General features: G+C 58.5%; 55 protein-coding genes and 1 tRNA gene (2 of these 56 running past the window's edge). 23 read left to right on the plus strand and 33 right to left on the minus strand.

Annotation, left to right across the window (positions count from 1 at the left end; translation table 11 throughout):
• Positions 1–486, plus strand: the 3' portion of a protein-coding gene (gene dinF, locus ACJ8KE_RS16435; protein WP_016930275.1) for an MATE family efflux transporter DinF. 852 nt of this gene lie to the left of the window's left edge; 486 of the gene's 1338 nt are visible here — the last part of the coding sequence; the start codon falls outside the window, past its left edge; its stop codon occupies positions 484–486.
• A gap of 314 nt (positions 487–800) precedes the next feature.
• Entirely contained in the window at positions 801–1010 is a 210-nt protein-coding gene (locus ACJ8KE_RS16440) for a CsbD family protein (RefSeq protein ID WP_004936743.1), read from the plus strand.
• 101 nt (positions 1011–1111) lie between these two features.
• Here ACJ8KE_RS16440 and zur read toward each other — a convergent pair whose 3' ends face one another.
• Positions 1112–1624 (minus strand): zinc uptake transcriptional repressor Zur, encoded by a 513-nt coding sequence (gene zur, locus ACJ8KE_RS16445; RefSeq protein ID WP_015379223.1) that lies wholly within the window; start codon positions 1622–1624, stop codon positions 1112–1114.
• Positions 1625–1869: 245 nt separating this feature from the next.
• Here zur and ACJ8KE_RS16450 point away from each other — a divergent pair, with 245 nt between their 5' ends.
• Positions 1870–2442 (plus strand): sugar O-acetyltransferase, encoded by a 573-nt coding sequence (locus ACJ8KE_RS16450; RefSeq protein ID WP_033639268.1) that lies wholly within the window; start codon positions 1870–1872, stop codon positions 2440–2442.
• Between the two features lie 30 nt (positions 2443–2472).
• On the opposite strand, the gene ACJ8KE_RS16455 is transcribed toward ACJ8KE_RS16450, so the two are convergent.
• Both ACJ8KE_RS16455 and ACJ8KE_RS16460 read right to left on the minus strand, forming a co-directional pair.
• Positions 2473–3018 (minus strand): RNA polymerase sigma factor, encoded by a 546-nt coding sequence (locus tag ACJ8KE_RS16455; protein ID WP_176062602.1) that lies wholly within the window; start codon positions 3016–3018, stop codon positions 2473–2475.
• A gap of 18 nt (positions 3019–3036) precedes the next feature.
• Positions 3037–3570 (minus strand): tetratricopeptide repeat protein, encoded by a 534-nt coding sequence (locus tag ACJ8KE_RS16460; protein WP_033639270.1) that lies wholly within the window; start codon positions 3568–3570, stop codon positions 3037–3039.
• A 202-nt stretch (positions 3571–3772) separates the two neighbouring features.
• Here ACJ8KE_RS16460 and dusA point away from each other — a divergent pair, with 202 nt between their 5' ends.
• Positions 3773–4783: a tRNA dihydrouridine(20/20a) synthase DusA gene (gene dusA / locus ACJ8KE_RS16465; RefSeq protein ID WP_016930271.1), complete on the plus strand. Its 1011-nt coding sequence runs from the start codon at positions 3773–3775 to the stop codon at positions 4781–4783.
• A gap of 157 nt (positions 4784–4940) precedes the next feature.
• Positions 4941–5159 carry an envelope stress response protein PspG gene (gene pspG, locus ACJ8KE_RS16470; RefSeq protein WP_016930270.1) on the plus strand — a complete coding sequence of 73 codons (219 nt, stop codon included), beginning with the start codon at positions 4941–4943 and terminating at the stop codon, positions 5157–5159.
• Between the two features lie 300 nt (positions 5160–5459).
• Here the strand turns inward: pspG and ACJ8KE_RS16475 are convergent, their stop codons facing one another.
• Complete coding sequence (locus ACJ8KE_RS16475; RefSeq protein WP_274985095.1) at positions 5460–6443, minus strand: quinone oxidoreductase; 984 nt, start codon at positions 6441–6443, stop codon at positions 5460–5462.
• A gap of 173 nt (positions 6444–6616) precedes the next feature.
• Between ACJ8KE_RS16475 and dnaB the strand changes: the two genes are divergently transcribed.
• Positions 6617–8041, plus strand: a complete 1425-nt coding sequence (gene dnaB / locus ACJ8KE_RS16480; protein WP_025160134.1) for a replicative DNA helicase — start codon at positions 6617–6619, stop codon at positions 8039–8041.
• A gap of 17 nt (positions 8042–8058) precedes the next feature.
• Entirely contained in the window at positions 8059–9138 is a 1080-nt protein-coding gene (gene alr, locus ACJ8KE_RS16485) for an alanine racemase (protein WP_306376980.1), read from the plus strand.
• Between the two features lie 44 nt (positions 9139–9182).
• On the opposite strand, the gene ACJ8KE_RS16490 is transcribed toward alr, so the two are convergent.
• Complete coding sequence (locus ACJ8KE_RS16490) at positions 9183–9950, minus strand: transporter substrate-binding domain-containing protein (RefSeq protein WP_033639274.1); 768 nt, start codon at positions 9948–9950, stop codon at positions 9183–9185.
• Between the two features lie 215 nt (positions 9951–10165).
• Here ACJ8KE_RS16490 and ACJ8KE_RS16495 point away from each other — a divergent pair, with 215 nt between their 5' ends.
• The 5 genes from ACJ8KE_RS16495 to maa all read left to right on the plus strand — a co-directional run bounded on the left by ACJ8KE_RS16495 (position 10166) and on the right by maa (position 13516).
• On the plus strand, positions 10166–10633 hold the full coding sequence (locus ACJ8KE_RS16495; protein WP_016930266.1) for an Lrp/AsnC family transcriptional regulator: 468 nt from the start codon (positions 10166–10168) through the stop codon (positions 10631–10633).
• 82 nt (positions 10634–10715) lie between these two features.
• A complete protein-coding gene (locus tag ACJ8KE_RS16500) occupies positions 10716–11909 on the plus strand; it encodes an amino acid aminotransferase (protein WP_016930265.1) in 1194 nt (397 codons plus the stop codon).
• A gap of 125 nt (positions 11910–12034) precedes the next feature.
• Complete coding sequence (locus ACJ8KE_RS16505) at positions 12035–12451, plus strand: secondary thiamine-phosphate synthase enzyme YjbQ (protein ID WP_103687525.1); 417 nt, start codon at positions 12035–12037, stop codon at positions 12449–12451.
• A gap of 4 nt (positions 12452–12455) precedes the next feature.
• A complete protein-coding gene (locus ACJ8KE_RS16510) occupies positions 12456–12809 on the plus strand; it encodes an MmcQ/YjbR family DNA-binding protein (protein WP_016930263.1) in 354 nt (117 codons plus the stop codon).
• A 149-nt stretch (positions 12810–12958) separates the two neighbouring features.
• Positions 12959–13516, plus strand: a complete 558-nt coding sequence (maa, locus tag ACJ8KE_RS16515) for a maltose O-acetyltransferase (protein WP_016930262.1) — start codon at positions 12959–12961, stop codon at positions 13514–13516.
• Between the two features lie 31 nt (positions 13517–13547).
• Here the strand turns inward: maa and ACJ8KE_RS16520 are convergent, their stop codons facing one another.
• Together ACJ8KE_RS16520 and uvrA are read right to left on the minus strand one after the other, a co-directional pair.
• Positions 13548–14600 (minus strand): NAD(P)-dependent alcohol dehydrogenase, encoded by a 1053-nt coding sequence (locus ACJ8KE_RS16520; RefSeq protein WP_016930261.1) that lies wholly within the window; start codon positions 14598–14600, stop codon positions 13548–13550.
• Between the two features lie 229 nt (positions 14601–14829).
• The gene (gene uvrA / locus ACJ8KE_RS16525) at positions 14830–17658 is read right to left on the minus strand and encodes an excinuclease ABC subunit UvrA (RefSeq protein WP_442517316.1); all 2829 of its coding nucleotides are present in this window, start codon (positions 17656–17658) and stop codon (positions 14830–14832) included.
• 277 nt (positions 17659–17935) lie between these two features.
• Here uvrA and ssb1 point away from each other — a divergent pair, with 277 nt between their 5' ends.
• Positions 17936–18466 (plus strand): single-stranded DNA-binding protein SSB1, encoded by a 531-nt coding sequence (ssb1, locus tag ACJ8KE_RS16530; RefSeq protein WP_004936793.1) that lies wholly within the window; start codon positions 17936–17938, stop codon positions 18464–18466.
• A gap of 86 nt (positions 18467–18552) precedes the next feature.
• Here ssb1 and ACJ8KE_RS16535 read toward each other — a convergent pair whose 3' ends face one another.
• From ACJ8KE_RS16535 to bhsA, 4 genes are all read right to left on the minus strand, one after another.
• Positions 18553–19509 (minus strand): cyclase family protein, encoded by a 957-nt coding sequence (locus tag ACJ8KE_RS16535; protein ID WP_049189118.1) that lies wholly within the window; start codon positions 19507–19509, stop codon positions 18553–18555.
• 220 nt (positions 19510–19729) lie between these two features.
• Complete coding sequence (locus ACJ8KE_RS16540) at positions 19730–19942, minus strand: DUF1471 domain-containing protein (protein ID WP_004936800.1); 213 nt, start codon at positions 19940–19942, stop codon at positions 19730–19732.
• 233 nt (positions 19943–20175) lie between these two features.
• A complete protein-coding gene (locus ACJ8KE_RS16545; RefSeq protein WP_016930260.1) occupies positions 20176–20925 on the minus strand; it encodes a 3-oxoacyl-ACP reductase family protein in 750 nt (249 codons plus the stop codon).
• Between the two features lie 149 nt (positions 20926–21074).
• Entirely contained in the window at positions 21075–21335 is a 261-nt protein-coding gene (gene bhsA, locus ACJ8KE_RS16550; RefSeq protein WP_016930259.1) for a multiple stress resistance protein BhsA, read from the minus strand.
• Positions 21336–21530: 195 nt separating this feature from the next.
• On the opposite strand from bhsA, the gene ACJ8KE_RS16555 reads away from it, so the two are divergent.
• From ACJ8KE_RS16555 to ACJ8KE_RS16575, 5 genes are all read left to right on the plus strand, one after another.
• Entirely contained in the window at positions 21531–21974 is a 444-nt protein-coding gene (locus tag ACJ8KE_RS16555; protein ID WP_016930258.1) for a lipocalin-like domain-containing protein, read from the plus strand.
• On the plus strand, positions 21971–22639 hold the full coding sequence (locus ACJ8KE_RS16560) for a glutathione S-transferase family protein (RefSeq protein WP_016930257.1): 669 nt from the start codon (positions 21971–21973) through the stop codon (positions 22637–22639). Before ACJ8KE_RS16555 ends, ACJ8KE_RS16560 begins: the two co-directional genes overlap by 4 nt.
• 47 nt (positions 22640–22686) lie before the next feature.
• Positions 22687–23094 (plus strand): VOC family protein, encoded by a 408-nt coding sequence (locus tag ACJ8KE_RS16565; protein ID WP_016930256.1) that lies wholly within the window; start codon positions 22687–22689, stop codon positions 23092–23094.
• 332 nt (positions 23095–23426) lie between these two features.
• Complete coding sequence (locus ACJ8KE_RS16570) at positions 23427–24788, plus strand: NCS2 family permease (RefSeq protein WP_004936819.1); 1362 nt, start codon at positions 23427–23429, stop codon at positions 24786–24788.
• 197 nt (positions 24789–24985) lie between these two features.
• Entirely contained in the window at positions 24986–26635 is a 1650-nt protein-coding gene (locus tag ACJ8KE_RS16575) for a Na+/H+ antiporter (protein ID WP_016930255.1), read from the plus strand.
• A 74-nt stretch (positions 26636–26709) separates the two neighbouring features.
• Here ACJ8KE_RS16575 and ACJ8KE_RS16580 read toward each other — a convergent pair whose 3' ends face one another.
• The gene (locus ACJ8KE_RS16580; protein ID WP_016930254.1) at positions 26710–27597 is read right to left on the minus strand and encodes a LysR family transcriptional regulator; all 888 of its coding nucleotides are present in this window, start codon (positions 27595–27597) and stop codon (positions 26710–26712) included.
• Between the two features lie 140 nt (positions 27598–27737).
• On the opposite strand from ACJ8KE_RS16580, the gene ACJ8KE_RS16585 reads away from it, so the two are divergent.
• Complete coding sequence (locus ACJ8KE_RS16585) at positions 27738–28160, plus strand: CidA/LrgA family protein (protein ID WP_028127545.1); 423 nt, start codon at positions 27738–27740, stop codon at positions 28158–28160.
• On the plus strand, positions 28153–28842 hold the full coding sequence (locus tag ACJ8KE_RS16590; protein WP_004936833.1) for an LrgB family protein: 690 nt from the start codon (positions 28153–28155) through the stop codon (positions 28840–28842). The genes ACJ8KE_RS16585 and ACJ8KE_RS16590 overlap by 8 nt, the downstream gene beginning before the upstream one ends.
• Before the next feature lie 41 nt (positions 28843–28883).
• Here the strand turns inward: ACJ8KE_RS16590 and ACJ8KE_RS16595 are convergent, their stop codons facing one another.
• From ACJ8KE_RS16595 to lpxO, 4 genes are all read right to left on the minus strand, one after another.
• Entirely contained in the window at positions 28884–32819 is a 3936-nt protein-coding gene (locus ACJ8KE_RS16595) for a non-ribosomal peptide synthetase (RefSeq protein ID WP_442517317.1), read from the minus strand.
• Positions 32820–33520: 701 nt separating this feature from the next.
• Positions 33521–34216 carry a CTP synthase C-terminal region-related (seleno)protein gene (locus ACJ8KE_RS16600; protein ID WP_232036907.1) on the minus strand — a complete coding sequence of 232 codons (696 nt, stop codon included), beginning with the start codon at positions 34214–34216 and terminating at the stop codon, positions 33521–33523.
• A 115-nt stretch (positions 34217–34331) separates the two neighbouring features.
• On the minus strand, positions 34332–35252 hold the full coding sequence (lpxP, locus tag ACJ8KE_RS16605) for a kdo(2)-lipid IV(A) palmitoleoyltransferase (protein ID WP_016930250.1): 921 nt from the start codon (positions 35250–35252) through the stop codon (positions 34332–34334).
• A 301-nt stretch (positions 35253–35553) separates the two neighbouring features.
• A complete protein-coding gene (lpxO, locus tag ACJ8KE_RS16610) occupies positions 35554–36459 on the minus strand; it encodes a lipid A hydroxylase LpxO (RefSeq protein WP_004936848.1) in 906 nt (301 codons plus the stop codon).
• 248 nt (positions 36460–36707) lie between these two features.
• Between lpxO and ACJ8KE_RS16615 the strand changes: the two genes are divergently transcribed.
• A complete protein-coding gene (locus ACJ8KE_RS16615; protein WP_016930249.1) occupies positions 36708–37049 on the plus strand; it encodes a hypothetical protein in 342 nt (113 codons plus the stop codon).
• A 173-nt stretch (positions 37050–37222) separates the two neighbouring features.
• On the opposite strand, the gene ACJ8KE_RS16620 is transcribed toward ACJ8KE_RS16615, so the two are convergent.
• The 17 genes from ACJ8KE_RS16620 to acuI form a co-directional block, all read right to left on the minus strand.
• Positions 37223–37570 carry a YkvA family protein gene (locus tag ACJ8KE_RS16620; RefSeq protein WP_016930248.1) on the minus strand — a complete coding sequence of 116 codons (348 nt, stop codon included), beginning with the start codon at positions 37568–37570 and terminating at the stop codon, positions 37223–37225.
• 241 nt (positions 37571–37811) lie between these two features.
• Positions 37812–38108: a DNA-binding transcriptional regulator Fis gene (gene fis, locus ACJ8KE_RS16625; protein WP_000462905.1), complete on the minus strand. Its 297-nt coding sequence runs from the start codon at positions 38106–38108 to the stop codon at positions 37812–37814.
• Complete coding sequence (gene dusB / locus ACJ8KE_RS16630; RefSeq protein ID WP_004936856.1) at positions 38090–39094, minus strand: tRNA dihydrouridine synthase DusB; 1005 nt, start codon at positions 39092–39094, stop codon at positions 38090–38092. The genes fis and dusB overlap by 19 nt, the downstream gene beginning before the upstream one ends.
• Before the next feature lie 392 nt (positions 39095–39486).
• Positions 39487–40368 carry a 50S ribosomal protein L11 methyltransferase gene (prmA, locus tag ACJ8KE_RS16635; protein WP_016930246.1) on the minus strand — a complete coding sequence of 294 codons (882 nt, stop codon included), beginning with the start codon at positions 40366–40368 and terminating at the stop codon, positions 39487–39489.
• Between the two features lie 11 nt (positions 40369–40379).
• Positions 40380–41825, minus strand: coding sequence for a sodium/pantothenate symporter (panF, locus tag ACJ8KE_RS16640; protein ID WP_033636180.1), 1446 nt, complete (start codon positions 41823–41825; stop codon positions 40380–40382).
• Positions 41815–42057 carry a YhdT family protein gene (locus tag ACJ8KE_RS16645; protein WP_004936865.1) on the minus strand — a complete coding sequence of 81 codons (243 nt, stop codon included), beginning with the start codon at positions 42055–42057 and terminating at the stop codon, positions 41815–41817. The genes panF and ACJ8KE_RS16645 overlap by 11 nt, the downstream gene beginning before the upstream one ends.
• A 219-nt stretch (positions 42058–42276) precedes the next feature.
• A tRNA-OTHER gene (locus tag ACJ8KE_RS16650) sits at positions 42277–42353 on the minus strand.
• Between the two features lie 196 nt (positions 42354–42549).
• On the minus strand, positions 42550–43755 hold the full coding sequence (locus tag ACJ8KE_RS16655) for an MDR family MFS transporter (RefSeq protein WP_016930245.1): 1206 nt from the start codon (positions 43753–43755) through the stop codon (positions 42550–42552).
• Positions 43756–43802: 47 nt separating this feature from the next.
• Positions 43803–46034, minus strand: coding sequence for a cell envelope integrity protein TolA (locus ACJ8KE_RS16660; RefSeq protein ID WP_282677166.1), 2232 nt, complete (start codon positions 46032–46034; stop codon positions 43803–43805).
• Positions 46034–46987, minus strand: coding sequence for a lactate/malate family dehydrogenase (locus tag ACJ8KE_RS16665; RefSeq protein WP_049299916.1), 954 nt, complete (start codon positions 46985–46987; stop codon positions 46034–46036). The genes ACJ8KE_RS16660 and ACJ8KE_RS16665 overlap by 1 nt, the downstream gene beginning before the upstream one ends.
• A gap of 25 nt (positions 46988–47012) precedes the next feature.
• Complete coding sequence (locus ACJ8KE_RS16670; RefSeq protein WP_228988441.1) at positions 47013–48290, minus strand: cupin domain-containing protein; 1278 nt, start codon at positions 48288–48290, stop codon at positions 47013–47015.
• A gap of 208 nt (positions 48291–48498) precedes the next feature.
• Positions 48499–49848, minus strand: a complete 1350-nt coding sequence (accC, locus tag ACJ8KE_RS16675; RefSeq protein WP_004936886.1) for an acetyl-CoA carboxylase biotin carboxylase subunit — start codon at positions 49846–49848, stop codon at positions 48499–48501.
• A gap of 12 nt (positions 49849–49860) precedes the next feature.
• Complete coding sequence (gene accB, locus ACJ8KE_RS16680) at positions 49861–50328, minus strand: acetyl-CoA carboxylase biotin carboxyl carrier protein (RefSeq protein ID WP_004936889.1); 468 nt, start codon at positions 50326–50328, stop codon at positions 49861–49863.
• A gap of 32 nt (positions 50329–50360) precedes the next feature.
• Entirely contained in the window at positions 50361–50813 is a 453-nt protein-coding gene (gene aroQ, locus ACJ8KE_RS16685) for a type II 3-dehydroquinate dehydratase (RefSeq protein WP_004936891.1), read from the minus strand.
• A gap of 287 nt (positions 50814–51100) precedes the next feature.
• Complete coding sequence (msrQ, locus tag ACJ8KE_RS16690; protein WP_016930241.1) at positions 51101–51700, minus strand: protein-methionine-sulfoxide reductase heme-binding subunit MsrQ; 600 nt, start codon at positions 51698–51700, stop codon at positions 51101–51103.
• Positions 51701–52702, minus strand: coding sequence for a protein-methionine-sulfoxide reductase catalytic subunit MsrP (gene msrP / locus ACJ8KE_RS16695; protein ID WP_115436559.1), 1002 nt, complete (start codon positions 52700–52702; stop codon positions 51701–51703).
• Between the two features lie 160 nt (positions 52703–52862).
• Positions 52863–53840, minus strand: a complete 978-nt coding sequence (acuI, locus tag ACJ8KE_RS16700; RefSeq protein ID WP_115436558.1) for an acrylyl-CoA reductase (NADPH) — start codon at positions 53838–53840, stop codon at positions 52863–52865.
• Between the two features lie 203 nt (positions 53841–54043).
• Between acuI and csrD the strand changes: the two genes are divergently transcribed.
• Entirely contained in the window at positions 54044–55978 is a 1935-nt protein-coding gene (csrD, locus tag ACJ8KE_RS16705; RefSeq protein ID WP_016930238.1) for an RNase E specificity factor CsrD, read from the plus strand.
• Positions 55979–56390: 412 nt separating this feature from the next.
• On the plus strand, positions 56391–56478 hold the start of the coding sequence (gene mreB, locus ACJ8KE_RS16710) for a rod shape-determining protein MreB (RefSeq protein ID WP_003855260.1). The gene runs 956 nt beyond the window's last position; the window shows 88 of its 1044 coding nt (coding positions 1–88); the start codon lies at positions 56391–56393; its stop codon lies beyond the right edge, outside the window.

A 56478-nucleotide genomic window follows, 5' to 3' on the forward strand; every position in this document is an offset into this window, starting at 1 on the left:
GCCTATGCGCTCGACGGTTTTGCTTATGCGGTGGAGGCTCATTCGGGCCACGCCTACGGCGCCCGGGACGACAGCCAACTGCGCAAGGTGTGGCACGCGGCCTGCAGGCAGGCAGGGCTGGTCGCGTTGGCCTTCGGCCTGGCGTATGCCGTTACCGGCCAGCAGATCGTGGCGGCATTGACCTCTTTGCCGGAACTGCGTGCGTTGGCCGCCCATTATTTACCCTGGCAGGTCATTCTGCCGCTGGTCGGGGTGTGGTGCTATTTGCTGGACGGCATGTTTATCGGCGCCACGCGCGGCGCTGAGATGCGTAACAGCATGGCGGTGGCCGCTGCGGGATACGGTCTGGCGCTGTTCAGCGTGCCGCTGCTAGGCAACCACGGGCTCTGGCTGGCGCTGGCGGTGTTTCTGGCGCTGCGCGGCCTGGCGTTGGGCTGGATTTGGCACCGTCATCAGGTGCGCGGCAGTTGGTTTGCTGCACGCTAGGTCGAACGCTTTGTTGGGTTATTTATTAATTTATCTTATGTTTTGCTCATATTTGCTTACATGTTTTTAGTCCAGATTCGTTCGCGTTAGCTCGTTGTTTGTTGGCGTTTTTTGTTTTTATTGTGTTTTTTAATGGTTTTTTATTCTGCAAACTGGCTTTTTTATTTCCATTTTTAACTAGAATGAATCATGTGGCTGGTAAATGAAGGGGAGCGTTGCTTCTTAAGGTGAAGGGAGCATCAGCCAGAAAAGTTTCTGGTTAACCCCGGCCGGCGACAGGGATCACTGATTCACCACAGGTTAACGGAGAGACTATGAATAAAGATCAAGCCGACGGTAACTGGAAGCAGCTGAAAGGCAAAGTGAAAGAGAAATGGGGCAAGCTGACCGATGACGATCTGACGGTCATCGAAGGGAAACGCGAACAGCTGGTCGGCAAAATCCAGGAGCGCTACGGTTACCAGAAAGAGGCGGCCGAAAAAGAGGTGAAAGCCTGGGAAGATCACACCAAACACCGCTGGTAATCTGCAGGGCCGCCATTGAAGGCGGCTTGCACAGCGCAGGCCGGCGTCGCTCCATCCTCTGGCGCTCCGGCCGCAGGTACAGGGAGGTACCTGATTTTGTCTTACTTCTTCTTGATGGCGATGCTGTGATCGTGTTCGGCGCAGTCATGCTTGCTGTCGCAAGCTTCAACTTCCACGCAGCCGGCGCACAGACCGTGCGCTTCCACTACGCTGTGCCGCAGCGCAAATCCGGCCTCCTGAGCCAGCTTTTGCAGCGTTTCCTCTACGCCTTCAGTGGTGCGTTCGGTCACCTGGCCGCAGCGGTCGCAGATAAACAGCGCGGACGTATGCATCGGCTGTTCGAAGTGGTGGCACAGCACGTAGCTGTTGGCGGACTCCACCCTATGGATAAACCCTTGCTCCAGCAGAAAATCCAGCGCGCGGTAGACCGTCGGCGGCTTGGCCTGCGGTTCGGCGACGCGCAGCAGATCGAGCAGGTCGTAAGCGCTGATTGCACCGGGTTGCTGAGTCATCAGACGCAGCACTTCCAGCCGTTGCGGCGTCAATCGCACATTGCGTTGCTGGCAGAGGCGTTCCGCCTGCGCCAGCAGCTTTTCCTGGGTGGTTGAGTTCATCGCAAATATCCCGGTACGTAAAAAAGCCGATTTTACCATGATTACGGCGAATCGCCGAGAGTTGCCCCCTTTTCCCCTGAGGATAGCGCAGAGAAAGGCGCGCTGAGCGCGCTAAAAGAGAGATGCATCACAACTTTTCCCCTCCGCCGGACGGCAAATCAACGTTGCCGGTTTTAGCGCTGGAGAGCGGGGGACGAGAGCGGTATAACGCGCTTCATCCGCGTGATAAGCAGGAGCCTTGTGTGATGACGGAAAGAGAGAAGCTGTTAAGCGGCCTGGAGTACAACAGCCGCGATGAAGAACTGATCGCCCTGTACCATCGAGCCAGGGCGTTGACCAAAAGCCTGGAGGCACTGGATTCGCATCAGGCGGACGAGAAAAATCGCCTGCTCGGCGAGCTGTTCGGCAGCTGGGGTGAGGCGAGCTGGATCGAAACGCCATTCTGGTGCGACTACGGGCAGCATGTCCGCATCGGCAAAAACTGTTTTATCAACGTCAATGCGGTGTTCCTCGACTGCAACACCATCACCATCGGCGACAACACGCTGATCGGCCCCAACGTGCAAATCTACACGCCGAGTCATCCGCTGAAGGCCGGTGAACGCTTTACCGGCGATCCGGCTTTTCCTTTCCGCACCTCGGCGCAGCCGGTGTCCATCGGCAGCAACGTGTGGATCGGCGGCAACGTGGTGATCCTGCCGGGAGTGACCATCGGCGATGGCACGACTATCGGCGCGGGCAGCATCGTCACCGGCGACATTCCGGCCAATGTGTTGGCGCTGGGGCAGCCGTGCCGGGTTATCCGCGCGTTGGAATAGGGCGCTGAATACGAATCGGCGGCCAGCGGTTTATCGGCGAGTGCGGGGCAAAGGGGGAGGAGGGGGCTTCTTATGGTGCGAATCGTCGTTTGGCAACTGGCGGTCATCGGCCAAGGCCTGACGTGCGGCCGCAAGGCGGCTCATGACGGTGCCGATTGGCACCGCCAGCACTTTCGCCGCTTCCCGGTAGGACAGCCCTTCGACATACACCAAAAACAGCGCGTTGCGCTGGGCCGCCGGCAGCCGGCTTACGCGCCGCATCACTTCATTGAGCCAGACTGGCTGTTCACCGTTGTCCGCATCGCCAAGCTCTTCCGCCGCCATGCAGCCTTGCCCCTGGCGAAGATGCTGGGCGCGAACTTCATTGAGCCAGATGGAGTGCAGGATGGAAAACAACCAGCGATCCAGGTGAGAACCGGGGGTGAATTGCGCGGCGCGTTCCAGCGCACGCACGCAGGTCGCCTGCACCAGATCGTCGGCGATATCCCGCCGGTGCGAAAGCACCAGCGCATAGCGCCACAGGCGGGAGAGATAGTGGCCGAGTTCATCGCGTATCGCATCGCCGCTGATAGTCACCTCCGCAGGCGCGTCGGATCAAGATTCCGGGTGGCGGTCGATGGCTGCCGCCAAATCACGGTACTCCTCGCACCCGGTGCCGCACAGCGACTGGATCACCTGCAGCTGTTGGCGCGCCAGGTCGGGCCGCCCTTTCAGCATATAGGCTTCCCCCAGGTACTCGCGCACTTTGGGGTATTTCGGATCGAGGGCGACTGATTTTAAATAATAGCCGATACCCTCATCGGTGCGGCCAAGTTTGCGCGTGGCGTAGCCGCGATAATTCAGTGCGACGGCGGTGTTGGGATTTTTCAGCGTGTTGAGCATATCGATCGCTTCCTGATAGCGGCCGCTTTTCGCCAGTGCATAGGCATAGTTAGTACGGTCGGCGTCGTCGACTTTGCTGCTTTTATCCACCGTGCAGGTCTGGGTTTTACTGTCATAGACCTGGCCTTTCGGACAGGTCGGCGGGGTTTGGCCGCTGCCGTCGCCGCCCATCGCCAGCGCCCCGCCGGAAAACAGCAGGCAGCCGGCAATGGTCGATGCCAGCAGGCGTTTAATGAAGCTGTTCATGGTTGTGTCCTCAAGGCAGAGGCGCCGTGCGCGCCCGTAATGAGATAACACCTGAACGCGTGAATTTATTCGCCTTACTCCCGCTTATTTACGCCGCCGGCAAGGCGGTTTTCCCAACGGCGCCGATTGTCGTTATAATAGCCGTTTGCGGCCGCGCGCCGTTCGTTGAACCCAGACAGACTCAGGTAGCCAGTAACTCAGCATGACGAAAGACAACCACGCCCCAACCTACGCCGCCAATCGCTTCTCCATCGCGCCAATGCTCGACTGGACCGATCGTCATTGCCGTTACTTCCACCGCCTGCTGACCAAGGAAACGCTGCTGTACACCGAAATGGTGACCACCGGCGCGATCATACACGGCAAGGGTGACTACCTGGCCTACAGCGAAGAAGAGCATCCTGTGGCGCTGCAGCTGGGCGGCAGCGATCCGGTCGCGCTGGCGCACTGCGCCAAACTGGCGGAGCAGCGCGGTTATGACGAGATTAACCTCAACGTCGGCTGTCCGTCCGATCGCGTGCAAAACGGCATGTTCGGCGCCTGCCTGATGGGCCAGGCGACGCTGGTCGCCGACTGCATCAAGGCGATGCGCGACGTCGTATCGATACCGGTGACGGTGAAGACCCGCATCGGCATCGACGATCAGGACAGCTACGCCTTCCTGTGCGACTTTATCCAGACCGTCGCCGGGCGCGGCGAGTGCGACATGTTCACTATCCACGCTCGCAAAGCCTGGCTCTCCGGCCTCAGCCCGAAAGAGAACCGCGAAGTGCCGCCGCTGGACTACCCGCGCGTTTATCAGTTGAAGCGGGATTTCCCGGCGCTGACCATCGCCATCAACGGTGGAGTGAAAACGCTGGAAGAGGCGCAACAGCACCTGCAGCATCTGGACGGCGTGATGATGGGGCGCGAGGCGTACCAGAATCCGGGCATCCTGGCGCGGGTCGACAGCGAACTGTTCGGCGCGCAGACCGCGGTGCCGGACAGCGTGGCGATCGTCGAAGCGCTGTATCCGTATATTGAGCGCGAGCTGTCCAACGGCACCTATCTCGGCCACATCACCCGCCACATCCTCGGTTTGTTCCAGGGTGTGCCGGGCGCGCGCCAGTGGCGTCGCCACCTGAGCGAGAACGCCCACAAGCCGGGCGCCGATGCGCGGGTGGTGGAGCAGGCGCTGGCGTTGGTGCGTCAGCCGCGCGTCGAAATGGCGTAACCCACAAAAAGTTTGACCAACAGTTAGTCTTTTTCGCCAGGCATTCGGCGTGTTGCCGGATGTCTGCCCCGTTTTTTCAATAGGTTAGCCCTTCCGCCATTCTGGCACGCTTCTTGTAATCCACTCTGCAGATACGTTGAGTTGCAAAGGAGCAATCATGTTGGAAATCTTCTTTCTCATTGGCTTTGTGGTGATGCTGATGGTGACCGGCATCTCGCTGCTGGGGATCTTCGCTGCGCTGTTGGCGGCGGCGGCGTTCATGCTGTTGGGTGGGTTGTTCGCGGTGGTGATTAAGCTGTTGCCGTGGTTGATTTTGGCGGTGGTTGGGGTATGGATTTACCGTTCGATGCAGAAACCCCAGATCCGGCGTTACTGATTTTTTGCCGAATAATCAGTCAGTCGCGATGAAACTTGCATAACTGCCCGCCACGCTAATGCGGCAGCGATCACAGCTTGGCAGTTTTACCCGGCGATGTGGCACATAAAGCGTGTTTTTTGCCGGACGGGGCTGCTAGGATGTTGGTCGATGCAGTGATGCGACCGATTTCATCACCGTGAGAGACAACCAAAATTCGTGTTGCTGAAGCAACCCCCGGTCTCTGGCGGACTCTGCTCTACCCCTACAAAACGCAGTAACAGAAAGGGCTCCGCAAGGAGCCCTTTTCTTTTGCCGCGATCAGGGGATCAGCAGACTGGAGCCACTGGTGCTGCGGCTTTCCAATACTTGGTGTGCCCACTGGGCGTCGGCCAGCGCGAATTTCTGCTCGTCTTTCACTTCCACCCGAATGGCGCCGCTGCCGATCAGGGAGAACAGCTCGTTGCTGGCGTACTGCAGCTCGGCGCGGTTGGTGATGTAGCCGTTGAGGGAAGGGCGGGTGACGTACAGCGAGCCCTTCTGATTCAGCAGCGCCAGATCGACGCCGGTCACCGGGCCGGAGGCGTTGCCGAAGCTCACCATCAGGCCGCGCCGCTTCAGGCTGTTGAGCGAGGCCAGCCAGGTGCTTTTACCCACCGAATCGTACACCACGCCGACCTTCTCGCCCTGCGTCAGCTCGGCCACCCGCTGGGCGATATCCTCTTTGTGGTAGTTGATGGTGGCCCAGGCGCCGGCCTGTTTCGCCAGCGCGGCCTTCTCGTCGGAACCGACGCTGCCGATCAGGCGCGCACCCAGCGCTTTCGCCCACTGGCAGGCGATCAGCCCGACGCCGCCGGACGCGGCATGGAACAGGAACACTTCACCCGGTTGCACGTCATAGGTCTGGCGCAGCAGGTAGTATACCGTCAGCCCTTTGAGTAAAGAGGCTGCACCCTGTTCAAAACTCAGGTTGTCCGGCAGCAGCGCCACGCGTTCTGCCGAGACGTTGTGGATCTCGCTGTAGGCGCCGAGCGCCGATTGCGCATACACCACCCGGTCGCCCGGTTTGAGGAAGCTGACCCCGGCGCCGACCTTGGTCACCACGCCGGCCGCCTCGGTGCCGAGGCCGCTCGGCAGGCTCGCCGGCGCATACAGGCCGCTGCGTACATAGGTATCGATGTAGTTGATGCCGATCGCCTTGTTCTCGATCTGCACTTCGCCGGCAGCCGGATCGAGCGGTGTAAAATCAACGTATTGCAAGACTTCCGGCCCGCCGGTGGCGGAGAATTGAATGCGCTTGGCCATGTTCTACCCTCATTTGGTTATCTGAATTCACCCTATGCCTTTTGGCTGCGGAGATCTAGCCTGCCCGTGCGCCGGCCTGTGGCAATTATGCGGCGGAATCGTGCGGAAAAATCACGTATACTCTTGCGTCAGCAGCCTCACCCTCATTCGCAACCGGATAAAGACTACGTTTCATGGCAGGAAAAAAACCAACCAACAAAACAAACGCGGACGAAACCAGAGAGCGTTCCAGAGATCGTCAGATGGAAGGGCTGAAGATGCCGCCGCACTCGCTGGAGGCAGAACAGTCGGTGTTGGGCGGTTTGATGCTGGATAACGAGCGCTGGGACAACGTGGCGGAGCGCGTGGTCGCCAACGACTTCTTCAGCCGCCCGCACCGCCTGATCTTTACCGAGATGCAGCGTCTGCTGGAGATGAGCAAGCCGATCGACCTCATCACCCTGTCCGAATCGCTCGAGCAGAAGGGCGAGCTGGACTCGGTCGGCGGCTTCGCCTACCTGGCCGAGCTGTCGAAAAACACCCCGAGCGCCGCCAACATCGGCGCCTACGCGGACATCGTGCGCGAGCGCGCGGTGGTGCGCGAAATGATCTCGGTGGCTAACGAAATCGCCGACGCCGGCTACGATCCGCAGGGGCGCAGCAGCGAAGACCTGCTCGATCTGGCGGAATCCCGCGTGTTCCAAATCGCCGAGAACCGCGCCAGCAAAGACGAAGGCCCGAAGGGCATCGAGCGCATCCTGGAAGACACCGTGTCGCGCATCGAGCAGCTGTATCAGCAGCCGCACGACGGCGTGACCGGGGTTGATACCGGCTATCAGGACCTCAACAAGAAAACCGCGGGCATGCAAAAGTCCGATCTGATCATCGTCGCCGCCCGTCCTTCGATGGGGAAAACCACCTTCGCCATGAACCTGTGCGAAAACGCCGCGATGACCCAGGAAAAACCGGTGCTGATCTTCAGCCTGGAGATGCCTGGCGAGCAGATCATGATGCGTATGCTGGCGTCGCTGTCGCGCGTGGATCAGACGCGCATCCGTACCGGCCAGCTCGACGACGAGGACTGGGCGCGCATTTCCAGCACCATGGGCATCCTGCTGGAGAAGCGCAACATGTACATCGACGACTCCTCCGGCCTGACGCCGACCGAAGTGCGCTCGCGCGCGCGGCGTATTTTCCGCGAGCACGACGGGCTTAGCCTTATCATGATCGACTACCTGCAGTTGATGCGCGTGCCGGCCCTATCCGACAACCGTACGCTGGAGATCGCCGAGATTTCGCGCTCGCTGAAGGCGCTGGCGAAAGAGCTGCAGGTGCCGGTGGTGGCGCTGTCGCAGCTGAACCGAAGCCTGGAGCAGCGCGCCGACAAACGCCCGGTCAACTCCGACTTGCGTGAATCCGGTTCTATCGAGCAGGATGCCGACCTGATTATGTTCATCTATCGTGATGAGGTGTATCACGAGAACAGCGATCTGAAAGGGATCGCGGAAATTATTATCGGTAAGCAGCGTAACGGCCCCATCGGCACCGTGCGCCTTACCTTTAACGGCCAGTGGTCGCGTTTCGACAACTACGCGGGGCCACAATACGATGACGAATAATCAGCTAAGGAACTGAAATGAAAGCGGCAACCGCTGTAATCGACCGCCGCGCTCTGCGACATAATCTGCAACAGGTGCGCCGCCAGGCGCCGCAAAGCCGCCTGATTGCCGTTGTGAAAGCAAACGCTTATGGACATGGCCTGCTGGAAACAGCACACACCCTGCAAGACGCCGACTGCTACGGCGTGGCGCGCATCGGCGAGGCGCTGATGCTGCGTTCCGGCGGCATCGTCAAACCGATCCTGCTGCTGGAAGGTTTCTTCTGTGCCGAAGACCTGCCGGTGCTGGTGGCGAACAACATCGAAACCGCGGTGCACTGCATCGAACAGCTCGAAGCGCTGGAGCAGGCCGAACTGGCGCGCCCGGTGCCGGTGTGGATGAAGCTCGATACCGGCATGCATCGGCTGGGGGTGCGTCCCGAACAGGCGGAAGCGTTTTATCAGCGCCTGTGCGCCTGCCGCAACGTGGCGCAGCCGGTCAATATCATGAGCCACTTCAGCCGCGCCGATGAGCCGGAGTCCGACGCCACCCTGGAACAGATCGCCTGCTTCGAGCAGTTCGCGCGCGGCAAACCGGGCCAGCGTTCGGTCGCCGCCTCCGGCGGCACGCTGCTGTGGCCGGACGCCCACAACGAGTGGGTACGTCCCGGCATCATTCTGTACGGCGTGTCGCCGCTGGATAACGGCAGCGGCGCCGAGCATGGTCTGCAGCCGGCGATGACCCTGAAATCCAGCCTGATCGCGGTGCGCGAGCACAAGGCCGGCGAAGCGGTCGGCTACGGCGGCACCTGGGTAAGTCCGCGCGATACCCGGCTGGGCGTGGTGGCGATGGGATACGGCGACGGTTACCCGCGCAGCGCGCCGACCGGCACGCCGATCCTGATCAACGGCCGTGAAGTGCCGATCGTCGGCCGGGTGTCGATGGACATGATTTCGGTCGATCTCGGGCCGGATGCCGCCGATAAGGTGGGGGATGAAGCGGTGCTGTGGGGGCCTGCGTTGCCGGTCGAGCGTATCGCCGCCTGCACCGGCATCAGCGCTTATGAACTGATCACCAAGCTCACGCAGCGCGTGGCGATGGAATACATCGGCGACTGATGCGCCGCAGGGGCCGACGCGCGTCGGCCCCGTTTCTCAGCGCGTTACTTCTTTACCGCCAACCACTTGTCGATAATTTTCTGATACTCGCCGGTCGCCTTGGCCAGGTGCAGCCACTGATCCACATACAGTTTCCAGCTCAGATCGTCGCGCGGCAGCATGTAAGCCTTCTCGCCGTACTGCATCGGTTTGGTCGGATTCACCGCGCACAGCTTCGGATAGCGCTTTTGTTGGTACAACGCCTCGGAGGCGTCGGTGATCATCACGTCCGCCTTGCGATCCACCAACTGCTGGAAAATGCTCATGTTGTCGTGCGTCAGCGTCAGTTTGGCCTTCGGCAGATAGGCGTGCACGAAGGCTTCATTGGTGCCGCCCGCCGGTTCCAACAGACGCACCGACGGTTTGTTGATCTGTTCTATCGTGCGGTATTTCTTCACGTCGGTGCAGCGCACCAGCGGGATTTTGCCGTCGGTATCCAGCTTGTCGGCGAAGAACACCTGCTTTTGCCGCTCCAGCGTGACGGAGATGCCGCCCATGGCGATGTCGCACTTGCCGCCGACGAAGTCCGGGGTCAGGGTTTTCCAGCTGGTTTTCACCCACTTCACCTTGGCGCCCAGGCTCTTCGCCAGCGATTCCGCCATGTCGATATCGATGCCTTCATAGCCGCCGTCTTCCTTGAGGAAGGTATAGGGCTTGTAGTCGCCGGTGGTGCAGACCTCAAGGGTCTTCTGCTGCAGCACCTTGTCCAGGTGGGATTGCGCACCGGCGCCGCCGGCGGCGAGCAGCAGCGCGAGGGGGAGAAGCTTTTTCATCTGGCGTCCTTTTTATACATTCGTGGTTTTATGCGTTACTTCGCCGTTAATTGTCGTTTGCCTGCATGAGTTAGCCGTTTTTTATGCCGCTTACCGGCGAAAACGCCGGGCGTTGCTGCTGTACGCGATTCAAACGCCAGGGTGTGACGTCGGCAACGGTAAAAAAACTGGTAGGCTGTAACGTCAACATTTATTAACACAGTTTACAGGTGGCTATGTACAACATTGACGATTTTGATATGAAAATCCTGACGCTGTTACAGGCCAACGGCCGTCTGACCAATCAGGAACTGAGCGAGTTGGTGGGGCTTTCCGCTTCCCAGTGCTCACGGCGGCGCATCAGCCTGGAGCAGGCGCAGCTGATCCGCGGTTACCACGCGCGGCTGGCGCCGGAGGCGGTCGGCCTGGGGCTGGTGGGGCTGATCGAAGTCAGCCTGATCACGCACGCGCAGGAGCAGATCGACAGCTTTCATCAGATGCTGGAGGACGTGGACGCGATCCTCGACGCTTACAAGACCACCGGCGACGCCGATTACCTGCTGAAAGTGGCGGTGGCTGACCTGCCGGCGCTGAGCGAATTCATCAGCCAGACGCTGTCGCCGCACAAAAGCGTGGCGCATATCAAAACGGCGGTGGTGCTCAATCGCATCAAGGAAAACGGTTTGTTGCCGGTGACGAGATAAAGCTAAAACCGAATGCGCTTTTCCGTCTATATTAGGAACGTAACGCTGTGCCCAAACCACAATAAACCAGGAGAAAAACCCCGTGTTCCAGAACGTTGACGCCTATGCCGGCGATCCCATTCTGTCGCTGATGGAAAAATTCAAACAAGACCCGCGTGCGCACAAGGTGAACCTGAGTATCGGCCTGTACTACGATGCGCAGGGCATCATTCCGCAGATGCGGGCGGTCGCTGCGGCGGAAGCGCAGTTGAACAGCGTCGAGCATGGCGCCTCGGTATACCTGCCGATGGAAGGGCTGCAACCCTACCGTTCCGCTATCCAGCAGTTGCTGTTCGGCGCGCAGCACCCGATGCTGCAGCAGGGGCGCATCGCCACCATTCAGACCGTCGGCGGTTCCGGCGCGTTGAAAGTGGGCGCCGACTTCCTGAAAACCTATTTCCCGGATTCGCAGGTGTGGGTCAGCGATCCGACCTGGGAAAACCACGTCGCCATCTTCAGCGGCGCCGGTTTCAAAGTGAATACCTACCCGTATTTCGACAGCGAAAGCCTGGGCGTGAAGTTCGACGCCATGCTCGCTGCGCTGAAACAGCTGCCGAAGCACAGCATCGCGCTGCTGCACCCGTGCTGCCACAACCCGACCGGTTCCGACCTGACCCCCGCCCAGTGGGATGAGGTGGTCAAGGTGATCGCCGAGCGTGAAATCATTCCATTCCTCGATATCGCCTATCAGGGCTTCGGCGGCGGCATGGAGCAAGACGCCTACGCCATTCGCGCCATCGCGGCGGCCGGCCTGCCGTGCCTGGTGAGCAACTCGTTCTCGAAGATTTTCTCGCTGTACGGCGAGCGCGTCGGCGGCCTGTCGGTGGTGTGCGAAAGCGAAGAGGCGGCCGGGCGCGTGCTGGGCCAGCTGAAGGCCACCGTGCGCCGCAACTACTCAAGCCCGCCAAACTTCGGCGCGCAGCTGGTGGCCAAGGTGCTGAACGACGCCCAGCTCAAAACCCAGTGGCTGGACGAAGTGGAGAGCATGCGCACCCGCATTCTCGAAATGCGCCACGCGCTGGTGGACACCCTGAAGAGCGCGCTGCCGCAGCGCAACTTTGACTACCTGTTGGCGCAGCGCGGTATGTTCAGCTACACCGGCTTCAGCGCGGCGCAGGTCGATCGCTTGCGTGAAGAGTTCGGCGTCTACCTGATCCACAGCGGCCGCATGTGCGTGGCCGGCCTGAACCACAACAACGTGCGTCAGGTGGCCGAGGCGTTTGCCGCGGTGCAGTAACGCCTGTTAGTCTGAACGGACGTTCATCGGGAGCGATAGCGATATCGCTCCTTTTTTATTGCCGGCGCGCCGCCGAAGTTGCCGCAAACCGGAGAGAGAATATACTGATTGAGGGGCGCTCACTCATGTGGCATCAGCAAACGCTAATCCTCAGCGCAAAAGCGCGTGGCTTTCATCTGGTTACCGACGAGATCACCAACCAGTTAACCCACTTACACCGCCTGCAAACTGGCTTGCTGCATCTGTTGCTGCAGCACACCTCGGCCTCGCTGACGCTCAACGAGAACTGCGATCCCACGGTGCGAGCCGATATGGAGCAGCATTTCCTGCGTCAGGTGCCGGACAACGCACCCTATCAGCATGACTACGAAGGGCCGGACGACATGCCGGCGCACATCAAATCCTCGCTGCTGGGCGCTTCCTTGACGCTGCCCGTCAGGCATGGGCGGCTGATGTTGGGCACATGGCAGGGCATCTGGCTGGGGGAGCACCGCATCCACGGCGGAGCACGCCGTATTGTGGCCACATTACAGGGGGAATAACCCAATGAATAACAGCGCATTGCTGGAGTACTGCATGGCGAAGCCGGGCGCGGAGCAGAGCGACCAGAACCAGTGGCAGGCCAGCCAGATCAAGGTGGGCGACGTGATGTTCGCCATGGTGTGCGAGATCGAAGGGCGGCCGGCGCTGGCGGTCAAGTCCAGCCCGGAGCTGGCGGAAAGCCTGCGTGAACACCATCCGGAGATCGTCGCCTGCGACGGCCTGAACAAGGCGCACTGGAATACGGTGTTTCTCGACGGCAACCTGCCGAACTCGCAGTTTTACACGCTGATCGACAGCTCCTATCAGCTGGTGGTGGAAGGCCTGCCCGAACACGTGCGCCAGGAACTGCGCGCCTGATAGCCGGGCGGCGGCGCCCGTTTTTCTCCTGTTTTCCCGTGTTAAATCGTGATCGCGGTTTTAAATTGGGAACGTTCCCGTTTTGTCGCCAGGCAAAAGCGGCTACGCTTGGGCATTCAAGAAACGCGGATAAGATTAAGGAGGCCGACATGGCCATGAGCGAAGAAAAGCGCAAGATGATCGCCGGGGAACTGTACGACGCCGGCGACGACCTGCTGCGCAGCGAACGTCGGCGCGCGCGCCAGTTGACGCATCGCTATAACCACTCCTCGCCGGAAGAGGGTGAGCTGCGCAAACAGTGGCTGGGTGAGCTGCTGGGCGGCTATCAGGGCGGCACCATCGAGCCGACCTTCCGCTGCGACTACGGCTATAACATTTATCTCGGCAAGAATTTCTACGCCAATTTCGACTGCGTGATCCTCGACGTGTGCGAGGTGCATATCGGCGACAACTGCCTGCTGGCGCCGGGCGTGCATATTTACACCGCGACCCATCCGCTGGACGCCGAGACCCGCGTCGGCGGCGCGGAGTTCGGTAAGACTGTCAGGATTGGCGACAATGTGTGGATCGGCGGGCGCGCGGTGATCAATCCGGGGGTGACCATCGGCGATAATGCGGTCGTGGCCTCCGGCGCGGTAGTGACCAAAGACGTGCCGGCCAACTGCGTGGTGGGCGGCAACCCGGCCAGGGTCATCAAGCAGCTATAAAAAAACGGGCGCCGCCGGGCGCCCGCCGTCATCAGGCTCGCAGCGAGTCGATATCCACCACGAAGCGGTACTTCACATCGCTTTTCAGCATGCGCTCATAGGCCTCATTAATTTGCTGCATCGGGATCAGCTCGATATCGGACGTGATGCCGTGTTGGCCGCAGAAGTCCAGCATCTCTTGCGTTTCCGCGATGCCACCGATCAGCGAACCGGCGATGCGGCGGCGCTTCATGATCAGGTTGAACACCTGCGGCGACGGATGATCGTGCTCCGGCGCGCCGACCAGCGTCAGGGTGCCGTCGCGGCGCAGCAAGTTGAGGAACGGGTTCAGATCGTGCTGAGCCGCTACCGTGTTGAGGATGAAGTCGAAGCTATTAACGTGCTGCGCCATCTCATCCGGGTTGCGCGAAATCACCACTTCATGGGCGCCGAGGCGCTTGGCGTCTTCGATTTTCGACGGCGAGGTGGTGAACAGCACCACGTGCGCGCCCATCGCCCGCGCCAGTTTGACGCCCATGTGCCCCAGCCCGCCGAGGCCGACGATGCCGACCTTTTTGCCTGGCCCCGCGCCCCACTGGCGCAGCGGCGAATAGGTGGTGATGCCGGCGCACAGCAGCGGCGCGACCCCGGCCGGATCAAGGTTTTCCGGCACGCGCAGCACGAAGTCCTGATCCACCACCAGATTGGTGGAGTAGCCGCCGTAGGTTACGGCGCCGGTGTGGCGATCCTGGCCGTTATAGGTGCCGGTAAAGCCGTTCTCGCAATACTGTTCCAGCCCCTCATCGCAGCTCGGGCAGCTGCGGCAGGAATCCACCATGCAACCGACGCCGACCAGATCGCCGACCCGGTAACGCGAGACATGGTCGCCGACGGCGCTAACGCGGCCGACGATTTCGTGGCCCGGCACCACCGGGTAAATCGTATTGCTCCATTCATTGCGCGCCTGGTGCAGATCCGAGTGGCAGACGCCGCAGAACAACACCTGAATTTGCACATCGTGGTCGCGCAGGGCGCGCGGCTGGTAATCGAAAGGCACCAGCGCAGACTTCGCGTCATGCGCGGCATAGGCATGGGTAATGTTCATGGTCGCTCCAGTTATCAATGTATGGGGGACAACGTTTGACCGGCAGCGAAGTGCCGGCGAGACGCGGCCTGAATCAGACAGGGCGGCCGCCGAGGGAACATTGATGATAAAAGCGGTGAGTGCGGAGGGAAATGCCTGAAAATGTCGAAATCTTGCCCGTTTCTGTTTGATTGCGGGGAAACGGGTCAGCGTGCGGACCGCCTGAGCGACGGCCCGCACGCCGGCGGCATTACTGGTTCAACAGCGGCTTCAGGAAGCGTGCGGTGTGCGATTTCTCACAATCGGCCACCGTTTCCGGCGTGCCGGCGACCAGGATCTCGCCGCCGCCGCTGCCGCCTTCCGGCCCCAGATCGACGATCCAGTCGGCGGTCTTGATCACATCCAGGTTATGCTCGATGACCACGATGGTATTGCCCTGATCGCGCAACTGATGCAGCACCGCCAACAGCTGTTGGATATCGGCGAAGTGCAGACCGGTGGTCGGTTCGTCGAGGATATACAGCGTTTGGCCAGTGCCGCGCTTTGACAGTTCGCGCGCCAGCTTGACGCGCTGCGCTTCACCGCCGGAGAGCGTGGTGGCCGACTGGCCGAGGCGGATGTAGGACAGGCCGACATCCATCAGGGTCTGCAGCTTGCGCGCCAGCGCCGGCACCGCGTCGAAGAAATCGCGCGCTTCTTCGATGGTCATCTCCAGCACTTCGTGGATGCTCTTGCCCTTGTACTTCACTTCCAGCGTTTCGCGGTTATAACGCTTGCCCTTGCACTGGTCGCACGGCACGTAGATGTCCGGCAGGAAGTGCATCTCGACCTTGATCACCCCGTCGCCCTGGCAGGCTTCACAGCGCCCGCCCTTGACGTTGAAGCTGAAGCGGCCCGGCGTGTAACCGCGGCTGCGCGATTCCGGCACACCGGCGAACAGCTCGCGCACCGGGGTGAAGATGCCGGTGTAGGTGGCCGGGTTGGAGCGCGGCGTGCGGCCGATCGGGCTCTGATCGATGTCGATCACCTTGTCGAAATGCTCCAGGCCGGTCACTTCGCGGAACGGCGCCGGTTCGGCGATGGTGGCGCCGTTGAGCTGGCGCTGGGCGATCGGGAACAGCGTATCGTTGATCAGCGTCGATTTGCCGGAACCGGAAACGCCGGTGATGCAGGTAAACAGACCGACCGGCAGCGTCAGCGTCACGTCTTTCAGGTTGTTGCCGCGCGCGCCGCTCAGCTTCAGCACCTTGGTCGGATCGGCCTGCACGCGCTGCGCGGGGATGGCGATCTCGCGCTTGCCGCTGAGGAACTGGCCGGTCAGCGATTCCGGCTGCGCCATGATGTCGTCGACGGTGCCTTCCGCCACCACCTGGCCGCCGTGTACGCCGGCGCCGGGGCCGATGTCGATCACGTGATCGGCGGCGCGGATGGCGTCTTCGTCATGCTCCACCACGATCACCGTGTTGCCGAGGTTGCGCAGGTGGATCAGCGTTTCCAGCAGGCGCTCGTTGTCGCGCTGGTGCAGGCCGATCGACGGCTCATCCAGCACGTACATCACGCCCACCAGGCCGGCGCCGATCTGGCTGGCCAAACGGATTCGCTGCGCTTCGCCGCCGGAGAGCGTCTCCGCCGAGCGAGACAGTGACAGGTAGTTCAGGCCGACGTTCACCAGGAATTTCAGGCGGTCACCGATCTCTTTCAGCACTTTCTCGGCGATCTTGGCGCGCTGGCCGCTGAGCTTCATGTTCTGGAAGAAGGTCATCGCATGGCCGATGCTCAGATCGGAGATCTCCGGCAGCGTGGTGTCTTCGACGAACACGTTGCGCGCTTCTTCACGCAGGCGAGTGCCGTGGCACGAGGCGCAAGGGCGGTTGCTGATGAACTTCGCCAGCTCTTCGCGCACCGCGCTGGACTCGGTCTCTTTATAGCGGCGCTCCATGTTGTGCAGCACGCCTTCGAACGGATGGCGGCGCACGGTGGTGTCACCGCGATCGTTGATGTATTTGAATTCTATCGACTCTTTGCCGGAGCCGCTCAGCACCGCCTTCTGCACGTTGGCGCTGAGGGTGTTGAATGGCGCTTCGACGTCGAACTCATAGTGCTCCGCCAGCGAGCGCAGCATCTGGAAATAGTAGAAGTTGCGGCGATCCCAGCCGCGGATCGCGCCGCCGGCCAGCGACAGCTCGGGGTTTTGCACCACGCGATCCGGATCGAAGAACTGCTGCACGCCCAGGCCGTCGCAGGTCGGGCAGGCGCCGGCCGGGTTGTTGAAGGAAAACAGGCGCGGTTCCAGCTCGCGCATGCTGTAGCCGCAGATCGGGCAGGCGAAGTTGGCGGAGAACAGCAGCTCGTCCGCTTTTTCGTCGTCCATGTCCGCCACCACCGCGGTGCCGCCGGACAGCTCCAGCGCGGTTTCGAACGACTCGGCCAGGCGCTGCGCCATGTCGTCGCGCACCTTGAAACGGTCGACCACCACTTCGATGGTGTGTTTCTTCTGCAGCTCCAGCTTCGGCGGATCGGACAGATCGCACACTTCGCCGTCGATGCGCGCGCGGATATAGCCCTGGGCGGCCAGGTTTTCCAACGTTTTGGTGTGCTCGCCCTTGCGGTCTTTCACCACCGGCGCCAGCAGCATCAGGCGCTTGCCTTCCGGCTGGCTCAGCACGTTATCGACCATTTGGCTGACGTTTTGCGCCGCCAGCGGCACATGGTGGTCCGGGCAGCGCGGCTCGCCGACGCGGGCGAACAGCAGGCGCAGGTAGTCGTGGATCTCGGTAATGGTGCCGACCGTGGATCGCGGGTTGTGCGAGGTGGATTTCTGCTCGATGGAGATCGCCGGCGACAGGCCTTCGATATGATCGACGTCCGGTTTTTCCATCAGCGACAGGAACTGGCGCGCATAGGCGGAGAGTGATTCGACATAGCGCCGCTGCCCTTCGGCGTACAGCGTATCGAAAGCCAGCGAAGACTTGCCGGAACCGGACAGGCCGGTGACGACGATCAGTTTGTCACGCGGGATGATCAGGTTGATGTTTTTCAGATTATGGGTTCGAGCACCACGAACTTCGATATTGTCCATTTACACTTCCCGTCTTGATGATACACCGCGCCTGTCGCGATTTTTGCGGGGGATTTTGTGATGGATCTCGCAAAAAACCGGCACAGCCTGGTCGAAACGCATAATTATGACACAAAAAAACCTGAATGAATATCCAGTATGCGAATGCAACAAGGCCGATCGAAAAGACAATTCTGGAATGCAATTCGCACTTATCAACACGGGTGTGGTTTCGCACTCAGCGTGGTAAACTGACGCGTTTATACTGTGTAGAAATCAATCATCGGGAGAAGTGCTCATGGCCAGCAGAGGCGTAAACAAAGTAATTCTGGTCGGGAATCTGGGTCAGGATCCAGAAGTCCGTTACATGCCGAACGGCGGCGCAGTGGCCAACATTACCCTGGCGACCTCCGAAAGCTGGCGTGACAAGGCGACCGGCGAACAGAAAGAGAAGACCGAATGGCACCGCGTCGTGCTGTTCGGCAAACTGGCCGAAGTGGCGGGCGAATACCTGCGTAAAGGCTCTCAGGTCTACATCGAAGGCTCCCTGCAGACCCGTAAATGGCAGGATCAGAGCGGCCAGGATCGCTACACCACCGAGATCGTGGTTAACGTCGGCGGCACCATGCAGATGCTGGGCGGCCGTCAGGGCGGCGGCGCACCGGCAGGTCAATCTGCCGGCGGCCAGGGCGGTTGGGGCCAGCCTCAGCAGCCACAGGGCGGCAACCAGTTCAGCGGCGGCCAGCAGCAGTCTCGCCCGGCGCAGAACAGCGCACCGGCGACCAGCAACGAACCACCAATGGATTTCGACGACGATATTCCGTTCTAAGCCTGGCGACAACGCTAAAAAAAACCCCGCTCAGGCGGGGTTTTTTGTGCTCGTTAGCCGCTGATTTTCTGCGGCGGTGTCGCCAATCAGTAAATTGCTACCGGGTTGATGTTGACCTGGGTTGAACCGACATACAGCGGTTGCCCCAGTACGAACAGGAATTCCCAGGTTTTCGTGCGCACCAGTGGGCGGCTGTCGATCAGCTCCAGGTTATAGACGCCGCGTTTGGCCAGCAGGTACTGGTTGACCGGGAACTCTTCGTCATTTTTCGGGTTGGGGTAAACTTCGGAGGCCCAGGTATCACCGCCGAAGGCCACGATGCCTTGGTCGGCCAACCATTTCGCCGCTTCCATGCCGATGCCCGGTTCAACTTCCAGGAACTTTTTATTGTCTTTGCCAATCAGCTCCAGCCAACCGGTATTGAACAAGACAACGTCGCCTTTGCGTAAACTGATGCCCTGCTTTTTAAGCACCGCTTGAATATCCGCAACGGAAAATTCGGTGCCGCCCGGAACGATCGCTTTATTATAATAAGCCGTCATATCGAGCACCACGCCGCGTGTGACCATGGGCGGCACTTTTTCCACGCCCAATTTTTTCACGCCATCTACGGTGACGAAGTCCGCCGCCTTATTGCCGTTATAATAAACGTTGTCGATGCCGATATGGCCAATGCCATTCAACTGGGTGCCGACGCCGGTCCAGGCATTCACCAATTCATCATTAAAGGTGAATTTATTTGGGCCAAGCGTTTTACCGTCCTGCTGACCAGGCTGAATATTATATAAGCGGAAGCTGCGGTGGCGGAACGCCGGGAAATCTTTATCGACGGGCACCGCCAATGGCAATGTCTTGCCTTGTTTTACCAACTGCACAGACTGTAATACGACCTCTGGCGTGAGCAGGTTGGCTGCGCCGATTTCGTCTTTTGCGCCGTAAACGGAAGGATACCAGTCTGACGACTGCGCGGCGGATTCTGCGGCGTGCGTGGGCACTGCGGCCAGCAAGGGCAGCAAGAGGGAGAGGCGATACAATGATTTCATCAGTGACTCATCCTTATAACGGAGTATTGCAGGGTGAATGAAAATGAGCCTCCGGAAATTGGCGGCGTGAGGCCGCCGAATAATAACCGGTGGAGAAAGAGGCTCATTTTTAGTACGCGGGTGCTTTAGCGTAATGCTTTATAACGCGTGGTAAATAACCACCCGACGATGACTTCCTTATGCGGAAATAAATAACGCCGTGCGAGCGGCGTCATTGATATTATTTTTTCAGCTCTGCACTCATGGTGACGAAATTGCCCATGTAGGCGCTGGTGATTTTGTAGCCGCTTGCGCCGGCCTCTTGCGCTTTTTTAGCGATGAGGGCTTCGGTGGAGTCCAGCGTTCTGCCGGTTGCTGTCACGCTTTCTGCCGCGGCGTTAAACGACAGCATGGAAAACAGAGCGAGTGAAATAACGGTGGTCATGGTTTTCATATCTTTATCCTGTGTTCGAAGGTTCGAAAAATAAGGGTGTCCGGTACGACACGATGGAGCGAAGGATAAAGACGTCGGCCTGGTGAATAAATAACAGAATCGTCAATAAACTATTCCATTTTTGCGCATAAACTAATTCTATTATTGTCTTTGAAGGCGAATATGCCGTGCGAGGTGGGGAGCGGTGTCGTCGGCGAGCGAATGAAAAAAAGCCCCTTGCGGGGCTTTGAGCGCTACGCCGAGAAGCCGCCGTCGATGCTCAGACTGGCGCCGGTGATATAACCCGCCTGCGGGCCCGCCAGGTAGGCGACGAAACCGGCGATCTCTTCATCTTTGCCGTAACGGCCGATCGCCATCAGCTGCTTGAGCTGATCGGCAAACTCGCCGGCGTCCGGGTTCATCTCGGTATCCACCGGGCCGGGCTGCACGTTATTGACGGTGATGCCGCGTGGGCCGAGATCGCGCGCCATGCCCTTGGTCAACCCGACCAGCGCCGATTTGCTCATCGCGTACACCGCCGCGCCGCCGAACGGCACGCGCTCGGCGTTGGTGCTGCCGATGTGGATGATTCGGCCGCCGTCGTTCATGTGGCGCGCCGCCTCCTGGCTGGCGACGAATACGCTGCGCACATTGACCGCCAGCATGCGATCCAGGTCGTCCAGCGCCAGTTCCTCGGTGCCGCCCAGCGTAAATACCCCGGCGTTGTTCACCAGAATATCCAGGTTGCCGAAGTGACTCACCGCCTGGCGAACCGCCTGCTGCAGCGCCGCCGCATCGGCGCTGTCGGCCTTGATGGCGAGGACTTTGCCGCCGGCGGCGGTCACGGCGCTCGCCACCGCTTCGGCGCGATCGGCCGAGGCGGCGTAGGTAAAGGCGACGGCGGCGCCCTCGCTCGCCAAGCGTTTAACGATGGCGGCGCCGATGCCGCGGGAACCGCCCTGAACGAATGCGACTTTGCCTTGCAGTGGGAGTGCTGTGGTCATGTTATTTCTCCAAAGTGGGTGAGGGTAAGGCGTTATTCCCAGTATCGGTGAAATGTCCGGCGGCCACTGTTCACAAAGAGCTTTGCCTGCTCACAACGAGAAAAGCCCCTTGCGGGGCTTCTTTCTTCCGTCGGTTGGCTGTCCGACGATCAGTTGAAGATTTCTGCGGTGCCGTACAGTTTGTTCTGACCACCGGCGGCGACGATGCGGTAGGAGCTGGCGCCCGACGCGGCGGCTTTGCTGGCCAGTTCGCTTTCCAGCGCGCTCAGGTTAGCGGCGCCGCTCACGGTGACGACGCCGATCTTCTGGGCGTCTGCAGCAGGTTGACTGGAAGGCAGGTCAGCGGCGAAGGTAGCGAAAGAAGCGGTAGCCAGCAGCGCAGCGGTAGCAAAAATTTTGATGTTTTTCATGATGCGATCCTCAGAGTGTTTGTTAGGTGATAGCCCGTTGTCTCTCGATGTGTTAAATACTAGTGCACCGGGTGTGAATAAAAAATCGGAGAGTTTTGAGTATCTCTGTCAAATAAATTGATTGTTTTTCATCCGCTGGCGCGGGGCAAAAATCGCCACTACCCTTTACAGACGATCCTTAACCGGAGAAGCGTCATGACGATAAGCGCGTTTATCGGCAGTTGGGCGTTGGTGTCGTCGGTGTTCAAAAACCAGAACGGCGAGCTGAATTACCCGCTGGGCGAGCAGGTGTTGGGGCGCATCCACTATGAGGCCAACGGCACGATGGCGGCGCAGCTTTACAGCGCCGTGCGGCCGCGTTTCGCCGCCGCCGATTTGGCGCAGGGGTCTGAGCGGGAGATCCGCGCCGCCTTCATCAATATGATTTGCTACTTTGGCCACTATCAGGTGGAAGAAAGCGAGCAGCGGGTGGTGCATCAGGTCGAAGGCTGTTCGTTCCCCAACTGGGTAGGCAGCCGTCAGGTGCGTTTTTACGCTTTCAGCGGCGATCGGCTGACGTTGCGCACGGTGCCGCTCCAGCTCGGCAACGGCGTGCAGGTTGGCGAACTGGTGTGGCAGCGGGCAGGGGCTTCGTCATGATCATTGTTCATCATCTCAATCACTCGCGGTCGCAGCGCATTCTGTGGTTTCTGGAAGAGCTGGGCGTGCCTTATCAGGTGCAGCGCTACGAGCGCGATCCGCAGACCATGCTGGCGCCGCCGGCGCTGAAAAAGATCCACCCGCTGGGCAAATCGCCGGTGATCGTCGATGGCGATCTGACGCTGGCGGAATCCGGCGCCATTATCGAATACTTGCAGGAAGCCTACGACGCACAGGGCATGTTTATGCCAACCGACTTCCACGCGCGTCAGCAATACCGCTACTGGCTGCACTACGCCGAAGGATCGCTGATGCCGCTGTTGGTGATGAAGCTGGTGTTCAGCCGTCTCGGCCAGCCGCCGATCCCCTGGCTGCTGCGGCCGGTGGCCGGCGCGATCGGCAAAGGCGTGCAGCGGGAATACCTCGACAAGCAGATCGCGCCGCACTGCGAATACCTCGAACAGCACCTGAATAAGGGCAGCTGGTTCGTTGGCAACGACTTCAGCGCAGCGGATATTCAGATGAGCTTCCCGCTGGAGGCGATGGCGGCGCGCGGCGCGTTGGATGATTGCCCGAAACTGCGCGGCTTCCTGCAGCGCATTCACGCCCGGCCCGCCTACCAGCGGGCATTGGAGCAGGGCGGCCCTTACGACCTGCTGAGTTAAGCGGATGGGCTATACTCGATGGGGTCATTCTTCATCGGAGGTAGCCCATGGCTACGCAAATCTTCGTTAACCTGCCCGTACGCGATCTGCCCGCCTCAATGGCGTTTTTTACCCAGCTCGGCTTCAGCTTCAACCCGCAATTTACCGACGATACCGCCGCATGCATGGTGGTCAGCGACACGATTTACGTGATGCTGCTGACCCACGACAAATTCAGGATGTTTACCCCGAACCCGATCGGCGACGCCAATCAGGCCACCGAAGTGTTGGTGTGCCTGTCGCAACCCAGCCGGGTGGCGGTGGACGAACTGGTGCGCAAGGCGGTCGCCGGCGGCGGCAACACCTACCACCCGCCGCGGGACTACGGCGTGATGTACGGCCATGGATTTCAGGATCTGGACGGTCATATCTGGGAATTGATGTATATGGATCCCGCTGCGGTGCAGACGCAATAACCCCGCCATGACGGCGTTCGCCGGGGCGACCGTCGTCCCGGTTTTATCGCGCGAGCGCCATTCCCGCCGCTTTCTGCATAAATTGCCGCGATCTTTAGTTGATTAGACGCTAGGGAAGGCAGGATAATCGTTTGCCTTGAATAAACCACCATAAATCACCCGTACCGCGCGCTGCGAGTTAAACGTTTGCCTGGGTGCGCATCGCCGTTGGCGGTGTGGCATAAGGGCAAGGATGCGGAACGTGACGTAAACGATTACGTGGCGATCGGGCGCGGGCGAGATTACAGGCCTGCTGTGACGGGCCGATTCATGAAACACAGGGGAAGTAACCTATGTCGAACTCTCAAGCGAACCACGCCGCAAAACCAACCGGCGGGCTTGATGGCTATTTTAAAATTTCCGCGCGCGGCAGCAGCGTGCGTCAGGAGGTGGTGGCGGGGCTGACCACCTTCCTGGCGATGGTGTACTCGGTGATCGTGGTGCCGAGCATGCTGGGCAAAGCGGGGTTCCCGCCGGCGGCGGTGTTCGTCTCCACCTGCCTGGTGGCCGGTCTGGGGTCGCTGTTGATGGGGCTGTGGGCTAACCTGCCGATGGCCATCGGCTGTGCGATCTCGTTGACCGCCTTTACCGCCTTCAGCCTGGTGCTGGGCCAACACATCAGCATTCCGGTGGCGCTGGGCGCGGTGTTCCTGATGGGCGTGCTGTTTACCATTATCTCGGTCACCGGCATCCGCGCCTGGATCCTGCGCAACCTGCCGATGGGCGTGGCGCACGGCACCGGCATCGGCATCGGGCTGTTCCTGCTGCTGATCGCCGCCAACGGCGTCGGCCTGGTGGTGAAGAACCCGCTGGATGGCTTGCCGGTGGCGCTCGGCGCGTTCACCTCTTTCCCGGTCGTCATGACGCTGGTCGGCCTGGCGGTGATCTTCGGCCTGGAGAAACTGCGCGTGCCCGGCGGCATTTTGCTGGTGATCATCGCCATTTCCATCATCGGCCTGATCTTCGACCCGGCGGTGAAATACCAGGGGCTGTTCGCCATGCCGAGCCTGGCGGACGCTGACGGCAAATCGTTGATCTTCAGCCTGGATATCATGGGCGCATTGCAGCCGGTGGTGTTGCCGAGCGTGCTGGCGCTGGTGATGACCGCGGTGTTCGACGCCACCGGCACCATCCGCGCGGTGGCCGGGCAGGCCAATCTGCTGGATAAAGACGGGCAGATCATCAACGGCGGCAAGGCGCTGACCTCGGATTCCCTGAGCAGCATCTTCTCCGGCCTGGTGGGCGCCGCGCCCGCTGCGGTTTACATCGAGTCCGCCGCCGGCACCGCCGCGGGCGGCAAGACCGGCCTGACCGCCACCGTGGTCGGCATTCTGTTCCTGCTGATCCTGTTCCTGTCGCCGCTGGCCTATCTGGTGCCGGTTTACGCCACCGCGCCGGCGCTGATGTACGTCGGCCTGCTGATGCTGAGCAATGTCACCAAGCTGGACTTCAACGACTTCGTCGACGCGATGGCCGGCCTGTTGTGCGCCGTGTTCATCGTGCTGACCTGCAACATCGTCACCGGCATCATGCTGGGCTTCAGCTCGCTGGTCATCGGCCGCATCTTCTCCGGCGAATGGCGCAAGCTGAACATCGGCACCGTGCTGATCGCCGTGGCGCTGGTGGCGTTCTACGCCGGCGGCTGGGCGATTTAAGCCCCTTGGGTTTCCCTCGCCCGCCGGGCGGGGGAGCCTGTTACGGCAATTCCCTTCTTAAGATAAGTCTTCTTCTGCTCTGCACCGCGTTTTGAAAGGCACAACAAGCTTTAACGGCTGTAAAAAAAGTGATCTACTATCGTGACCAACGCAGGCCCTGAGCCGATGTCGTCTGAATCGTAGAGTCTAAGGAAAGCATGGAAATCTTTTTTACAATCCTCATTTTGATCCTGGTGGTCTCCCTGTCCGGGGTGGTGACGCGCATGTTGCCGTTCCAAGTGCCGCTGCCGCTGATGCAAATCGCCATCGGGGCCCTGCTGGCCTGGCCGCATTTCGGGCTGCACGTCGATTTTGATCCCGAACTGTTCCTGGTGCTGTTCATCCCGCCGCTGCTGTTCGCCGACGGCTGGAAAACGCCGACGCGGGAGTTCCTGCATCACGGGCGTGAAATTCTCGGCCTGGCGCTGGTGCTGGTGCTGATCACCGTGGTCGGCGTCGGTTATCTGATCTACGCCATGGTGCCGGGCATTCCGCTGGTGGCGGCCTTCGCGCTGGCGGCGGTGCTGTCGCCGACGGATGCCGTGGCGCTGTCCGGCATCGTCGGCAAAGGGCGCATTCCCAAGCCGATCATGGGCGTGCTCGAGGGCGAGGCGCTGATGAACGACGCGTCCGGCCTGGTGTCGCTCAAGTTCGCCATCGCGGTGGCGATGGGCACCATGGTGTTCACCGTGGGCGGCGCGACCCTTGAATTCCTCAAAGTGGCGATCGGCGGCCTGCTGGCCGGCGTGGCGGTCACCTGGACCTACAGTAAATCGCTGCGGGTGATGAGCCGCTGGAGCGGCGACGATCCGGCGACCCAGATCGTGTTCCTGCTGCTGCTGCCGTTCGCTTCTTATCTGATCGCCGAACATATCGGCGTCTCCGGCATCCTGGCGGCGGTGGCGGCGGGGATGACCATCAGCCAGTCCGGCGTGATCCGCAACGCGCCGCTGGCGATGCGCCTGCGCGCCAACAGCGTGTGGGCGATGCTGGAGTTCGTGTTCAACGGCATGGTGTTCATCATGTTGGGCCTGCAGCTGCCGGGCATTCTTGAAACCTCCATCCTGCAGGCGGAGCTGGATCCGACCATCCAGACCTGGTATCTGTTCGCCGACGTGGCCACCATCTACGCCGCGCTGCTGGTGCTGCGTTTTACCTGGCTGTGGATAATGAAGAAGGCCAGCAACCGCTTTATGAAAAAGCGTCCGCTGCAGTTCGGCGATTACAGCACGCGTGAGCTGTGGGTGGCGTCGTTCGCCGGGGTGCGCGGGGCGATTACCCTGGCCGGCGTGCTGTCGATACCGCTGTTGCTGAGCGACGGCACTGCCTTCCCGGCGCGCTATCAGCTGGTGTTTATCGCCGCCGGGGTGATCCTGCTGTCGCTGATCGTCGGCGTGCTGGCGTTGCCGCTGCTGCTGCGCGGCGTGCAGGTGGCCGACAAGAGCGCCAGCAAGCAGGAAGAGCGCATGGCGATCGCCATGGCGGCCGAGGTGGCGATCGAGAGCGTGAATAAAATGGAAGAGCGCCTGGTTGCCGATACCGAAGAAAACCTCGATCCGCAGGTGTTGAAAGAGGTCAGCTCGCGGGTGACGGGCATGCTGCGGCGGCGTATCGCGTCGAAAGACGATATCGAGAATGCGCTGGCGATGGAAAACCTCGAGCGGCGTTTCCGCCTGACGGCGCTGCGCGCCGAGCGCGGCGAGCTGTACCACCTGCGCGCCACGCAGAAAATCAGCAACGAGACGCTGCAAAAACTGCTGCACGATCTCGACCTGCTCGAAGCGCTGTTGATCGAACGCGAAGGGTAAATCTCAGCAGAGGAATAAACGTTTTCCTCTTTTTTCTGTCCTGAAGGGCCGCCTGTGCGGCCCTTGTTTTTTGGCTACTTGAGCGGCGGCCAGTAGTCGCGGCAGCAGGCGATCCAGGCCTGCGCGCTGTGCGACAGGTAGCTGCCCTGGCGCCAGATCAGGCCGATTTTCCACTCCATGCGCGGCTCCAGCGGCAGCCAGACCAGGTTTTCCTTATCCAGCCAGCGGCAAACCGGCTCCGGCAGCATGGCGATGCCCACGCCGGCCTGCACCATCGAGGCGAGGAAGTCCCATTGGCCGCTGCGCACCGCGATTTGCGGTTCAAAACCGGCCTGGCGAAACGCCTTCATCAGCATCTTGTACAGCGCAAAGTCTTCGTTATAAATCAGGATCGGGCTGTCGGCCAATTCGGCGATATTGATGCGGGTGCGGTTGAGCCACTGCGGCGTGCGCGGCGCCACCACGCACATCGGGTGGCCCAGCAGCGGCAGAAAGGTCAGCGGCTGCGCCGAATCGAAGGGCAACACGGTCATCGCCAGATCCAGTTCGCCGGACATCACCGCCTGTTCGACCGACAGCCCGCCCAGTTCGGAAATCTTCAATTCGATGCCGGGGTAGGTCTGGCGAAAGCGGCGGATCAGATCGGCGATCTGCCTGCCGACCATTGGCGGAATGCCCAGCCGCAGCACGCCCTTTTTCACCGAGCTGATGTCTTCCAGTTCCGCCTCCAGCTGGCGGAATTCGTCGAGGATCGTCAGGCCGCGCTGGTACACCGCCTGGCCGCTGTCGGTCAGGCGCAGCTTGCGGCCTTCGCGGATCAGCAGCGTGCATTCCAGCTCTTCCTCCAGATGCCGCAGCATTTTGCTGATGGTGGGCTGGGTGACGAACAGTTTTTCCGCCGCGCGGGTGAAGCTTTGCTGGCGCACCACTTCAACGAAGTAGCGCAGGGTGCGGACATCCACGTTAGGGTTCTCCTTGGGGACGCTACCGGCGGGAAACTATTCCCGGACGGCATGATGACGATAATTTTAATTCATTTCAGGCGTGGTTTCCCGGCTGCGTATACTGTAGGCCGTCAATTTATTGTTCGAGGTCATCTTTCATGTCTCTGGCGTTACGCCGCGTTGCCCCCTCCCTGCTGACCCGTTTGCAGGTGCCGATCCAGGTGGCGTTGTATGCGGCGCTGTTCCTGATCGCCGATCGTCTGGTGCAACAATTCCACCTGCCGCTCCCCGCCAATATCGTCGGCATGCTGATGCTGCTGGCGCTGATCCTGCTGCGCATTCTGCCGCTCAGCTGGGTCAAGGCCGGCTCCCGCTGGCTGCTGGCGGAAATGCTGCTGTTTTTCGTGCCGGCGGTGGTGGCGGTGGTCAACTATGCCCAGCTGCTGATGGTCGAGGGCTGGAAGATCTTTCTGGTGATCGCGATCAGCACCATGCTGACGCTGGGCGCCACCGGGCTGGTGGTGGACAGGGTGTATCGGCTGGAGATTTGGCTGCAGCGGCGGAAGCAGCGCCATGAATGATTTTATCCTTAGCCTGGCCTGTTTTCTGGCGACGCTGGCGCTCTATTTCGCCAACAAGAAACTCTATCGCCGCCGCCGCACGTTGCTGCTGATGCCGCTGGTGCTGACGCCGATGATTCTGGTGTTGCTGCTGGTGGTCACCCACATCTCCTATCAGGACTACATCGGTGAAACCCACTGGCTGCTGTGGCTGCTGGGGCCGGCGACCATCGCCTTCGCGGTGCCGGTGTACGAGAACCTGCATATCATTCGTCGCCACTGGCTGTCGCTGACCGCCGGGGTGACGACGGCGGTGCTGGTGGCGGTGTACAGCTCGGTGTGGCTGGCGCGCCTGCTGACGCTGCCGGAAGAGGTGCAGCGCAGCCTGGCGGTGCGGTCGATCACCACGCCGTTTGCGCTGGAGGCCGCCAAGCAGATGGGCGGCCAGCCGGACCTGGTGGCGCTGTTCGTGGTGATCACCGGGGTGTTCGGCATGGCGGTGGGCGACATTCTGTTTCTGCGGCTGGCGGTACGCAGCCGCCTGGCGAAAGGGGCCGGATTTGGCGCATCGTCGCACGGCGCCGGCACCGCCCGCGCCTATGAACTGGGGCCACAGGAGGGCGTAGTGTCGAGCCTGGTGATGATGTTGGCCGGCATTATCACGGTGGTGGCCGCGCCACTGATCGGCCGGCTGATGTGGTAAGGAGGCGGTCTGCGGCGAACGGCGCCGCAGACCGTAGAGCGTCAAGGAAGGTTGCCGAGCATCGCCGGCGTGCGCGATGACTGGCGCAAGGCGCGTCCTATCTCCTCGTGGCTGAAGATAATAGAGTGATGATTGCAGGGCAACGGATGCACCTGCAGATGTTGGCAGATTGCCGACAGGCCATTGTCGGCAATCGCCAGCAGCTCCCGCTCATCGCCCAGGCCGGTGATATTCAGATTTGCATCTTCGGTCGCCTTGAACAGCGTGATGCGTGCATGTTGCAACGGTGTGCTGAGCGTTTGTTTCGCCAATGCCAGCTCCGTCGGCTCGGCCTTTAATGCCCGGTCGGCGGCCTCGCCGTCAATACCCAGCATGGCCAGCATCGCCGCCAGCATGCCCGGCTCGCTGCGGATCTGGAATGGGGTTCGGTAGAAGGTATCAAGCAGGAACAGTTGGATATCGCGATAGCCTTGGCTTTCCAGTTGAGCTGCCATCTCCAGCGCGATCAGGCCCCCTAGCGACCACCCCAACAGACGGACGGGGCGCGCCGGCGACAGCCGCATATGACCGAGATAATACGCCGCCAGCTCGCGTAGCGAAGTGATGTGCGGCTGTTGGAACAGATTATAATTGTTGATGCCTAACACATTGAAATCTTTTTCTAAATAGTTCGCCAGATCGCGATAAACATCGCAACCGGTGACGGCGGGATGGATCATCCAAACGCTGTCGGGGGTGATGGCGTGGTTCAGGCGCTCTACCTGTTTAAAGGTAAAACTGGCCTGATTCAGACGCGTCAACAGCTGCTGCAGGGGTTCGGAGGTGGCTGGAGCCGTTGCGGGCACGCCGTCGGTGAGGATACGGGCCTGGCCGCGCAGCGTCGAGTGAGCAAACAGCGTCTTAATGCCTAACGAATGCCCGTGTCGCTTCAGTTTAACCAGCAGTTGAATGGCGTGCAGCGAATGGCCGCCCAGCGCGAAGAAATCATCGTCGCGGCCAATGCGCGTTGTGCCCAGCAGTTCGCTCCACAGTTCGGCCAACTGCTGTTCCAGCTCGCCTTGTGGGGCTTCATAAGCAGCGGTTTCCTGCATGTTGGCCGGTGCCGGTAACGCTTTGCGATCCAGCTTGCCGTTGGGCGACAGCGGAAAAGCATCCAGCCGGATAAAACAGGACGGCACCATAAAGTCCGGCAGGTGTTGCTGCAATTGCCGACGCCATTCGGCGGCGGCCGTTTGCTCTGGGGCGATGACATAGGCGACCAGGCGCTTGCCGCCGCTTTCGTCTTCCCGCGCCAGAATGGCCGCGTCTTCAACCCCTGAACACTGTCTGAGCTGTTGCTCTATCTCACCTAATTCAATGCGCAGGCCGTGGATTTTGACCTGGAAATCGTTTCTGCCCAAATACTCAATGTTGCCATCCGGCAGCCAGCGGGCCAGATCGCCGGTTTTATACAGGCGAGCCTGCGGCTCGGCGCTGAAAGGGTCGGCGATAAATCGCTCGGCGCTCAGCGCCGCGCGGTTCAGATAACCACGGGCAACCTGAATACCACCGATATGCAATTCGCCGGCGATGCCAGGCGGTAACGGTTGCAGTTGGTCATCCAGAATATGGAGCTGGGTATTGGCGATCGGTTTACCGATCGGTACCAGTGGGCGAGGATCATCGGGCAGGCATTGCCAACTGGAAACGTCTACGGCGGCTTCCGTCGGGCCGTAGAGATTGTGCAGTTCCGCCTGCGGCAACTGCTGCAGGCAACGTTGTACCGTAGCGAGCGGCAACGCCTCGCCGCTGCACACGATGCGTTTCAGGGAGGCGCACTGCGCCATATCGCCGTGGCGCAGAAACAGTTGCAGCATAGAGGGGACGAAATGCAGTGTGGTGACGCCATGTTGTGCGATGCAGGCGCTGAGATAATCCGGTTCCTGGTGACCGCCCGGTTTGGCGATGGCCAGCCGGGCGCCAACCATCATCGGCCAGAAAAACTCCCACACAGAGACGTCGAAGCTGAACGGCGTTTTCTGCAGCACGACATCATCCGGCGTCAGTGTATAAGCCTTTTGCATCCACAGTAGTCGGTTGATCACCCCGCGGTGTTCGTTCATCACCCCTTTGGGTTTCCCCGTCGAGCCGGAGGTGTAAATCACATAAGCCAGGCTGCGCTGTGGATCGGCGGCCAGCGGCGGTGGGTTGCCATCCGGCGCTTGCCGCCACAGATGACTCTCACGCTGAAGATGCAATCGCGGCACGGCGATATCGCGCAGCGGGTGCAGCGCGTGTTCGCCGCCATTGTCGATCAGAACGAATCTGGCGCCGCAATCTTGCAGCATGTGGCGCAGACGGTCTTGCGGATAGTCGGGATCGAGCGGTACATAGGCGGCGCCCGCCTTCAGGATGGCGTACAGGGCAATCACCATATCCGGGCTGCGGTTGACGCATACCGCGATGCGATCGTCAGGCTGTAATCCCTGCAGCCTGAGAAAGGCAGCCAATCGATTCGCCCGCTGATTCAGCTGTTGATAACTGATCTCGTGGTCTTCGTAGCACAGCGCCGGCGCTTCTGGCGTCAGCGCGGCCTGCCGTTCCAGGAATTGATGTACGCCTTGCGGCATGTTTGCCCATGTTTGTCGGGTTTCATTCCATTGATGGAAGATTTGCTGTCTTTCCTGCGGCAACAGCAGCGGCAACTGCCCCAGCGGCAGCGCCGGATCGCCGTCCAGTAGGGTGTTCAGCAGGTGCAGTATGCGGGCGGCGATGCGTTCACCGTCTTCCTGACTGAACCAGGCCTGATTGAAGTTGAACTCCAGCAGCGGGTCGTCGCCCGGATGGTAATGGCGCAGGTAGACGCCGAGGGGCAGCTGTTCCTGACCGTGGTGCAGGTTTTCAACCTTGAACTGGCTGCCCTCCAGTTCGATGTCGGTCGGAAAAACCTCCAGCGAAAAGCTGATGTCGAACAGCTGGCGCCGCTCCTGCTGATGCAGGTTCAACTGGCGGTTGAGTTCGGCAATGGGAAAACGCTGGTGACGATAACACTGGCGCAGCTCGCTGCCGATTTGCCGCAGTAAGTGGCCGAAGGATTGCTGTGAATCGACCGTGATGCGCAGTGGGATCATCGAGGAAAACATGCCCAAAGTTTGCTTATGTTCGGCGGTACTGCGGTTATGTACCGGCACGCCCAGCGTGAATTGATCGGTTTGCCAAATCCGGCCGAACCAGGTGGCCAGCAAAGCGCTAAAAAAATGCATGGCAGAACCGCCCTGTGCGGCGGCGTATTGTTCCAACTGAAGGAAACGCTCGCGTGGCAACCGCTTGATTATCTGATGGCTGGGGTAGGTTTGTTGCTCACAGTGATTTTGGCGGCGTTCCAGCATGGAGGGGGGCGCGTCGATGAAACGCTTCAACCAGAAATCACGATCGCGCTCGTAGCGTGGAGACTGCTGATAGGCGCGATCGCTGATGACGAAGTCTTGGTAACGCGAGCGGGGGGCTTCGTTTTTTATCCCTGCTTTTAATTGTTTATAGCGCTCCATGATCATTTTGCTCAGCAGGGAAATTGAGGTGCCGTCCGCAATCAGATGATGGGAAGCAAGCAGCCATAGCGTGCTGGATCCGCTGACTTTGGCCAGGTGGCAGCGCCAAAGCAGGCCATCATACAGTGAATAAGGCTGCAGGAATTGAGAACGAAGGTGTGTTTCTGCCAGACTGATGGCATCTTGCCTCTGCGAAAAATCATGGTAATGCAGGTCGATATAGGCCCGGTCGCAGGTTTCCTGGGTAATGCCTTGCGGCGTTTCTTTCAGCGTGGTTTGCAACGCATCATGTTGTTGCTGTATTTGCCGTATGGCTTCTTGAAAAAGCGGTAGCGAAATCTCGCGCTCTACGCGCCATAAACACCCAACGTTATATAAGGGGATATCGGGGTTTAAAGATTGGTCTAGCCACACGGCTTGTTGCACGGTCGTCAGGGAATAAGCGGACACGGAACCACCTCCACAAATAAGGAATGAATCGAATTAAATAAAGTGAGTCGCAGCCAAGCACTCGAACATTATAAAAGGTGATTATTAAGTTGGCCTGTTTTCACATTAAATATTTTTAATGGTTTTGTTTAATTATAATTAATTCAATGTTTTCATGATTAATGATTTATATTTTATTTATTTTTAAACTAATTTTTTGTCATTGCTTTTGTGGCGTGTTAATCACGATTGACTGGTTTTTCTGCGTGTCATCAGCAGATGCAATGGTGTAATGCTATGTTTTGTTTGTGTTTTTTATTTTTGATAAAAAGAGGAGGCGCTGAGGAGGATCGTGAGCGATAACGGAGTGGTATCTAAGCGGGCAAGTTCGATGGCTTCTCTGCCAGAGATAACAGGCTGAATCATAAAAAATTATAAAGAATTTCTTATGCTGTATTATTATAAAAGAAATAATAATGAATAATAAGAAATAAAGCTTATTGTGATTTCATGCATTTCTTTATTCGTAATGCTGCTGTTAACTTTCATAGGATTATGACGTTTCAATTAAACTGCGATGAATGATCCGTTATTGGGCGATTAATGGATTAACTTTAATGAGATAATAAATGTGAAACGTTGATGTCGAGTTGATACCCGAAATGAAAGACGCAACGAGAACCGTGTCTCGCTGCGGCTGGATCCTACGGGGGAGGTGCAGGTTAGCAGACGGCGGCTTTGATCAGTTCCACCACCAGCGGCGAAAGCTCGCCGCGCAACGCAGCGCGTTCTGATTGGAACAGCGTGGCGACGTAAAAACGCCGGCCCGGCAGTTCGATGGCGCGCACGTCGCCTTCGGCATCGTGGCCGCTGATAATCAGCGGGAAACGCTCAAGGTCGGCGACGAAGTCCGGATTCACGCCAAAGTTGCAGTGGTAGCCTTCATGGGTGTTCAGGCAGCCGTAGGCCTGCGCGACGCGGGTGTCAGGCTGAAAAACGATGTCGCCGGTTTTTTCCACCAGCGAGCAGCTCAGCGGGGCGATCACCAACCGGCCACCGCTGTCGGTTTCCGCATGGCCGGCGTCGTGCCAGCCCATCACGTTGCGGGCGTACTCGATGATGGCGTACTGAAAACCGCCGCAGGAACCGAGAAACGGCACGTCGTTTTCCCGCGCATGGCGGATCGCCATAAAGGCGCCGTCGTCGTGTCGATACGGGCTGCCCGGCACCACCCAGATGGCATCGAAATCTTGCAGGACATCGGGGGAGGTCAAGGATTCGGTCGGTAGCCACTGGGGCTGCACGTCGATGTCGAGATGGGCGGCGGTGAGCTGGAGCGCCACGGGGATGGCCTGATGGGCCACGGCTTGCGGGTTGTAATCACCGACCAGAGCAATGCGGACTTGAGCTTTCATCATTTCCTTTCCTGTGCGGGTAAAGAAGGAGATTACAGGAAAGCGGGATTTTGAGCCGCAGATTTTTTAAACGCGGCGCACAAAAAAGCCCGGCGTCGGCCGGGCTGGAAAATGGGGCTCAGTACAGCGACGGCGCACCAGCCGGTCGGGTTTTGAAGCGGCGGTGCAGCCACATGTATTGCTCCGGCGCCCGCATGATCTCTTTCTCGATCACTTTGTTCATGTAAGCCGCCGCCGCCTGTTCGTCGCTGAGCGGGTAGTCTTCCAGGGCCGGCTGGATCAGCAGGTCGTAGCCGCGGCCGCCTTCGCGGCGGATCAGCACCACCGGCACCAGCGCCGGGTTGGCCATGCGTGCCAGCATGAAGGTGCCGCTGGTGGTGGCGGCCTGATCGACGGCGAACAGCGGCGCGAATACGCTGCCGCGCGGGCCATAGTCCTGATCCGGCGCGAACCATACCGCCTCGCCGCGCTTGAGCGCGTGCACCATGCCGCGCAGATCCTTGCGGTCGATCATCGCCTTGTTGGAACGCATGCGGCCTTTGGTCTGCGCCCACTCCATCGCTTTATTGTTGTGCGGACGATACATCGCCATCATCGGCTGGCACAGGCCCATAGCCCGGCCGCCCAGCTCCAGCGACATGAAGTGCACGCCGATCACCAGCACGCCGCGATCGTCGCGCTGCGCCATTTTGAGGTGGTTGATGCCGGAGACGTTGAACCAGCGTTTGACGCGTTTATCCGACCAGAACCAGGCCATGCCGGTTTCCAACAGGCCCATGCCGAGCGATTCGAAGTTGCCCACCACCTTGCGCTCGCGCTGCGCTTCGTCCATCTCGGGGAAGCACAGCTCGAGGTTGCGACGGGTGATGGTGACGCGGCGTTTGAGAAATCGCATCGAGGTGCGCCCCATCCACACTCCCAGCCGATTGAGCAACGGGTAGGGGAGTTGGACCAGCAGGAACAGCAGGGCGAGGCCGAACCAGGTTAACCAGTAGCGCGGGTGCAGCAAGGCCAGTTGAAATGCTTTGGCTGATTTCATAGAAACTCTTTTTATACGTTAAAAGGGGCAGCAAGCTGTAACGCATAAAGGTTCCACTCGATAGCGATACGACTACTCAGACACCCAGGTACGGCCAGGGTTTAGTCGGAATTCCATAATTGACTAAACATTTACATTCGAAGGGCGGTTTGCGCTGCTATCAGGCTTCGGAGGGATAGCTGTTGGCCAGCGGAGGCGGCTCTAGGAATGCGTATGTTAACACAGGGTACGGGGTACAGAGGAAGAGAGGCATGCGAATATTCTCATTCGCGTTGCCTCTGGATTGACGATTGGCGGCGGTTTACAGACTGGGGAGGATGATGGCGGCGAAAATGGCGGCGATCACCAGCCACTTCAGCAGGTAGTAACCGCGGCGATTACGCGCCTTCAGGCGCTGGCCGGCGTCGCGCACCGCGTTGACGTATTTGAAGATGCGGTTGATGCCGCCGGTGCGGTCCTGATCGTCATTCGGCGAACTGGCCGCCGACATCAGCGTAGCGCCGACCCAGTGGTTGACCGCTTGCGCCCAGCGCCATTTCATGGGCCGCTCGACGTCGCAAAACAGAATGATGCGCGTCTGATCGGTGGCGTTCTGCGCCCAGTGCACGTAGGTTTCATCGAAGATCACCGCTTGGCCGTCGCGCCAGCTGTGCTGCTCGCCGTCCACCTCGATGAAGCAGCGATCGTCGTTGGGCGTCATCAGCCCCAGGTGATAGCGCACCGAGCCGGCGTAAGGATCGCGGTGTTTACCCAAATGGCTGCCGGGCGGCAGCTCGGCGAACATCGCCGCCTTTACGGATGGGATGCGGTTGAGCAGTTCGACGGTTTTCGGGCACAGCGTTTGCGCCGAAGGGTGGCTGTCGCTGTACCACTTCAGATAAAAACGTTTCCAGCCGCGTTTGAAGAAGGTGTTGAATCCGGCGTCGTTGTGCGACTGCGCCTTTTTGATGTGATCCTGCAAGCGCACGGCTTCCTCGCGGATCACCTGCCAGTTGTCGGTCAGCGTCTGCAGCTCCGGGAAGCCTTTTTCGTCGAAATAGGGCTGTTTGGCGGGCAAACGGGAGAAGCCGGTCATAAACATGTTGATCGGCCCCATAAAGGTGGAGTGATCGAACAGTTGGCGGGTAAGCTTTTGTTTCTCTTTGCCGCGGGAGTGTGCGTAGAGGAAGCTGATGATAAAAATGCCGATAATGATCGCGGCAACCATAGAATCCATCCCTGTTGGTGCTTGTTAAAAATTCGTACAAATTATAGTTTTGTGACAGGAAAAATTTAACTTTTTCGTGCGCTTTCCCCGCTCATACTGCTTGGTGGCATAAAAAATCAATAAAACCGTTGGTAATGAAATTTTATATCGATTTTTTTGGTTTTAGTCCTATTCTTAAATCGTTCAAGGGGTGTTTCATGCCATCTTGTGTCATGACGAATGGCACGTATCTGAGAAAAGAGGGACTTATGAAGAAATCAATCATTGCCTTGTCTGCACTGCTGCTCGCTTCCCCGGTGTTCGCTGCTGAAACCGCGACCGACACCGCCGCTCACGCCAGCAACGAGGTCGTCGCTGAGGCGCATAAAGGGGCGGATACCGCCAAAGAAAAGCTGCACCAGTCTCAGGACAAGGGTGAAGAGCTGAAGCTGAAAGCCAAGCACGCCGCTGAAGGCAAGAGCGACAGCGTCGGCAGCAAAGTGAGCGAAGGCTCGCAAAAAGCCTGGCACTCCACCAAACAGGGTACGGAGAAGGCTTGGGACAAGACCAAGCAAGGGGCGGAAAGCCTCAAGAACAAAGCGACCGAGTAAGGTCTCCGCTTTTTACCCCAAGGGCCGCGCCGCGGCCTTTTTTATTGCCCGCAAACCGGGCAGGCCACAAAAGAAAAAGGCGCCGCCTCTTGCAAGAGGGCGCCTTTTCAACACGTTAACGACTGGTATCAGCTAACGCTTTTTACTGGGACATATATGCCTGGTTGTCATGATTATTTTGCATCAAACCAATCAGCCATTTTTTCCTTTGTATCATTTTTTACTTCGTCGTCGATATGCATGCCAACAGAAGCTAAAGCGGTAGCGAGTACACCCAGATCGTCCGTGTATCCCACCACAGGCACGACATCAGGGATCGCATCAATTGGCAATACAAAATACGCCAACGCCCCATAGATGGCTGTTTTGGCCCACAGTGGGGTATTAGGACGTTGAGCGGCAAAGTAAAGCCAAAGTGCTTTCTCAATCACCTCGCTTCCTGCTTTCTTTGCGTAACGCATGATTTTATTCCAGAAGCTGCTGTCGTCGAAATCTTCTGCTGTAGTATGTTTGTTTTCCAATTTAATTTCCTTTTAAAACAATTAATTATACTAATTATTATTGAGTTTGATTATTGTTCTTTAACTTATTTGAGGATTGGCAAGCATCCTGCTTTGAATGCGGCTGCCAGAATACCATTTGTAAGATGAGCAGCAATGAGATGAGGAAGGATAGTACGCTTGGAAATGAAATTACCCAAAAGAAAAAGGCGCTTATCAAATGAGATAAAGCGCCTTTTATCAACACGTTAACTGACTAGTATCAGTTCATGCCGTATTTTTTCAGCTTCTTGCGCAGCGTGCCGCGGTTGATGCCCATCATCAGGGCTGCGCGGGTCTGGTTGCCACGGGTGTATTGCATCACCATGTCCAACAGTGGCTGTTCAACTTCAGCCAGTACCAGCTCATACAGGTCATTTACGTCTTGACCGTTCAGTTGAGCAAAATAGTTCTTCAGTGCTTGTTTAACCGAGTCACGCAGAGGCTTTTGAGTCACCTGATCTTGTGAGTTAACGGTAGAAACGGTCAGTACGTCAGAATTTACGCGTTGTTCGAACATAGTTCTGTCAGCTCTTTTTTTACGCTAAGATTTTCGAAATATGCCTCCAACGCCTCCAGCTGTTCGCTGGCATCCTCTATGGCGTTGAATGTGCGCCGAAACTGGTCATTCGGAGCGTGTTCCTGGAGATACCAGGACACGTGCTTACGAGCAATCCGGAATCCCTTGCCTTGGCCATAGAAGCCGTGCAATTCCCGAATGTGCCCAATCAACAAGCGCTTCACCTCGCCAAGCGGCAGCGGCGGCAGCAACTCCCCAGTGTCCAGATAATGCTGGATTTCCCGGAAGATCCAGGGTCTCCCCTGAGCAGCGCGGCCTATCATCAGGGCATCGGCCCCGGTGTAGTCAAGCACTGCTCTGGCTTTATGCGGGTCAGTAATATCCCCATTCGCGATAATCGGAATGGAAACACTCTGCTTAACTGCCCGAATGCTGTCGTATTCCGCGTCGCCGTTAAACAGACAGGCGCGGGTTCGGCCGTGAATCGTCAGGGCCTGAATACCACAGTCTTCGGCCAGTTGGGCAATCTCTACACAGTTACGATGCTCTGGCGCCCAGCCGGTGCGAATCTTCAGCGTTACCGGCACATCCACCGCGTCAACCACCGCGTGGAGGATCCGTTTAACCAGATCCGGGTACTGCAACAAAGCGGACCCGGCAAGCTTCCGGTTCACTTTTTTGGCCGGGCATCCCATATTGATGTCGATGATCTGCGCGCCGCTGGCCACGTTGATACGCGCGGCGGCGGCCATATCATCAGGATCGCATCCGGCAATCTGCACGGAGCGGATCCCTGGTTCATCGCTATGCACCATACGCAGACGCGACTTATCCGTCCGCCACACCTCCGGGTTGGAGGAGAGCATTTCGGATACGGCCATCCCAGCACCCATTGCATGACAGAGGGTTCTGAACGGGCGATCTGTAATACCGGCCATCGGGGCCGCAATCAGGCAATTAGTAAGCTGGTGGTGTCCAATGCGCATAGACAAAGAGTGACCATACTGTGTCCGCAAGGGCGCGTATATTACGCATTTTTGCGCCGAGATGAAAGGCCAAACTTTAACCAATTGGCTCGCTATTAGGGCAAAAAATGCGCTGCGCAGTGATTCATAAAAATATTGTATATATTTTACAATGAGTTGACGAAAAGCGCTTGTTTTGTGTGCGGTAAAATATTCGCCTTTGCACAGGATATTATCTGCATTCGCCCGCTATTTTTGCCGGGATAGCCTGCCTGGAAGGCGCATTGTCAGGGCGATCCATCGTTGAAAGGCGAAAAATTGCATAAAATTTTGTCTTGCCCGTGGCCGATCGTCGGACAAAAAAAATCCACCGGCGAGGGGCCGGTGGATGAGGGAGCAATATACCGTGGCGCTTATTTACGGCGGCCGGTGATGCGGCACCACTCTTCGCGCTCGGCGACCGGATCGAGCGTGAACTTCTCTTCGTAGGCTTCCGCTACGCTGCTCGCCTGGCTGGCCAGCACGCCGGACAGCCCCAGATGACCGCCGGCCTTCGGCAGGCAACCGATCAGCGGCGCCAGCTCGCGCAGCGGGCCGGCGAGGATGTTGGCGACCACCACGTCCGCCAGCAGGTCCGCCGGCTGGTCTTTCGGCAGATACAGCTCCAGACGCTCTGAGACGCCGTTACGCTGCGCGTTGTCGCGGCTGGCCTGAATGGCCTGGGGATCGATGTCGATGCCGATAGCGCGCGCCGCACCCAGCTTCAGCGCGGCGATCGCCAGAATGCCGGAACCGCAGCCGAAGTCGATGACGGTTTTGCCGGCCAGATCGAGGCCGTCCAGCCACTGCAGACACAGCGCGGTGGTCGGGTGGGTGCCGGTGCCGAACGCCAGGCCCGGATCGAGCATCACGTTAACCGCGTCAGGATCCGGCACGTCGCGCCAGCTCGGGCAGATCCACAAGCGCTCGCCGAAGCGCATCGGGTGGAAGTTGTCCATCCACTCGCGCTCCCAGTCCTTGTCTTCCAGCTGTTCTATCTTGTGGCGGAAACCGGCGCCCAGCAGCGGGTGCTGCTCCAGCATCGCCACCACCTCGGCCATATCGGTTTCCGCGTCGTACAGGCCGATCACATCGGTGTCGCCCCACAGCAGGGTTTCACCCGGCAGCGGCTCGAACACCGGGTTGTCGTGGGTGTCCTGGAAGGTCACCGACACGGCGCCGCTTTCCACCAGCGCGTCGCTCAGGTCTTCCGCCTGGCTGCCGGTGGTGTTCAGTTTGAGTTGGATCCAAGGCATAGCAATTCTCTTCAAGAGGGTAATGATGACGCCGTCCGGCGCTTTTCGCCGACGACGTTACCGAGATAAAACGCCAACAGGCTGAGCAACAGCGAAGGCACGATAGGATGCAGCCCCGCCGGTTGCAGGTTGAAGCTGGCCAATAGCGTATAGCATACCGCACCCGACACCATTGAGCTAAGCGCTCCCTGAGCATTGGCGCGTTCCCAATACAGACCCAGCACCAGCGGCCACAGGAACACCGCCTCCAGCCCGCCGAAAGCCAGCAGGTTGAGCCAGATGATCATCTCCGGCGGGCGCCAGGCCGCCAGCAGCACCAGTAGGCCGAGGATCAGCGTGGTCAGGCTGGAGAAGCGCTTGATCAACCGCTCGTTGTGGATCTGCTGCGGCCGCACGCCCAGGTAGAGATCCTTGATGATGGTGGCGGAGGACTGCAGCAGTTGGGCGTTGATGGTCGACATGATCGCCGCCATCGGCGCCGCCAAAAAGATCCCGGCGGCGTACGGCGGCAACACGGTGATCATCAGCGTCGGGATCACCTGGTCGGGGATCTTGAGATCCGGCAACACCGCGCGGCCGAGCGCACCGGCCAGGTGCATGCCGAACATCAGCACCGCCACCACCACGGTGCCGAGCAGAATGCCGCGATGCACCGCCTTGCTGTCCTTGTAGGAGATGCAGCGCACGGCGGTGTGCGGCAGGCCGATCACCCCGAAGCACACCAGGATCCAGAATGACGCCATAAACGGCAGACTGAGGATCTGATCGCCGCCCTGCGGCGACACCAGCGCCGGATCGATCTGCTGCAGTTTGCTCACAGCGCTGTCCAGTCCGCCGGCGGCATGGATCACCGCCACCAGCAGCAGCACGGTGCCGAGCAGCATCACCAGCCCCTGCATGGCGTCGTTCAGCACGCTGGCGCGGAAGCCGCCGAAGGCGGTGTACAGCGCGATGCTGATGCCGAAGATCAACAGGCCGGTGTCGTAAGGAATGCCGGCGGCGGTCTCCAGCAGGCGTGCGCCGCCGATGAACTGCACCGTCATGGCGCCGAGGAACGCCACCAGCAGGCTGAGGCTGGCCAGCCACACCAGCAGGCGGCTTTGGTAGCGGCCATACAGCATGTCATTGAGAGTAATGGCGTTGTAGCGCCGCGCCAGGATGGCGAATTTCTTGCCCAGCACGCCGAGCGACAGCCACACCGCCGGCAGTTGGATCATCGCCAGCAGCACCCAGCCCAGGCCATATTTGTAGGCGGCGCCAGGCCCGCCGATAAACGAACTGGCGCTGATGTAGGTGGCGGTCAGGGTCATCGCCAGCACAAAGCCGCCCATCGAGCGGTTGCCGAGGAAATATTCGCTGAGGAAGTTTCCGTTCTGGCGGCGCCGATAGGCGTACACCGACAGGCCGAACACCAGCAACAAGTAGGCGACCAGCGGCAGGATCACTTCAGTTTGCATCGCGGTCCTCCAGCGAAATGTCGCGGAACACCGTGCGCACCATCAGCCAGCACAGGCCGATGAACAGCAGCGGCACCAGCAGGCAGGCCATTTCGAACCAGTGCGGCAGGCCGGTGACGCCGATGGCGCTGTCCGGCAGGTAGGCCGCCAGCCCCCAGGCCAGCAGGTAGAGCAGCGTCAGCCCCAGCGCCCAGCGCGCTTCGCGGTGCGCCTGAATAAAGCGTTTGTCCATCAGTGTCCCCCATAGGTTTACGATGATGGCTTGTGACAAGAACAGATGAAGGAACAGGATTGTACGGAATGTGCGGCGTTTGGCTAATAAATTATTCACCTTTCCGGTGAACGCAACGGGGCGATGGAAAGAAAAGAGAGGGGTAAATATATAAATTTTTGCCGGTTTATTTCGATGAGAAAATAATTAAAGAGAATGGGAAAGGAATGGGTTTTATATTGGTTGGCGCAACCGGAATCGAACCAGGTGACCTCTGTGAAGTATGACACAGCGCTCTACCACTGAGCTACACGCCTGCAATAAACAAATTTATAACATCTCCTAATCATTCATGTAAATAGATTTCTTTTATTTTTTGGCATTAAATAAATCGTTCGATTAAATAATAACCTGCATATCCTTCGCTATTTATTTACTGTGATTAATATCACGATAAAGCCGCCCCGTTAATGTGCTTAAACAAGGGCGGCGTTAATTAGCGGATTAACAATGTCACACGGTTATCGTTCTTTTCTCAGATATTCTTTCTGAAATAGTATAAAGAACGATGACGCCGATGCATAAAAAGAACATCACGGCATACAGGGCGCCACCGCCACCTTGTTTTAACAGCAAACCGCCGACAAAAGGGGCGAGCGCCAGGCCAAATTCGTAAAACGTGGCGGCACCGAAGTAAGCCCCTTTTAGGTTAGCCGGCGCCATACGATCAATTTGTATATTGAGCGTAGGGAACAGGATGACTTCACCGAGGCTGAGCAGGAACATGGCGACCAACCACAGCCCCCAGCTTTCACTGGAAACCAGCAGGAAGACAATTTGTGAAAGCGCGAGAAAGAACACGCCCAGGCTGGTTTTCAGTGCCAATGACATGCGACGGGTAAAGCGCTCGGTGAAATACTGCAGCGTTATCACCGTGGCTGCATTGATGAATATCAGCACGCTGAGCAGGTATTCGGGGTTGTGCACCTGGCTGATCATGAGGTATTGCGGCAGCGTCACGTCGATCTGCCCGTAGACCAGCATCACCAAAATGTTGGCGACAACCAAAACCTTGAACGCCTGATCGTTCCAGATAATCCGCAAAGAGCCAATGAACGAGAAGGTGGCGTTGCGCGTTTCTTTACCGTGCCCCGCTTTGAATACCGCGAGCACCAGCAGCAAATAGCAAAGGAACGACAATGCGGTGACGAAGAAGGTGGCCTTCTGCGCTGTCAGCCCGAGAGCGACACCCACTAATGGGCCTACGGCTGCGCCCACGTTCATCAGGAAGTAGCGGATGTTCAACGCGCGTTCTCGCTCTTGCCTGTCATGGAGAATATCGCCGATCACCGCTTTGCTGGCGGGCTCGATCAATGAGCGCGAAATGCCATTGAGTAAAATACCGACAAAATACCACGCCGGTGAGTTGGCCAACGCAAGTACGCTAAATGAAATGATAGCGGCAATTGCACCGAGAATAATCAACGTGCGACGGCCATATTTGTCTGAAGCGCCACCGAAGAGATAGCCGAAAGAAATAGACACGATAAGTGATACGCTCATCATGACGCCGATTTCCACCGGAGTCATCGCGTAGTTATTTCTCATGAGAATGGTAATGAATGGCCAAATCATGAAAAAGCAGGCGCGCGTCAAAAACGTCCCGATAAAGATAACCCATATTTCTTTTGGGAAATAAGGGATGAATGTTGACCTCAAGGCGGTTTCTCCTTAAATGTTGCTCGTCGTCTGTTGAACCGAGTGTATTACACCTTTTCCAAACTTTCCTTTTCCCATCGGTTAGCCAGAGTGAGTAACGGCGTCACTCCGGCCTCTCTAATCCTCGCGATGAGATTTTTCCGCTGATCGAAGATAACCGGATGCGGGCTGATGCCTTGAATAATCGCGGCGACAGTCGCCGAGACTGGCGCGCTATGCGCCAGCGTTGGAATCGCCAGAACGTTCATGCAGTATTCAAACATGGAATCGACGGAGTTCAATTTACCCAACATCAAGAACGTCATTTCATCTCCGACGAGGGTAGCGCCCAGGCTGTCGAATATCATTTTCACTTGCGCCACGGGCTTCTCTTTCAGATGGAAACTGAGCAGTGCGCGGAACTGGTCGCGATTCAGACGGCCCTGTTTCATCTCGTCATTCAGCATGGCGAGTGCCTGGCGTACATAATTTTCCTCTTCGTTGAACAGATCTGCCGAAGCGCAGCGGAAATGCTGTTTGAGGAAATACCAGTGAAAGACATATTTGCCGTCGAATTCGAGGCGAACAACGTTGGTGAAGTCTTCCAGATCGTGCCGTTCCGGGTGGAATTCGCTGAGATCGCAACGAATATCGATGCCGGAAGAGGAGGCGATTCGGCGGCAAATGGTGGCGATATCAGCTTCGCCCAATAGCGCTTGCAGCATATGCTGCATGTTGTTACCGCCGGCGGCCAACTCGCAATAGGCGTCTTTGCCTGGCGTCAGGTATTTGATTCGGCTGTCGTGCGCATTGAGTGATGAGGCAATCTCAGCCCACTGGTTATGTACTTCCTGGCTTCTGATCGTTTCCAAACGAGGGTTTTTTTCATAGAACGCGATGACGCGCGGATCGACAGCCAGGCCGCTGCGTTTGAGTATTCCGGCGTCAAGCTGCGCGCTTGCTTGGTTTTTCACCAAGACATTGATGAAGTTGCGCAGCGAACTCTCCCCGCAATCTGAGAACGATACGTCAGAATCCGGCGCGGGGCGGCAGGTTTTGGTGATGCACAGCGGCGGAAAATAGCGGCCGTACACTTCGCGATCGTAGTAGTCATGGCAGCGATCGGGGAAGTGCGTCTCGCCCGTCGCCGTTTCGCCGAACAGCTCCCCGCTCAGCTCCCGCAGTTGCTGCATGTAGGCGATCAACTTGCCGAAGTTACCCTTGCATTTCAGCCACAGCGCCGCGTTGAGCAAATGAAACACCTCTCTGTCGTGCCCGGCGGTGCGGCTGGCCGCGATCAGTAAACGACATAAATTGTGCAACTCGGCCAGCAAGCTGTCGCGATCTGCACAGTGGATACCGACGTAATCCTGCACACGTCGCGGCAGATAGCGGTGATACTTGTTGAAAGGCAGATGCAATGCAATGAAGTCGGCGCTGAATCCCTCAGTTTGCAGCCGTGCGACGGTGCTTTCGGTAAAACTTTCCGCCAGCATGCTGGCGCGCAAGGTGGCTTCATCTTTTTGCCGGCGGGCATGTTCGACGGCGGCCTGCGCGTTTTGCCAGGCGGGGAACAGGCCGGCTTGATGCACGGCTTCTTGCTGCGCCGCATTCACGCGTGCTTCCAGCTCGGCGATTTCGGCATTGAGCGCCAACAGTTGCGCCTCTTTATTCTCCGCAGCGCTCTTGCCCAGCGCTTTTTTACCGGCTTTTAGCGCGGCGATCGCGGTTCGAAGTGGCGGGATCCGTGACGGCTGCGCTTTGGCGGCATTTTCCGCCTGTTGCAGGATCTGGTTCAGCGCTTTTTCTTGCGCTTTCAAATGGGCGCCGAGGGAGAGCGCTTCGCGTTCTGCGGCCGCGATCTGCGCTTTTGTGTCCTCGAACTGTTGCAGCACGCTGTCGCAAAGCCGGCGTATTTGCACAGAAAGCCGATGTTGCTGCTCAATGGCAGCGTGAAAGTCCGTTTCATCTCGTACATGCTGATATAACGAGGCGATATCATTGTCGGTGAAACGTTGGCTGCTCATGAAAGCCACCAGCCGTGCAAGGGTAGAGGGGGAAAACCAGGTGAACGGGTTCTTCACCTCTTTGCTTACGTCAAACTCGACCAGGTCAGTACGGTAGAACAACGCGCGCGCCACCTGGCCGATCGGGTGATCGGCGCCAAGAAAACGGTAATACTTTTCCGCGAGTTCGTTGTTGCACCAGAGCACCCCGTACAGTGGCGAAAGAAAACGATACTCAGGGCGGAACGGCATGTAGAGATCGCGGAAAGTCTGTCTGGTTTGATCGGTCGTCATCAGCTAAAACCTTGGATGATGTTTTTTAACTTGAGCGCCGCCTGGTGGATTTGTTGTTGTTCATCCTGATTGGGCATCAGCGACAGCGGCGTAAAGACGTCGTCGCGCAGAGCCAGCGGCCAGGACATGAACACGCCCAGTTCCGGCAGCCAGACCGAACCGCAGCAGGGGGTTTCGTCCCGTTGGATGATGCGCTCAAGCAAGATAAGAATGGAGGCGGACGGGCCATATTTAGGAGGGCGCCGCATTTTGTGAAATATGTCCAACCCTTGATTGCGGGTATCGGTGACGATTTGCGCCAGCGCCTGTGCCGAAAGTACCTGGTTCAGCGGTCCCTCGTCGGTTGTTACCTGGCTGAGCAAGGGCACCAACCCGGCGCCGTGCTCGCCGCAGACTGTCAGGCTACGTGTGTCGATGCGCTGCATGTCGATCCCGGAAATGCGGCAGATGCTTTTCAGCAGCCTGGCGGTATTGTGCGCGGCGCCGATACCTATCACCCGGCAGCGAGAGTCGAGCAGGATTTTATCGATGTAATAGCTGATGCTATCCACCGGATTGACCGCATTGATGATGTGACAGCCGGGAGCAATGAAGGGTTTGGCTCGGCTAAAAATGGCCTCGCTGAGCCGTACGTGATCGTCCAGCAACGCCTGGCGGTCATGCATCGGAAAGGTTGAAGGCACGCCATAGCAACAGAGGATCACGCCAGCCCCCTCGATGTGGCGGTAGTCATCCGTCACAACAATCTTGGGTAAAGACGTTCGGTTATGGCGTGAGAAGAGCGCTTCCGCCAGCAGGCCATCAAGAATATCTTCGCAAACGGCTGAATACTTTTCGGTATTTCGGCAGATGATCACGACTTCATTGACGCTGCCACGTCGCTCGGTCGTACTTAACAGCGCGTTTAGCGTCTCTTGCCCAATGCCGCCGAATCCCAATAAAACAATTTTCATGACCGCTCCTGATGACCTGCCCGGCTTATGCTTCGATCAGTTCGGCCAGTCTTGCATACTGCTTCTCAACCATACTCCACCCTTTATCGAGTACGGCTTTGACACGCTGGAATTGTTCTTCGGTCATCCCCTTGAAGAACGCTTTATCCACTTCCTGATGATCGCCATCGAATTCGGAGTGATCCTCGAAATGGTTCTGTTTGCTCGGATCGAACACGTGTTTGATGTTGTTATAGAAAACGAAAGCCGAACCTTCGATGACAAAGTGCACCAGGATAGCCTGTTCCAGATTATCCAGCGTGATCATCTGGTGGTTGAACCAGATGCACAGTGCTTCAAAGATCGCGTCTTCGCGAACTTGGAGGTTATCGCGGCTGTTGCGCAGCACTTCGTCATGGCCGAATTCTTCTTTCAGATGCTCACTGAAGAAACGTGAGAAGCGAACGTCTTCACACAGTGCGCTACGCAGCAGCACCATTTTTTGGAACTGATCGGACAGGATCTGCAGGTAGTCCAGGAACAAGGATTTTTTCGCCTCGGAGAACGTTTTATCCTTGGCGAATGCGGTAAAGATCTTGTTGTCCTGGTAGCGCTCGATGTAGCGGGCGTTATGCGCTTTAAGCTGATGGTAGTAAGCGTAGGGATCTTGATCGAAAGTCACCAGCGGCTTGCTTGGATCTTCATAGAGCCCGCGCTCCTCAAACTGGATTGACAGCCCCCAGTAGCCGTTGTCGCCCGCGCCGATGAAGCCGTGATCCGCGCCTGGCGGAATGCAGATGACATCGCCTGGAACGGCCCGGCGGTCAACGCCGTCTCCCAGCAGGATCGCTTCCCCTTCACAAATGATATACAGCGAAGATATTGGATGAACATGCACATCCAGCTTTTCGTTTTTCGCCAGACGCACCCAGCTTACTGCCAGGCGTGCCTGTTCGGGAATAAAGCGGTTCATTTCCTCATTGGCGCGGAAATTCTTCACTTCGCCCAAAAGCTTCTCAATCCCGTTTTCCTTAATGCTTTTTATGGTTTCCATGTCAGCACGGTGGTACTGGGAAAACACGGGCTTACGGTCGTATTCAGTTACATGGCTCATTAAGACATACTCATCTAAGTCAATAAAAAGGATAAATAAAAAGAGAAAAAGAGCGCGCTGCATTCGATCGACGGCGACAATAGCACGGGCTATCACCGAGCGGATGTGATCGGGGTCAAGCTTTGTAATTAATACGTTAATTTTGTTAAAGCTTATGGCGTGTAAAAATGCGAGGAGTTGAGTTTTTTTCTTGCTAATATTTATTTTCAAGCTATGGGTTAAATATTTTTTGTTTAAAAATAATGTGTTATGTTTTTTGTGGCGATGTAGGGGAGGGGCTCGATAAATGTGAAGAGAAAGTTATCTGTGAAGATTTGATTCTATTTTGCGCGATTGAATGAAAAAATCAGGCGGGCGTGAGAAAAGAAAAAGGCCGGTGATTAACCGGCCTTTCGTCAGACGATGCTGCGTGGCTGCCTTAGGTTTCCTGCAGACCCAGCTTCTTCTCCAGATAGTGGATGTTGGTGCCACCGTGCTGGAAGTTTTCGTCGTTCATGATCTTCTGCTGCAGCTCAACGTTGGTTTTGATGCCGTCGATGATCAGTTCAGCCAGGGCGTTTTTCATGCGGGCGATCGCCACGTCACGGTTTTCGCCGAAGGTGATCAGTTTGCCGATCATGGAGTCATAGTACGGCGGTACGGTATAACCGGCGTAGATATGAGATTCCCAACGCACGCCGAAACCGCCTGGCGCGTGGAAGCGGGTGATCTTGCCCGGGCTCGGCAGGAAGGTGTTCGGATCTTCGGCGTTGATGCGGCATTCTACCGCGTGGCCGTGGATCTTCACTTCTTCCTGTTTGATCGACAGCGGCTGACCGGCAGCGATGCGCAGCTGCTCTTTGATCAGATCCACGCCGGTGATCATTTCGGTAACCGGGTGCTCTACCTGAATACGGGTGTTCATTTCGATGAAATAGAACTCGCCGTTTTCATACAGGAACTCGAAGGTGCCCGCACCGCGGTAGCCGATTTCCACGCAGGCTTTCGAGCAGCGCTCGCCGATGTAGCGGCGCATTTCGCTGGTGATGCCCGGTGCCGGCGCTTCTTCGACCACTTTCTGGTGGCGGCGCTGCATGGAGCAGTCGCGCTCGGCCAGATAGATGGCGTTGCCCTGGCCGTCGGCCAATACCTGAATCTCGATGTGACGCGGATTCTCCAGGTATTTTTCCATGTACACCATGTCGTTGTTGAAAGCCGCTTTGGCTTCCGCTTTCGTCATGTTGATGGACTGCTCAAGGTCTTTGTCGCTGCGCACCACGCGCATGCCGCGACCGCCGCCGCCGCCGGAGGCCTTGATGATCACCGGATAACCGATGCGCTTGGCGAAGGCACGGTTTTTATCCATGTCGTCGGTCAGCGGGCCGTCGGAGCCCGGCACGCATGGCACGCCGGCTTTTTTCATGGCGTTGATCGCGGAAACCTTGTCGCCCATCAGGCGGATGGTTTCGGCTTTTGGGCCGATGAAGATGAAACCGGAGCGTTCAACCTGCTCGGCGAAGTCGGCGTTCTCGGACAGGAAGCCGTAGCCAGGGTGGATCGCCACCGCGCCGGTGATTTCCGCCGCCGAGATGATGGCCGGGATGTTCAGGTAGCTTTTTACCGATGGCGCAGGACCGATGCAGACGGTCTCGTCGGCCAGCAGCACGTGTTTCAGATCGCGGTCGGCCGCGGAGTGAACCGCAACGGTCTTGATGCCCAGTTCTTTACAGGCACGCAGGATGCGAAGCGCGATCTCGCCTCGGTTGGCGATAACAATTTTATCAAGCATGGGGGCGCCTCGTTATTCGATGACGACCAGCGGCTCGTCATATTCGACCGGCTGGCCGTTTTCCACCAGGATGGCTTTCACGACGCCGGACTTGTCCGCTTCGATCTGGTTCATCATTTTCATGGCTTCAACGATGCACAGGGTATCGCCGGCGTTCACTTTCTGGCCCACTTCCACGAAGGCTTTCGCGTCCGGGCTTGGGGTGCGGTAGAAGGTGCCTACCATTGGGGAACGAACGACGTGGCCACTCACGGCCGCCGGTGCTGCAGGGGTTTCTGCCGCAGGCGCGGTGGCAACGGCGGTAGCCAGGGCTGGCTGCTGCTGTGCCGGCATCGCGTAAGCCTGCTGCATGACGGGATAAGCCTGCGCCGGTGCGGCACGGCTGATGCGAACCGATTCTTCGCCTTCAGAGATTTCCAGTTCAGAAATGCCTGATTCTTCAACCAGTTCGATCAGTTTCTTGATTTTACGAATATCCATGAGTGTGATTCCGTACTCTTTTTGTGGAGCAATTAGTGGGTTTTCGACAGACGGTTAACCGCTGCCTGTAAAGCGAAAGCGTAGCCATCCGCGCCGAGGCCGCAAATCACGCCTACCGCTACGTCTGAGAGATAAGAGTGATGGCGGAAAGGTTCGCGGGCGTGCACGTTGGACAGGTGGATCTCGATGAACGGGATCTGCACCGCCAGCAACGCATCGCGCAACGCCACGCTGGTGTGCGTGAACGCCGCCGGGTTTATCAGAATGAAATCGGTGTTGCCGCGCGCCTGATGGATGCGATCGATCAGCTGATGCTCGGCGTTGGACTGCAGATGGCTCAGGGTAATATCCAATGCGGATGCCTGGTTTTCCAATCCGTTAACAATCTCTGTCAGCGTCGTGCTGCCGTACTTCTCCGGCTCACGCGTCCCCAGCAGATTGAGATTGGGGCCGTTCAGAAGCAAAATGTGAAACTTATCCGCCATTGTGCTGGTATCTCCGGCAATAAAACCATCATCGTAGAAAATAACCCGATGTTACCGATTTGTCACCTGTTAAGGGGCAAATTCACCCTGAGAACAGAAACAAGGTCGGGCATTATAACGATATCGTAGCAATTCGCAGCTAAATACTGGTCTTATCAGCGAAGATATTCAACCCCAAATCGACCAACTCGGGGGGCCGCGACGGGAATATGAGCGCTGGAACACAGAAAAAGTTCCCGACGGCGGCGTGCGTTTTTCTACGGCGATAACGCGTATCGCCGTGCGATTCAGCGCCACCAGGCGCGGAATTTCTTGTAACGCAGGCCCAACAGCGCCACCGCCAAAAGCGCGTAAATGAACGGCTGGGGAGAAAAGGTTTTGACCGACCACAGGTAGTGGATGGGGGCGAGGATCGCCGCCAGATAGACGAAGTTGTGCAACGTTTGCCATTTGGCGCCCAGTTTGCGCATCGCCCACAGCGTCGACGTGGCCGCCAGCGCCAGCAGGATCAGCCAGGTGAGGATGCCGAGCGTCAGATAAGGGCGGTTCACCAGCTCGCTGCCCAGCAGGCCGAGATTGCTCAGCCCCAGCTCCAGCGTGGAGTAGCTTATCAGGTGCAGCGTGCCCCAGGCAAAGCACCACAGCCCCACCAGACGGCGACAGCGGATCAGCAGCGGCTGCCGGGCGTAGCGCGCCAGCGGGGCGATAGCCAGCGTGGCCAGCAGCAATTTCAGCGTCATCCTGCCGGTAAAATGCTGGATGTCCTTGGACGGATCGGCGCTGAACCAGCCTTGATCCACTGCCAGCACCAGCCAGAGAAAGGGCAAAAACGCCGCCAGATGCAGGGCGGCTTTCAGCCATTTGATATGAACAGGCGTCAGGCGCACTTAGAAATTCTCCCGCAGATCCATGCCGTGATACAGCGACGCTACCTGGTCGGCATAACCGTTGAACAGCAGCGTCGGTTGGCGTTTGACGTCGAGAATGCCGCCGGAGCCGATAAAACGCTCGGTGGCCTGCGACCAGCGCGGATGATCGACGTGCGGATTCACGTTGGCGTAAAAACCGTACTCGTTCGGCGCGGATTGGTTCCAGGTGGTCGGCGGCTGATCGCGCACCAAACGCATATGCACGATCGATTTGATGCCTTTGAAGCCGTATTTCCACGGCGTGATCAGCCGCAGCGGCGCGCCGTTTTGCGGCGGCAGGGTTTTGCCGTATACGCCGACGGTCAGCAGCGCCAGCGGATGCATCGCCTCGTCCAGCCGCAGCCCTTCGACGTAGGGATATTTCAGGCCGCCGCCGATAAAGCGATCTTTCTGGCCGGGCATCTGCTCCGGATCGTACAGCGTCTGGAAGGCCACGTAGCGCGCGTTGCTGTTCGGTTCGGCCAGCTTGATCAGCTTGCCCAGTTCGAAACCGATCCACGGCACCACCATCGACCAGGCCTCGACGCAGCGCATGCGGTAAATGCGCTGTTCCAGCGGGAAACGCTTCATCAGATCGTCGATATCCAGCGTGATCGGTTTCGCCACTTCACCATCGATGCGCACTTTCCAGCCTTCGGTCTTTAGCCCGCCGGCGTTGGCGGCCGGATCGGCTTTGTCGAGGCCGAACTCATAGAAGTTGTTGTAGCCGGTCACCTTGTCTTCCGGCGTCATCGCCAGCTGCGCCTGCCAGGCGGCCGGTTTGCTGAATGCCAGCGCTTTGCCCGGCGGCGCCTTGGGGCGATCGTTGCCCTTGAACCACGACAGCAGGTCCGCCTGCGCGCCGGTAGGCAGCGCCAGCGTAGCGGCGGTGATGCCGAGCGCCTGCAGCACCTTGCGCCGCTGGTGGAACACGCTCTCCGGCGTGACGTCGGCCTCGGTTAATTTCGGGTGTTTGTTCATGCTTATGTTCTCCGCGACTGATGCCCGCCGTCCGCGAGCGGCTGACGGGTCTTCATGAAATAAGCATGGCGCTAAAGCCGGCCGGAAGCGAGGGGGCGCGGGAAAATATGAAATTTCGCAGAAGCGGGAGAACTCCCCCCCGTTGTCGGGGGGGAGAAGGTCAGCGGATTTTCACCAGGGTGCGGCCGGTGATTTGGTTGTTCAGCAGCGCGGCGGCGGTGGCCGGCGCCTCTTCGAGGGGGATTTCATGCGTGGCCTGCTGATAGAAGCTGTCCGGCAAAATGCCGGCCAGCCGTTCCCAGGCGGTTTGGCGGCGGTGCAGCGGCGTATGCACCGAATCCACGCCCTGCAGGCGCACGTTGCGCAGAATGAACGGCATCACGGTGGTCGGCAGCTGATAACCGCCCGCCAGGCCGCAGGCGGCGACGGTGCCGTTATAGTTCATCTGCGCCAGCACCCGCGCCAGCAGTTTGTCGCCGACGGTGTCCACTGCGCCGGCCCACAGTTGTTTCTCCAGCGGACGCGGCGTTTCGATATAGCCATCGCGCGACATCACCTCTTTGGCGCCGAGCGCTTTCAGGTACTCGGTATTGCTGTCGCGGCCGCTGATGGCGGTCACCCGGTAACCCAGCGCCGCCAGCAGGGCGATGGCGGTGCTGCCCACGCCGCCGCTGGCGCCGGTGACCAGGATATCGCCGTCGTCCGGGTGCACGCCGCCTTCCTCCAGCGCCATCACGCACAGCATGGCGGTAAAGCCGGCGGTGCCGATGATCATCGCCTTGCGCTCATCCAGCCCGTTCGGCAGCGGCACCAGCCACTCACCGGAGACGCGCGCCTGCTCGGCCAGGCCGCCCCAGTGGTGTTCGCCCACGCCCCAGCCGGTGAGCACCACGCTTTGCCCCTCTTTGAAGCGATCGTCGCGGCTGTGGCGCACGGTGCCGGCGAAATCGATGCCCGGCACCATCGGGAAGTTGCGCACGATCTTGCCTTTGCCGGTGATCGCCAGCGCATCCTTATAATTTAGGCTGGACCAGTTGATGTCGACGGTGACATCGCCTTCCGGCAACCGATCGCTGCCGATATCTTTGATATGAGCCAGAGTTTGGTCGTCTTGTTGTTCCAATAACAGTGCACGCATGTCACTCTTCCTCTCGTTTACACTTTTCTATCAATGGCTGAATCACATTTATTTGACTATATGCATAATAAGCGGCCCAAGTCCTGATAAAGGACAAAAACGGCGCTTGCAGGTTTTATTCCTCGGCAAGGCTTGTTAGGGTTGGACGGCTCCTTTTAGCTAAAGGGGCACACTCACTTAACCATAGCGGACAAGGCACAGGGATGCGATTTACCACCAAACTCTCTGCATTGATCACTCTGTTGGTCGCGCTGGCGATGTTTTTGATGCTGATGGGATGCTCATACAGCTTCTTTTACGTTACCCAGGATCGCCAGGAGCGCCGCTTTGATTCGCTGGCCACCTCTCTCGATCAAGCCATGTTGCATGAATCGCCGCGCGATCAGGAGAAGTGGTTGCCGATTGTCATGCGCCCGCTCGGCATTGTGTCGATCCGCGTAGAGGCCGGGACCAGCCAACTGCTCGACTATAAATTGCCGACGCTGAAAAAAGAGCCCTGGGATGCGCTGAACGGCTATCGTCAGGTCTCGCGAACTCTGTTGCAGCACCCGGGCAGTACGCTGCACATCACCTACCTCGATCCCTTCGCCAGCGACGTGCGCACGCTGCAATCCACCGCCGCCGTCACGCTGTCGATCGTCGTCATGGTGGTGATTTTGCTGTTCAGCCTGCGCTGGCTGCGTGAGCAGGCCGACGGCGAAGATCGTCTGGAACGCCGCGCGCGGCGCATTCTGAACGGCGAGCGTGAAAACGTCATGCAGGGCGACGTGCGTGAGTGGCCGGCCAACGTCAGCGGCGCGCTCGACCGCCTGCTGGCCGATCTGGCGGAAGCGCGGGAAGAGCGCAGCCGGGTCGATACGCTGATCCGCGCCTTCGCCGCGCAGGACGCCAAAACCGGGCTGAATAATCGCCTGTTCTTCGATAACCAATTGACCACTCAGCTGGAAGATGAAGGCTCGCACGGCATCGTGATGATGGTGCGACTGCCCGATTTCGAGACCCTGCGCGAGACGCACGGCAGCGTGGCGGTGCAAGAGCTGATGTATTCGCTGGTCAACCTGCTGTCTACCTTCGTGATGCGCTACCCGTCGGCGCTGCTGGCGCGCTACTTCCACAGCGATTTTACCGTGCTGTTGCCGCATCGAACCCTGAAGGAAGCCGACGGCATCGCTTCACAGCTGGTCAACGCCATCGATGCCTTGCCTTCCACGGCGCTGATCGATCGCGAGGCCTTCCTGCACATCGGCATCGTGGCGTACCGCAGCGGTCAAACCACCGAGCAGGTGATCGACTATGCGGAGCAGGCGACGCGCCACGCTACGCTGCAGGGCGAAAACGGGTGGTATGTGTACGACAGCCAGGTGCCGGAAAAGGGGCGCGGCAGCGTCAAGTGGCGCACGCTGCTGGAACAGGTGCTGGCGCGCGGTGGCCCGCGGCTGTATCAGAAACCGGCGGTGACCGTGGAAGGCGAGGTGCACCATCGTGAGATCATGAGCCGGATCTATGACGGCACCCAGGAATTGCTGCCGGCGGAATATATGCCGCTGGTGCAGCAGCTCGGCTTGGCGGAGAGTTACGATCGCCAACAGGTGAGCCGCATCATTCCCTTGTTGGCGCAGTGGCCCGAGGAAACGCTGGCGTTTCCGCTGTGCGTGGACTCGATTTTACAGCGCTCTTTCCAGCGCTGGCTGCGCGATACGCTGTTGCAATGCGAAAAAAGCCAACGTCGGCGAATTCTGATTGAACTTGCGGAGGCAGATGTGTGTCAACATATCGACCGTTTGCGTCCGGTGCTGAGGCTGCTGTCAGGGCTGGGCTGCCGTCTCGCGGTGTCCAAAGCGGGTTTAACCGTGGTCAGTACGTCCTATATCAAGTCGCTGCAGGTGGAGATCGTCAAGCTCCACCCGGGGCTGGTGCGGAGCATCGATAAGCGGGACGAAAACCAGCTGTTCGTGCAGAGCCTGACCGGCGCCTGCGCGGGCACGCGCGCTCAGGTGTTCGCCGCCGGCGTACGCACGCGCAACGAATGGCAGACGCTGAAAGAGCGTGGGATCCATGGCGGGCAGGGCGACTTTTTCGCATCGCCGGAACCTATCGACGTGGGGCGTAAAAAATATTCACGTCGTTATCGCGTTTAAGCTGATTGACGGACAAAAATTGACGTAGAATGAGGGCCGGATCCATCTGGGCCTCGTTACCGTCTTTTTGGAGTTTTTTCCAAACTGCCTGCGACAACAACGCCTATTTGAGATAGGCTCTTGTCAGCTTTTATCTGGTTGGCGTTGGTAGGTGCTTACCATCGGCGGCAATCAGGGAATATGTTAGATTTTATGAGCTGTGTTACGCCGTTTCGTGCGTTGACAGGGTGGTAAACTGAGCCTTTGTTCAGGGAATTCAGGCCTCATCCAATTTCCGTGCATTCGAGCAGAAACAATACAGACTATTTTTCACCGAAGTAGAACGTTTTTGCGCCTTGTCGCTGCTTCGTGTGGTTGGTAAAGTAGGCGGATTTTATTTTCCGCCCCCAGCTTGCAGGATTATCCTTTCGTTATGTTTAAGAAATTTCGTGGCATGTTTTCCAACGACTTGTCCATCGACTTGGGTACCGCCAATACCCTGATTTATGTTAAAGGGCAAG

This window comes from Serratia sp. CY56464, assembly GCF_052168435.1.
In the GTDB taxonomy this organism is placed as follows: Bacteria; Pseudomonadota; Gammaproteobacteria; order Enterobacterales; family Enterobacteriaceae; genus Serratia; species Serratia marcescens.

What these genes read in the sequence shown, in the direction of transcription:
- ACJ8KE_RS16450 (WP_033639268.1), top strand. Translation starts at nt 1,870, where the DNA reads ATGACGGAAAGAGAGAAGCTGTTAAGCGGCCTGGAGTACAACAGCCGC.
- dnaB (WP_025160134.1), top strand. Translation starts at nt 6,617, where the DNA reads ATGGCAGGAAAAAAACCAACCAACAAAACAAACGCGGACGAAACCAGA.
- ACJ8KE_RS16535 (WP_049189118.1), bottom strand. Translation starts at nt 19,509, where the DNA reads ATGAAATCATTGTATCGCCTCTCCCTCTTGCTGCCCTTGCTGGCCGCA.
- alr (WP_306376980.1), top strand. Translation starts at nt 8,059, where the DNA reads ATGAAAGCGGCAACCGCTGTAATCGACCGCCGCGCTCTGCGACATAAT.
- ACJ8KE_RS16665 (WP_049299916.1), bottom strand. Translation starts at nt 46,987, where the DNA reads ATGAAAATTGTTTTATTGGGATTCGGCGGCATTGGGCAAGAGACGCTA.
- aroQ (WP_004936891.1), bottom strand. Translation starts at nt 50,813, where the DNA reads ATGGCGGATAAGTTTCACATTTTGCTTCTGAACGGCCCCAATCTCAAT.
- prmA (WP_016930246.1), bottom strand. Translation starts at nt 40,368, where the DNA reads ATGCCTTGGATCCAACTCAAACTGAACACCACCGGCAGCCAGGCGGAA.
- ACJ8KE_RS16560 (WP_016930257.1), top strand. Translation starts at nt 21,971, where the DNA reads ATGATCATTGTTCATCATCTCAATCACTCGCGGTCGCAGCGCATTCTG.
- zur (WP_015379223.1), bottom strand. Translation starts at nt 1,624, where the DNA reads ATGAACTCAACCACCCAGGAAAAGCTGCTGGCGCAGGCGGAACGCCTC.
- ACJ8KE_RS16540 (WP_004936800.1), bottom strand. Translation starts at nt 19,942, where the DNA reads ATGAAAACCATGACCACCGTTATTTCACTCGCTCTGTTTTCCATGCTG.
- ACJ8KE_RS16575 (WP_016930255.1), top strand. Translation starts at nt 24,986, where the DNA reads ATGGAAATCTTTTTTACAATCCTCATTTTGATCCTGGTGGTCTCCCTG.
- ACJ8KE_RS16440 (WP_004936743.1), top strand. Translation starts at nt 801, where the DNA reads ATGAATAAAGATCAAGCCGACGGTAACTGGAAGCAGCTGAAAGGCAAA.
- ACJ8KE_RS16490 (WP_033639274.1), bottom strand. Translation starts at nt 9,950, where the DNA reads ATGAAAAAGCTTCTCCCCCTCGCGCTGCTGCTCGCCGCCGGCGGCGCC.
- ACJ8KE_RS16615 (WP_016930249.1), top strand. Translation starts at nt 36,708, where the DNA reads ATGAAGAAATCAATCATTGCCTTGTCTGCACTGCTGCTCGCTTCCCCG.
- ACJ8KE_RS16505 (WP_103687525.1), top strand. Translation starts at nt 12,035, where the DNA reads ATGTGGCATCAGCAAACGCTAATCCTCAGCGCAAAAGCGCGTGGCTTT.
- accB (WP_004936889.1), bottom strand. Translation starts at nt 50,328, where the DNA reads ATGGATATTCGTAAAATCAAGAAACTGATCGAACTGGTTGAAGAATCA.
- ACJ8KE_RS16460 (WP_033639270.1), bottom strand. Translation starts at nt 3,570, where the DNA reads ATGAACAGCTTCATTAAACGCCTGCTGGCATCGACCATTGCCGGCTGC.
- ACJ8KE_RS16585 (WP_028127545.1), top strand. Translation starts at nt 27,738, where the DNA reads ATGTCTCTGGCGTTACGCCGCGTTGCCCCCTCCCTGCTGACCCGTTTG.
- maa (WP_016930262.1), top strand. Translation starts at nt 12,959, where the DNA reads ATGGCCATGAGCGAAGAAAAGCGCAAGATGATCGCCGGGGAACTGTAC.
- ACJ8KE_RS16570 (WP_004936819.1), top strand. Translation starts at nt 23,427, where the DNA reads ATGTCGAACTCTCAAGCGAACCACGCCGCAAAACCAACCGGCGGGCTT.
- bhsA (WP_016930259.1), bottom strand. Translation starts at nt 21,335, where the DNA reads ATGAAAAACATCAAAATTTTTGCTACCGCTGCGCTGCTGGCTACCGCT.
- accC (WP_004936886.1), bottom strand. Translation starts at nt 49,848, where the DNA reads ATGCTTGATAAAATTGTTATCGCCAACCGAGGCGAGATCGCGCTTCGC.
- ACJ8KE_RS16660 (WP_282677166.1), bottom strand. Translation starts at nt 46,034, where the DNA reads ATGACGACCGATCAAACCAGACAGACTTTCCGCGATCTCTACATGCCG.
- ACJ8KE_RS16495 (WP_016930266.1), top strand. Translation starts at nt 10,166, where the DNA reads ATGTACAACATTGACGATTTTGATATGAAAATCCTGACGCTGTTACAG.
- panF (WP_033636180.1), bottom strand. Translation starts at nt 41,825, where the DNA reads ATGCAAACTGAAGTGATCCTGCCGCTGGTCGCCTACTTGTTGCTGGTG.
- ssb1 (WP_004936793.1), top strand. Translation starts at nt 17,936, where the DNA reads ATGGCCAGCAGAGGCGTAAACAAAGTAATTCTGGTCGGGAATCTGGGT.
- ACJ8KE_RS16590 (WP_004936833.1), top strand. Translation starts at nt 28,153, where the DNA reads ATGAATGATTTTATCCTTAGCCTGGCCTGTTTTCTGGCGACGCTGGCG.
- lpxP (WP_016930250.1), bottom strand. Translation starts at nt 35,252, where the DNA reads ATGAAATCAGCCAAAGCATTTCAACTGGCCTTGCTGCACCCGCGCTAC.
- ACJ8KE_RS16520 (WP_016930261.1), bottom strand. Translation starts at nt 14,600, where the DNA reads ATGAACATTACCCATGCCTATGCCGCGCATGACGCGAAGTCTGCGCTG.
- ACJ8KE_RS16565 (WP_016930256.1), top strand. Translation starts at nt 22,687, where the DNA reads ATGGCTACGCAAATCTTCGTTAACCTGCCCGTACGCGATCTGCCCGCC.
- lpxO (WP_004936848.1), bottom strand. Translation starts at nt 36,459, where the DNA reads ATGGTTGCCGCGATCATTATCGGCATTTTTATCATCAGCTTCCTCTAC.
- ACJ8KE_RS16475 (WP_274985095.1), bottom strand. Translation starts at nt 6,443, where the DNA reads ATGGCCAAGCGCATTCAATTCTCCGCCACCGGCGGGCCGGAAGTCTTG.
- ACJ8KE_RS16510 (WP_016930263.1), top strand. Translation starts at nt 12,456, where the DNA reads ATGAATAACAGCGCATTGCTGGAGTACTGCATGGCGAAGCCGGGCGCG.
- acuI (WP_115436558.1), bottom strand. Translation starts at nt 53,840, where the DNA reads ATGCGTGCACTGTTATTGGAACAACAAGACGACCAAACTCTGGCTCAT.
- ACJ8KE_RS16645 (WP_004936865.1), bottom strand. Translation starts at nt 42,057, where the DNA reads ATGGACAAACGCTTTATTCAGGCGCACCGCGAAGCGCGCTGGGCGCTG.
- ACJ8KE_RS16545 (WP_016930260.1), bottom strand. Translation starts at nt 20,925, where the DNA reads ATGACCACAGCACTCCCACTGCAAGGCAAAGTCGCATTCGTTCAGGGC.
- ACJ8KE_RS16600 (WP_232036907.1), bottom strand. Translation starts at nt 34,216, where the DNA reads ATGATGAAAGCTCAAGTCCGCATTGCTCTGGTCGGTGATTACAACCCG.
- uvrA (WP_442517316.1), bottom strand. Translation starts at nt 17,658, where the DNA reads ATGGACAATATCGAAGTTCGTGGTGCTCGAACCCATAATCTGAAAAAC.
- msrP (WP_115436559.1), bottom strand. Translation starts at nt 52,702, where the DNA reads ATGAACAAACACCCGAAATTAACCGAGGCCGACGTCACGCCGGAGAGC.
- ACJ8KE_RS16555 (WP_016930258.1), top strand. Translation starts at nt 21,531, where the DNA reads ATGACGATAAGCGCGTTTATCGGCAGTTGGGCGTTGGTGTCGTCGGTG.
- fis (WP_000462905.1), bottom strand. Translation starts at nt 38,108, where the DNA reads ATGTTCGAACAACGCGTAAATTCTGACGTACTGACCGTTTCTACCGTT.
- csrD (WP_016930238.1), top strand. Translation starts at nt 54,044, where the DNA reads ATGCGATTTACCACCAAACTCTCTGCATTGATCACTCTGTTGGTCGCG.
- dusB (WP_004936856.1), bottom strand. Translation starts at nt 39,094, where the DNA reads ATGCGCATTGGACACCACCAGCTTACTAATTGCCTGATTGCGGCCCCG.
- pspG (WP_016930270.1), top strand. Translation starts at nt 4,941, where the DNA reads ATGTTGGAAATCTTCTTTCTCATTGGCTTTGTGGTGATGCTGATGGTG.
- dusA (WP_016930271.1), top strand. Translation starts at nt 3,773, where the DNA reads ATGACGAAAGACAACCACGCCCCAACCTACGCCGCCAATCGCTTCTCC.